The organism is Klebsiella sp. SYXHC3, assembly GCF_057196925.1.
On the sequence record NZ_JBXUNG010000007.1, the window covers coordinates 57,145 to 114,119 of the forward strand.

The window sequence follows — 56,975 nt, forward strand, 5'->3', positions numbered from 1 at the left end:
ATGGCTTTTGATGATTTACGCAGCTTTTTGCAGGCGCTGGATGAGCAGGGGCAACTGCTAAAAATTAGCGAAGAGGTGAATGCCGAGCCGGATCTCGCCGCTGCCGCTAACGCCACTGGGCGCATCGGCGACGGCGCGCCGGCGCTGTGGTTTGATAACATTCGCGGTTTTACCGACGCCCGTGTCGCCATGAACACCATCGGTTCCTGGCAAAACCACGCGATTTCGCTGGGGCTGCCGCCAAACACGCCGGTGAAAAAGCAGATTGATGAATTTATTCGCCGCTGGGATAAATTCCCGGTAACTCCGGAGCGTCGCGCCAACCCGGCGTGGGCGGAAAACACCGTTGATGGCGACGATATCAACCTGTTCGATATTCTGCCGCTGTTCCGCCTGAACGATGGCGACGGTGGTTTCTATCTCGACAAAGCCTGTGTGGTTTCGCGCGATCCGCTTGACCCGGACCACTTCGGCAAACAGAACGTCGGTATTTACCGGATGGAAGTGAAAGGCAAGCGCAAGCTGGGCCTGCAGCCGGTACCGATGCACGATATCGCGCTGCATCTGCATAAAGCGGAAGAGCGCGGTGAGGATCTGCCCATTGCCATCACCCTGGGTAACGACCCGATTATTACCCTGATGGGCGCCACGCCGCTGAAATATGACCAGTCAGAATATGAGATGGCGGGCGCGCTGCGCGAAAGCCCGTATCCCATCGCCACCGCGCCGCTGACCGGCTTTGACGTTCCCTGGGGCTCAGAGGTTATCCTTGAAGGGGTGATTGAAGGGCGCAAGCGTGAAATCGAAGGGCCGTTCGGCGAGTTCACCGGCCACTACTCAGGCGGCCGCAATATGACGGTGGTGCGTATCGATAAAGTCTCTTATCGCACAAAACCGATTTTTGAATCGTTGTATCTCGGAATGCCGTGGACCGAAATCGACTATCTGATGGGCCCGGCGACCTGCGTGCCGCTGTACCAGCAGCTGAAGGCGGAGTTCCCGGAGGTGCAGGCGGTCAATGCCATGTACACCCATGGTCTGCTGGCGATTATCTCCACCAAAAAACGCTACGGCGGTTTTGCCCGCGCGGTGGGATTACGGGCAATGACTACCCCGCACGGCCTCGGTTACGTGAAAATGGTGATCATGGTCGATGAAGATGTCGATCCGTTCAACCTGCCGCAGGTGATGTGGGCGCTCTCCTCGAAGGTCAACCCGGCGGGCGACCTGGTACAGTTGCCGAACATGTCGGTGCTGGAGCTTGACCCTGGTTCCAGTCCGGCGGGGATCACCGACAAACTGATTATCGACGCCACCACCCCGGTTGCGCCTGACCTTCGCGGTCACTACAGCCAGCCGGTTCAGGATTTACCGGAAACCAAAGCCTGGGCTGAAAAACTGACCGCCATGTTGGCCAACCGTAAATAAGGAGAAGAAGATGATTTGTCCACGTTGCGCTGATGAGCAGATTGAAGTGATGGCGACGTCGCCGGTAAAAGGGGGGTGGATCGTTTACCAGTGCCAGCACTGCCTCTATACCTGGCGTAATACCGAACCGCTGCGTCGTACCAGCCGCGAACATTATCCGGAAGCGTTCCGCATGACGCAGAAAGATATTGATGAGGCGCCGCAGGTGCCGCATATTCCACCGCTGTTGGCGGCAGATAAGCGTTAAATGACTGGCCCGGATATTCCGGGCCTTTTTATTTAGAATTAAAGGGCGTGACAACTATTTTCAATTAGATTATAACTAGTGACTTAATCATTAATGATTATAATTCACATCTTGTCAGCTATCATTACTCATTTCTGCTTCTCTCTGTTTATTTTTTAAACAGTCAACCCTCCATAAGTTTTTAATTAAATGCATCCAATTTGAATCAATCTGTAAATATCTTGTAGTCTAAATATGGACTCGATGGGGTATTTTAAAATGCATATTGACGTCCATTTTTTCTAAACGAGTTAATAAACATTATCACTGAACGTGCATTATTTAATGGGCGTTTGTTGATAATGCTTTTCGGTTGTCATTTTGACAACAATTAATAATTGCGATGTTTATTATTTTTATTGGGATATTAAAGAATGAAACTTACTAAAATCGGCGCAGCTCTGGTTCTGACTTTTGGCATGAGCGCGGCAGCGATGGCATCTAACACCATTACCTTTAACGGTGAAGTGCTGGAGACGGGTTGCAACATCACTGTTGATGGCGGTACTCCGGATGCAACCGTTGAACTGGGCAGCGTGGCAGCAACTGATTTGGTAGCAAAAGGTGACCTCGGCGCGCCGAAACAGTTCGTTTTTAATCTGGACCAGTGCCCGACTGCGTCCAATGTCAATATTGTCTTCTCTGCGCCGGTTGACCCGGTGGCTGGTGATGACTCGTACTTCGCGAATACTGCCTCTGGGGTTGGCGTCACTGCTGCACAAAACGTTGCCGTTCAACTGAAGCAAGGCGGTTCTAATGGCACCATCGTGAAGAACAATGCAGACAACGATCCTATTACCCTGGACTCTGGCTCTGCTACCGAGACCTACACCGCATCGATGATTGCTGTTGATCAGGCTGTTGCTGGTACGGTTCAGTCCGTCGTGACCTATAACGTCCGCTATAACTAATCCTGAAGGAGGGGAAACCCTCCTTATATTTCTGTGAGTGCATTGCATAATGAAACCCATCGCAGCTTTTGTTTTTTGTGTGGCCGCCGTTGCCAGTCTGAATGCGTCTGCCAGTATCGTTACCGGCGGAACGCGGGTGATTTTTGACGGCTCCCATCAGGCCGCCTCGTTATCCGTGGAAAACTCGGACAAAGTTACCAATCTGGTGCAATCCTGGGTCAGTCCCGCCGAAGGTAGCGCGCTGAAAAAAGAAACTATGATTATTACGCCGCCGCTGTTTCGCCTCGAAGCCGGGAAAAAAGCGTCGATCCGGATTGTTCGTTCAGGGATGCCGGTTCCGGAAGATCGCGAATCATTATTGTGGCTAAACGTAAAAGGTATTCCCGCTACGGATGATAGTTCTGCTGGCAAAAATACCATGCAGATTGCCATCAATTCGAAAATTAAGCTGATCTATCGCCCGGTTGCGCTCAAAGGCCAGTCGCCGGAAAGCAGTGCAAATAAAGTGGTATGGAAGCCGGCTGCCGGCGGTGTGCAGGTCAATAACCCGACGCCGTTTTATATGAACTTCTCCCGTATAGAAATTAATAATCATGCGCTCAGCGGCCAATATTTTGTCGCACCGTTCTCCACGCTGAATATTTCCGAAGAGAAGATCCCCTCCCACGGCAAAGTGACCTGGTCGCTGATTAATGATTACGGCGTGAAAGGTCAGGACAAAGTCTCTTCATATTAATCGGCACGGTACGTATCCCGTACGGATACAGGGTAATAATGGAAAAAGTTAAGCATACCTATGTCCTTTCTTTAGGGCTGGGGCTCAGTATTGCCTTCAGTTCTTTCAGCGCCATTGCTCAGGAACATTTTAACCCTCGTCTTTTGGAAACGGATAGTACAGAGACGCCAATGATGGATCTCAGTCTGTTTGCCAAAGATGAGGTACCGCCTGGTGACTATAACGTCGATATTTATATCAACGGTAGCCTGGTGGATACTAAAACCATTTCCTTTCGCAAGCTGTCGGACGACAAAAACACCACCGCCGGGCAGGTTGTTGGAGCGTGCCTGAGCGTGTCTGAGCTGAAAGCCTGGAATGTGCGGGTCGATAACTACTTTAGCGAACAGGACAAAACCAGCGAGTGCGCCAGCCTGCAGGCTATTCCGGGTCTGGAACAGAAAATGGATCTGGCGAATCAGCGCTTTGATCTCACTATCCCGCAGGTTGCCCTGCTCAACACCGCCCGTGGCTACGTTTCGCCAGAGCGATGGGATGAAGGTATTGCCGCCGGTTTGCTTAACTACAGCGTCTCTGGTCAGCAGGATTTGCACCACCGTAATGGCGTGGACAGTAGCAACCAGTTCGTCAGCCTACAGCCGGGGCTGAACCTGGGGGCGTGGCGTTTGCGTAACTATTCCACCTACAGCCACTCTGAATCCGAAAGTGAGTGGGATTCGGTGTACACCTACGCTTCCCGCGATATTAAATCTCTGAAAAGCCAACTGGTTCTCGGGCAGGGCACCACCCGCGGCGGCGTGTTCGATAGCGTGGGTTTTACCGGGGTACAGATGTATTCCGATAATGATATGAAGCCGGACAGCATGCAGGGCTTCGCGCCGGTGATCCGCGGTATCGCCCGCAGCAACGCCGAGGTCACGGTGTACCAGAACGGACACAGCATCTATAAGGCTATGGTGCCGCCGGGGCCATTCGAATTCAGCGATATGTACCCGACCGGTAGCTCCGGCGACCTGAAAGTGGTGATCAAGGAGTCTGACGGTTCGCAAAGCAGCTTTATCGTCCCTTACGCCACGCTGCCGGTGCTGCAGCGTGAAGGGCAGGTGCAGTATGGCCTGGTGGCGGGTAAAACCCGTCAGGACGGCTCGGATTCGCGGGCGGAAGACTTTAACTTTGTCCAGGGATCGGCGGCCTGGGGCGTCGGCAAAGGCGTGACGCTGTACGGCGGCTATATTCAGGCGGAAGACAAATACTCCAACCTGATTGCCGGTACCGGTTTTAACCTCGGCAGCGCCGGTGCGCTCTCTTTTGATATTTCACAGTCGTGGGCGGATGTCCCGCAGCCGGACAATATACGGCAGATGGAACACCATAGCGGCCAGTCGTACCGCGTGCGCTACAGCAAGACGCTGCAGCAGACCAACACCGATATTGCGGTGGCTGGCTACAAATTCTCAACCCGCGGTTATCTGTCGTTCCAGGATTTCCTCAATGACTGGGACCCGGGCAACAGCGCCATCGATAACGGTCGCGAACGTAACCGTTTCGACGTGACTATCTCGCAGACGCTGCCTTTCGGGACGTTGTCCCTGACCATGTATGACGCCTCCTACTGGAACAGCCAGCACGCCGACTCGCTAAACCTCGGCTTCAGCAGCACGCTGGGGCCGGTATCGTACTCGCTGAACTATGCGCACACGAAAAACGTTGATGGCGGTTATGGCAACGATTCCGATGAATACGATGACGATAACGTCTTCTCGCTTAACTTTAGCGTACCGTTCAGCGCCTTCAGCAATAGTGAAGCGGCGCAGTCGATTTCGGCTAACTACTCGATGAACAGCAGCAAACACGGCGATACCACGCATAACATCGGTATTTCCGGCACCGCAATGCAGCAAAACCAGCTCAACTGGCAGGTATCGGAAGGCTATAACGCCGATTCAGAAGCGACCAACGGCAACGTTACCGTCGGCTACCAGAGCTCGTATGCCGATGTGTCCGCCGGTTACAGCTACGACGACTACAGCCGTCGTCTGAACTATAGCCTGCGCGGCGGAATGGTGGTTCACAGCGGCGGTATTACCCTGGCCCGTCAGTTGAATGACAGCGTAGCGCTGGTGGAAACGCCGGGCGTCTCCGGGGTGCCGATCAATGGCCAGACTAACGTCCATACCGACTACTTTGGTAATGCGATTGTGCCGTACGTGCGTCCGTACCACAGTAACCAGATTTCCCTCAATACCGTGGAGGCCAGCGATGCCACTGCGGCCATTGATAACGTCGCCAAAACCGTGGTGCCGACCAAAGGCGCGGTGGTCCGCGTGAAGTACAACACCTGGATTGGCCGGAAGGCGATGATGACATTGATCTTCAACGGTAAGCCGGTGCCGTTCGGCGCGGTAGTCACGCAAACCAGCGATGATTCGGACGACACCCGCAGCAGCATCGTCGGCGACAGTGGCGAAGTGTACCTGGTTGGTCTCGCCGATAAAGGGCAACTGATGGTCAAGTGGGGCGACGGGGCGAACAAACAGTGTGCCGTTGACTACACACTGGCGGGCGCGAAGTCGCAGGCCGATATTCTGTTTATCAACGGGATATGCCATCCCGTCCAGGGGGCTCACTGATGTCACGCTTTCATTTTGCTACCGTCCGACGCATGGCGGCGACGAGCCTGCTTTTCGTTGCCGGGCTGCCGTCTGCGCTGGCGTACAACACACAGGATGTCATTAACTTCAGCGTCACGGGGAATATTGTGGCAGGCAGCTGTAATGTTAGTTATCCCGCGACCGTTGAACTGGGAACCTATCTGCCAACGGATTTTATTAATGAAGGCGATAGCACGGACAATGTCCCTTTCACTGTCTCTTTCACTAACTGTTCTCCCTCGCTGACTAAAGCGACGGTAGCGTTTACCGGTGCCGTAGATGGAACCCAGCCATTCTATTTTGCCAACGGGATTACGGCAGAGGGGGGCGGCGCAACCGATGTTGCACTGGAATTATTAACCGATGCGGATCACTGGCAAATGTCTAACGGGCAGAGTCATGACGTCACTCTGCAGTCAGACAGCCATGCCGGTGAAATCATTTTTATCGCAAGAATGGCAACTCCAGGCCACAACCCCGGTACCGGGGAGTTCCAGAGCGTCGTCACCCTGAACGTTGTTTATAACTAGTTACCTGATAAAAGGCAGGAGACATGTCAAAATTTTTATATGCTGTTCTGTTTTTAACGGGGATGCTGGTTAGCGCAATGCCAGCTCTGGCTGGGGATAATAATCTCCGGGAGACACGTGATATTACCTTTCACGGCAGGATTGCCGCAGGGACCTGTAATGTCACCAATCCTGAAACCGTAGATCTGGGGAAATACTATAAAGGAGACTTTTCTGTTGCCGGCGGTAACACCGGCAACGTTCCAGTCACCATCAGTTTTGACAGCTGTACTGCTGAAATCAGCCAGGCCACCGTCACCTTCACCGGCACGCCCTATTCCGAAGACCCTACCTATGGCTCGGTCATTTATGCCAATCAGGTGACGCCTGATGCAGATGGCGCTACCGATGTTGGATTGCAGTTGTTCGATTATCCCGCTATCCACGTGGCGCTGGCCAATGGGGTGAGTTATCCGGTACCCATTGAAAATGGCGCGGGCGCATTGAAATTTATTGCCCGTATGTACACCCCTCATGGCGCCCCAACGGCGGGTAAATTCAGCTCCGCGGTCACGTTGAACGTGACCTATAACTAACCCCGATTTAAGGCAAACAACGTGTTAAAATTTTTATATTCCACCCTGTTATTGCTGGGGCTGTTTCCGCTGGCGGTCCAGGCGGTTTGTCATCGTACCGACGACACCCCGTCGCAATCTTATGTTGCGATGCCGCAGCAGCTACTGGTCTCCAGTAAAAATTATGCGCCGGGCGAGATCCTTTATGACTCCGGATATATGTCCGGCGGCACGACAACTATCAAGAACTGTGCGGGGACTTATTACGTTGGTTTTCACTACGCCGGCGCGTTAACCACCGCCAGCCCGCTGCAGGATAATGTCTATCCGTTGACCAATGGTTCAACCGCCACAGGGCTCGGTATTCGCGTCTATACCATTAATCAGGCAGGCCCGTTTGATGACGAACGGGCGATCGATAACAGCTGGCAGGAACACGATGCCGGGGCGGGCTCCGACCACACCCTCAACAATTCCGCTTATCGGGTGCAAATTATCGCCACCGGCGGGCCGATAACCAGCGGCACGTTTAACGTACCGAGCCCGCTGGCGCGGGTCGATTATCGCGAAACGCAGAGTATTGATAGCAGCGATGGCGACATCGCCTCCACGCTGACGCTGTCGACCACCACGGTTGAAGTACATGCGATGGGCTGTACGGCTTCAGTCTCTTCTTTGCTTTTTGATATGGGGAGTGTCGATGTCTCTTCGTTTGATAACCAGCAAACGGTAGAAGGACCTGAACAGAGCGTGGGGCTTTCATGCGAACCGGGAACTAACGTAACGCTGAAATTTAGTGGCGCGGTGGCGTCGGGAGACAATGACAACGGTTCGGTCTTCGCACTGACCGACGCCGGCTCTGACGGCGTAGCGACCGGCGTTGGCGTGAAAATCCTAACCTATAATCCGAATCGACAATCTTTTATTTCTCTACCTATTGGCCAGACGTTTGGCGTCTTTAGCTCCGATCGTGACGCGGCGGCGGCGGCAAATAGCGGACAGGATGCCGATGGCAATGCCATTTCCGATATTGGCTCCGCAACGACCTATAGCGATGATGCGAATAGGGGAGGGGCAGGGGCAAGTGAAGCGATCCGCTTCCGGGCGGATTACTACAAAACCGGTTCGGCGGTGACCCCCGGTACCGCCAATGCCACCGGGACGATCACTCTGCAATATAACTGATGCTAAAAACAAAAAGCCTGACGATGACGCCAGGCTTTTTGTTATTTAACGGTTAATTACGCCAGGCTTTTCAGGCGGTAGATCCACTCCAGTGCCTGACGCGGGCTCAGCGAATCCGGGTCAAGATTCTCCAGCGCTTCCAGCGCCGGCGAGGTCTCTTCCGGCGCGGAGAGCAGCGACATCTGCGTACCATCAACCTGCGTGGCGGCGGCATTTGGCGAAATGCTCTCCAGCTCGCGCAGTTTCTGCCGCGCGCGCTTGATCACCTCTTTCGGCACTCCCGCCAGCGCGGCGACCGCCAGGCCATAGCTCTTGCTGGCCGCGCCGTCCTGCACGCTGTGCATAAAGGCGATGGTATCGCCATGCTCCAGTGCATCGAGGTGCACGTTGGCCACGCCTTCCATTTTTTCCGGCAACTGGGTGAGCTCGAAGTAGTGGGTGGCGAACAGGGTCAACGCCTTGATCTTATTCGCCAGATTCTCGGCGCAGGCCCATGCCAGCGACAGACCGTCGTAGGTAGACGTGCCGCGACCAATCTCGTCCATCAGCACCAGGCTGTGTTCAGTGGCGTTGTGCAGAATATTGGCGGTTTCGGTCATCTCCACCATGAAGGTGGAACGGCCGCTCGCCAGGTCATCCGCCGCGCCGACGCGGGTAAAGATGCGATCGATCGGGCCAATTTCTACTTTCTGCGCCGGCACGTAGCTGCCGATATAGGCCAGCAGCGCAATCAGCGCGGTCTGGCGCATATAGGTACTTTTACCGCCCATGTTCGGGCCGGTGATGATCAGCATGCGGCGCTGCGGCGCCAGCTGCAGCGGGTTGGCGATAAACGGCTCTTTCAGTACCTGTTCCACTACCGGGTGACGGCCTTCGCTAATGCGAATACCGGGTTTATCGATAAAGGTCGGGCAACAGTAGTTCAGGCTCTCCGCGCGTTCCGCGAGGTTCACCAGTACGTCCAGCTCGGCCAGCGCGCTGGCGCTGGTTTGTAAGTCGGCCAGATGCGGCAGCAGCTTTTCGAACAGGTCGTCATAGAGCTGTTTTTCCAGCGCAAGCGCCTTGCCTTTAGACGTCAGGACCTTATCTTCGTATTCCTTCAGTTCCGGAATAATGTAGCGCTCGGCGTTTTTCAGCGTCTGGCGGCGCACGTAGTGGATCGGCGCGTGCTGGCTCTGGCCGCGGCTGATCTGGATGTAGTAACCGTGAACGGCATTGTAGCCGACCTTCAGGGTATCCAGGCCCAGCCGCTCGCGTTCGCGGATTTCCAGTTTGTCGAGATAATCGGTCGCGCCATCGGCCAGCGCCCGCCACTCATCCAGCTCTTCATTATAACCCGGAGCGATAACGCCGCCGTCACGCACCAGCACCGGCGGCGCGTCGATGATCGCGCGTTCCAGCAGTTCACGCAGTTCGGCGAACTCGCCCATTTTCTCGCGCAGCTGTTGCACCGGCTGACAGTCAACGTCGGCCAGCAGCTCGCGCAGCAGCGGCAGCTGCTGGAAGGCATGGCGCATACGGGCTAAATCGCGCGGGCGGGCGGTACGCAGCGCCAGACGCGCCAGAATACGTTCGAGATCGCCGACCTGACGCAGCACCGGCTGCAGCTCGGTATAGCGTTCCTGTAAGGCGCCAATAGTTTGTTGGCGTTCAACCAGCACCGCGGTATCGCGTACCGGCATATGCAGCCAGCGTTTGAGCATGCGGCTGCCCATCGGCGTGACCGTGCAGTCGAGTACCGAGGCAAGGGTGTTATCAACGCCGCCGGCGAGATTCTGGGTGATCTCCAGATTGCGACGGGTGGCGGCATCCATAATGATGCTGTCCTGCTGGCGTTCCATAGTGATGGAGCGGATATGCGGCAGCGAGGTGCGCTGGGTATCTTTGACGTATTGCAACAGGCAACCGGCGGCGCACAGCCCGCGCGGGGCGTTTTCGACGCCGAAGCCCACCAGATCGCGGGTGCCGAACTGCAGGTTGAGCTGCTGGCGCGCGGTATCGATTTCGAACTCCCATAGCGGGCGACGGCGCAGGCCGCGGCGGCCTTCAATCAGTGACGATTCGGCAAAATCTTCCGCATATAGCAGTTCCGCCGGATTGGTACGTTGTAGTTCCGCCGCCATGGTCTCGCGGTCGGCCGGTTCGCTCAGGCGAAAGCGCCCGGAGCTGATATCCAGCGTCGCGTAGCCGAAGCCCTTGCTGTCCTGCCAGATGGCGGCCAGCAGGTTGTCCTGGCGCTCCTGCAGCAGCGCTTCATCGCTGATGGTGCCCGGCGTGACGATGCGTACCACTTTGCGTTCAACCGGCCCTTTGGTGGTGGCCGGATCGCCAATCTGTTCGCAAATTGCGACCGACTCGCCCTGGTTTACCAACTTTGCGAGATAGTTTTCCACCGCGTGGTGGGGAATGCCGGCCATGGGAATCGGTTCGCCCGCGGAAGCGCCGCGTTTGGTCAGCGAGATATCGAGCAGCTGCGAGGCGCGTTTGGCGTCGTCATAAAACAGCTCGTAAAAGTCGCCCATCCGGTAAAACAGCAGGATCTCCGGATGCTGAGCCTTCAGCTTCAGATACTGCTGCATCATTGGGGTATGGGCGTCTAAATTGTCGATTGTGCTCATAGGGTGTTATCCAGGTCCCTGATTTTTAATAGAGTGCGATTTTATTATTGTCGTCGTTATCGCATGAGGAAGACATGATAACGGAGATAGGCATTTGAGGGAAAGTGACGAAGTAGATGCAGCGATCCTGATTCCAATTCGCGAACGCGCGGCCATCGCTAAGCTGGCCGCGCGTGACGTTCAGGGCGCCAGATAAACCTGTGGAATCGCTTTTTCCGGATGCTGGCCGAGGCGCACGTCCGCGCCGTACCAGCGGCTAATGATTTCCTGCTGGATAACCTGATGCGGCGTGCCCTGCGCGACCACCTGTCCCTGGTGCAGCAGCAGAATCTGGTCGGCCCACAGGGCGGCGAGGTTGAGATCGTGCAGCACCACGCAGACATGTAGCTGGCCGGAAGCGGTCAGCCGCTTGAGCAGGCGTAACAGATGCTGCTGGTAATAGAGATCCAGCGCCGAGGTGGGTTCATCCAGAAACAGCCATCCCTGCGGCGCGCCGTTTTGCCACAGCTGCGCGAGACAGCGGGCCAGCTGTACCCGCTGCTGCTCGCCGCCGGAAAGCGACGGATAGCGCCTGCCGCGCAAATGATCGCAGCCGGTTTTCGCCATAATATCGTGCAGAGTCTGCGGACTGGCGGTCGCTTCCCATGGCGAGCGCCCCATGGCGATAACCGTTTCCACCGTCCAGTCGGCCTGGAGTGGAGTGCGCTGCAACATCACCGCCCGGCGGCGCGATAGCGCCTGCGGCGACCAACGCTCCAGCGCTTTGCCGTCCATCATGCGTTCGCCGCTATCCGGGGTAAGGAAGCCGGTTAGCAGCCGCAGCAGGGTGGATTTGCCCGCGCCGTTCGGGCCGATCAGCGCGGTCATCTCGCCGCCGCGAAGCGTCAGCGAAACCTGGTCAATCACCTGACGTTGGCCGAGCCGCAGCGACAGCCCTTGCGCCCGATAGTTGTTATCCATGGATTGGTTTCTCCCGACGAAATATCAGCCACAGGAACCACGGCGCGCCGAGCAGGCTGGTTAGCAGCCCCACCGGCATCTCCGCCGGCGCGGCGACGGTGCGCGCCAGGGTATCGGCAATCAACAGCAGAATCGCGCCCGACAGCAGTGAGCCAGGGATAAGCCCGCGGTGGTCCGCCCCCAGCCACATTCGCATCAGATGCGGCACCACCAGGCCGATAAAGCCGATGACGCCGCTTATCGCCACCGCCGCGGCAACCAGCACCGCGCTACATAACAACAGCAGCCGCTGTATCGCCCGCACGTTAACGCCGAGATAGTGCGCCTCTTCATCGCCGAGTTGCAGCAGGTTAAGACGTGTTGCCATCCGCCACACCGCTATTGACGCCGGAATAATCAGGCTGGCCGCCACCAGCAGCGTCGGCCATTCGGCCTGACCCAGGCTACCCATTCCCCACAGCGACAGCTGGCGTAGCTGAGCATCGTTGCTTAGCCAGGCCAGCACGCCAACCAGCGCGCCGCATAAGGCGTTGATGGCGATCCCCACCAGCAGCAGCCGCGACAGCGAACCGTCGCCTGCGCGGCTGAGGATAAAAATCGCCACCATCACCGCCAGGCTGCCGATAAACGCCGCCAGCATCGGCATATACAGAGCTAACAGCGCCGGCACGCTGAGCGGCAACACCAGCCAGCAGGCCACCGCCAGCGCCGCGCCGCTGCTGATGCCCAGCAGCCCCGGGTCGGCGAGCGGGTTGCGAAACAGCCCCTGCATCACGCAGCCGGACAGGGCCAGCGCGGCGCCGACCAGCAGCGCCAGCAGCACCCGCGGCAGACGGATCGTCAGCCAGATATGGCGCAGGATTTCATCGCCGGAGGGCAGCAGGTTGACCAATGGCAATCGCATTGCGCCGAGGGTGGTGGCGTAAAGGGTCAAGGCGACCAGCAGCAGCGTCATCAACAGCAAATGGCGAACGAGGGCAGGGCGCATCAGGGCAACTGCTCCGCTTTTTTCCGCAGTTCGAGGATCGCCTGCGGCGTACGCGGGCCGAAGCCAAGCAGGGCCATATCGTCGATCGCCAGTAGTTGTTTATGGCGGCCAGCGGGTGTTTGCGCCAGACCGGGCAATTTCCATAACCCGCTTTCGCCGCCCATCCCCTTGAGACCATCGGCGGAAATCACCACCAGATCCGCCTGGCTTGCGGCCACGCCTTCCTGCGACATCGCGCGATAATGGTCAAAGCCCTGCATTGCGTTTTGCAGCCCGGCGGCGCGGATCGCGCCATCGGCGGCGGTGTGCTGTCCGGCCACCATGGTATTCATCCCGCCGTGGCTGAGGATAAACAGCACCCGTTTGGCGATAGGCCGTGAGGGAATGGCGGCTATCCGCTGCTTGACCTGCTGGCGCAGCACGTCGCCTGCCGGAGTTTTACCTAATGCTTTGGCAATAACGGCGATTTTGTTATCGATGGCGGCAAGGTTATCGCCGCCCGGCACGTTGACGACCGTCACCTTGCTGTCCTGCACTTTCTGCAGCACCAGCGACGGCTGCGCCTGCGCGCTGGCCAGCACCAGCTGCGGGCGTAAGGAGAGGATCCCCTCGGCGTTTAACTGCCGTAGATAGCCGACATCCGGCAGCTTATGCGCGGCGGCAGGCCAGGTGCTGGTGCTGTCTTTCGCCACCAGCTGCTGCCCGGCGTTCAGCGCGTAGACAATTTCGGTAACGTCGCCGCCGAGGGAAATTACTCGTTCGGCGGCCGCGCTGGCGAACAGCGGCAGTGCGGCAAGCAGTATTAACCAACGTTTCATGCCGGCTGCCCTTCCGCGCACAGACGCGCCACCTGCGCGCGCCACTGTTGTTGCTCCGGGTGGCCTTCGCTGCGCTGGCCGTACAGCTGGGCGATTTGCGTACCGTCTTTGGCAAACAGTTCGACGCTGGTGACGTGGCCATCGGAGGTCGGTTTACGGGTGACCCAGATTTCATCCACGCTGTCTTCACGCAGATGCAGGGTAAAGGCGCTGTTGAAGATGTTGATCCAGCCGCGCATCGGCGCCAGCTTTTCCAGCGCGCCGGTGAAGATCTGCACGCAGCCGCGGTTGCCGACGAAGATCATGATTTCATTGCCGTCCTGGCGCACCGTTTCCAGCAGTCCCGGCAGCGCATTATTGTCGATGCGGCAGGCTAGATCGTCGCTCACCAGGCGGAAGGCCTGCTGACGGGAAAGATTGTGTTTACGCAGCAGGCCGAAGAACTGGTGCACATCGGTCATCGCGCGCCACTCCTTTTCCAGCGCCGCGGCGTCGGCGGAGTCGGCGTACTTTACGCGGTCGGCCGGGCGAATCGTCAGCGCGCCGGGCGCTGTCTCGCTGAATTTGGCTACCAGCGTTTGCCATGCCGCCATATCGGTTTTCCCGGTGGCGTAAACCTTTAGCAGCGCGTCGCCGTGCGGGTCGAAGAACTGAATGCTCTGGCGGCCGTTATCGTTGAGGTGGAACACGCTCGACCACTGGCTGAGGAACAGGCGCAGGTCGAGCGCCCGCGGGTTGAGCACCAGCCCGGCGTGGCCGCTCAGGTGCTGATGGGTAAATTCGCCGACCTGCTCGTGCACCGCGTATTCGTTGCGGCAGATGCATTTGGTTTCGCCGACGCTCTCCAGGGCGGCGATAATCGCCCGTACGTCGTCGTGCAGACGCACGGCATCGTGACCGACGCGCGCGGCGGTTAATTCGGCTTCGCTAATTCCCATCTCTGCGGCGATGTCGCGGGCATATTTGGCGGTGGAACGGGCTTTGGTGGCCTGGTAGCGCTGCCACAGATCGTCGTGTGCGTTTTGCATAATTCACATCCTTCTCTACGATGAATTTCCCCGGCCCGCGGGCCGGGGGGCAGGTTTGTTATTATTCGGGCGATCAGAAATCGATATTCACGCCCAGTTGCCAGGTCCTTCCGGGCATCACAGCCAGCGCTTTATCGTTGGCATCCTGATTGGTACTGGTCTCGATGTTACGGCTGCTCAGGTAGTCCCAGTATTTACGGTCGGTAATGTTGTAAACCCCGCCGTTGAGACGAACGTTCTTCGCCACCTGCCAGTAAGCGGTCCAGTCCAGCATGCCGTAGCCCGGCACGCGCATATATTCGGTGCTGGAATCGGCGATGGCGGAGCCGGTGTTGTTGTAGCTCTCGCGGCTGGTGGCAGTGGCCTGTTTGCCCTTAACAAAGGTGGCGGTCAGCGCCGTACCGTAGCGCTTAGCCGGATCGTCCCACGCCACGCCGACGATCGCTTTCATCGGCGCGACGCTGTCGAGGTCGACGTATTTATCGCCGTAGTAGCTGGATTTCGATTTCCCTTCGCTATAGCCCCAGGCGAGGGTGGCGCTCAGGCCATCCACCTGCTCAAACCAGGTGCCGAAGTTAAATTTAGTGCTGATCTCGCCGCCGTAGATATAGGCCTTATCGCGGTTTTCCGCTTGATAAATGGTGTAAATATTCGACGGGACGTTAGTGAATTTACCCGGATTGTTGGCGCGCGAATAACGCGTATAGGCGATAAAGTTCTTATAGCTGTTGTAGAACAGCGCGGTACGCACGGTGATGCCTTCGGTGACTTCGCCCTTGATACCCCATTCAATATTGTCGCTGGTCTCGGTTTTCAGATCGTTGTTACCGATTAGCGCGTACTGCTGGCTGCCGGCATAGCTGGAGCCCAGGTTCCACGAACCATACAGCTGGCTGGCATTCGGGAACTGCGCGCCGCGCTGGTACTGCAGATAGGTCATCAGCCGCGGCGTAATGTCGTACTGGAACGTCAGTGACGGCAGCACCTGGGTGTCGCTGTTTTTACCATACAGATTCGCCACCGACGATTCGGTGAGCACGCTGCTGTTAGCGCTAAGATCGGACAGATCTTCCGGTTTAGTGGACTGATGCGTCACGCGTACGCCGGGAATAATCGCGAAGTTGTGGCTATCGAGATCGAAGTTGATCTGATCCTGCACGTAACCGCCGATGGTGTAGCTACGGCTGTCCGCTTCCGGCTGCATAATTTCGCTGTAGACGCTAGGGATCGGCGATTGGCTAAATGGCCGCTGGGTTTTGGTCGTGCTGGCGTTAAAACCGGCGCTCAGGTCGTGGCGGCCGATGCTTTTCGCGAGCGCGGTCTGCAGGCCCCAGGTATCGGTATCGTAGTCGGAATTGACCGTCTGCATTTTGCGGGTGACGCTATCCGGCATCCAGGTCCAGTCGTGAGCCTCGGTATGCTGGTAATACACCTTGGTCGAGACGCTGTCGATGTAATCGTTCATCGGCGTCCAGTCGTCTTTCAGGCTCAGCCCCCAGCGCCGCGTCTGGTTGGTTTGGTTGGCGGTGCCGATCACGCTGTTACCGCTGGAGTCCCACGAATCGAAGTGGCTGTGGTTGGTCTTGTGATAGTAGTCGAAGGTGCTGGTGAACTTATGTTCATCGTTCGGCTGCCAGATGCCGGAGGCCATAAACGCGTCAGAGTGCCAGTTTGCCGGGTAAGCGTCGACGCTGCCGCTGTTGTTCTCGGTTTCCTGGCCATCGCGGCGGCTGTAGACGAAAATGCCGCGCAGCGTTTCATCGCCGCCGGCGACGGTGACGCCGTTATGCCAGCTGCGGTCGGAAGAGTCGTAGCCGCTCTGATAGCCAAAGGCGCTGGTTTTGCCCGGGCGCAGATAGTCATCCGCCGATTTCGGGCGGAAGGAGACGTTGCCGCCGATTGAGCTGTTAGCGGTCTCGGTTGAGGTGGCGCCCGACTGAATATCCACGCTGCCGTACATATAGGGGTCGATATAATCGCGGCCAATGCCAAAGGTGTTGAGGCCGGAACGGCCAACGTAGCCGCGGCCGGTGGCGTTTGGCTGGGCAATGCCGTCAACATCGATGCCGACGCGGTTGCTTTCGAGGCCGCGGATGTTGTAGCCGGTATAGCCGCCGCGATCGAAACCGCTTTTACCGTTGCCGGAACCGCCGCTGGCGCCGGTGGCGCTGATGAGGGGTTCATAACGCATGATTGAGCCGAAGTCGTTGGCGCCTTTGTCCTGCAGTTCCTGCGCGCTCACCGAGTGCTCGCTGCCGGCTTTCAGCTGTGGGGCCGGGGCGGTCACCACCATCTGTTCCGCGCTATCCGTCGTGTTATCCTGGGTCACGGCCGCGATAGCGGCATTCTGCGCGATTGCTGCGAGCAGAGAAGTCGCCAGCAGGCTTTTCTTACACCATGCTGCTGATTGAGTCGATTTGTACATTTGTAGCCACGCCTTGATAATTATTAGTATCGGCTCACGCGTTACTTCCAGAGTGCAGGTTGGTCCGTGTTTTCCCTGGCGGACAGTGGTATTCCTGATTTAGTAATTGCGAATGGTAATGATAGGTATTATCGTTTGCAACAAAATAATCATCTATTCTGAATTTTGTTTACATTCGTGCGGACGGGAGCAAGCCAACATGAGCCATAAAGCGATGATTACCATTCACTACTGTTCCCAATGCAACTGGATGCTGCGCGCCAGCTGGATGGCCCAGGAGCTGCTGCATACCTTTAGTACCGATATCGCTTCGGTCACGCTGGTGCCCGGTACCGGCGGCATTTTTACGGTGAGCGTCGATGAGGCGCTCATCTGGGAGCGTAAACGGGACGGCGGTTTCCCGGACGCTGCCGAGCTGAAACGGCGGGTGAGGGACGTCTGCTTCCCGGAAAAAGCGCTGGGGCACGTGGATAATGCCGGGAAGCAGATCTAAAACGGCTGGTTGCGATTAACGTCCTAGCTCAACGTTGACCAGTACGCTTTGTCGGCGAGTGCGAATAATAGCGACCGCCTCTTCCAGTACCCCGGGGAGATCTTCCGCCAGCGAAACCGTCAGCGCAGCCGCGCGGCTGGAGGCGGCGAGCGCGGCGAAATCTGGCGACGACGAGAACGCGGTGGCCGGGATCGCGTCCATTTTAGCGGCATAGCCGTCGGGATAGAGCGCCCGGGTGCCGCCCGCCACCGCTCCCCAGCCGCCATTGTTGCCGACCACCACCAACACGGGGAGCTTCATCACTTCCGCGATGTGATGACACACCGCCGGATTGGCAAAGAGATAGGAGCCGTCGCCCACGGCGGCGATGATAAGCTCACCTCGCCGGGCGAGCTGCAGCCCTAAGGCGATGGGCAACGCTTCACCCAGACCGCCCGCCAGCGCTTCCTGATAATAACTGTCCGCCTGAGTCAGGCCGGCAAACTGCGGCATTGTTGTCAGTTCAGAGACGATCTTCCCCTGATGTTGATTGGCAAGCTGGCCCAAACAGTAACTCAGCCAGGGTTTGCCAATCGCTCCTTTTTGGCCGGCGTGGAGGAGGGCTTCACGTTGGTTCTTCGCGTGTTGTATCAGGTTAAGCACATGCTTTTCACGTTCAGCCACCTGCCGTTGCTTCGCCGCCACAAGCGGCTGGAGCGCCTCTTGTAAAAGTTCGAATACCTCGTCGGTTTCTCCGGCCAGGTTAATATCGGCGCGATAACCGCGGACGGGGTAGCGGGAAAAAAGCGGATCGGGGCCGATCTGGATCACCTTACAGCTGTCGTTGCAGCGGCTTTCTTCGATGATCCACGGGGCCTGCGAGTCGATAACGATGATGACGTCGGCGGCAGAAAGCCAGCCTTCGGGATCGCTGCCTGCCAGCATAGGATTGTCGCTGCCGAGGGTGACTTCAGTGCCCCAGTATTCCACCACCGGAATGGCCCACTCCTTAACCAGGGTATTGAGCCGCGCAAAGCCACCAGACGTTCTTGCGCCGCGCTGGGCGAAGATGACCGGCTGTCTGGCATTGGCTATCGCATCGGCGGCGCTGGCAATATCCGCTCGCGTTGGCGCGTAGCGTACCGGCTGTTGGGTTGGTTCGGCATGAAGCGCTTGTTCATCGATCGTGAACGTTTCGCATAGCGGCTCGCGCGGCAGGCTCAAATACACCGGCCCCTTTGGCAATGAACGGGCTATCGCCCATGCTCTGTCAACATGCTCGCCGATCTGATCGGCAATGCGTAATTCAAAGTCCCATTTCACCGACTCGCGAATGAGCGCCGCCTGATCGCGCATCTCCTGGCCGTAGCCAATCGGCGTGTTGCGACAACCAAAGTGTGAATGCTCGCTAATCGGCGTGCGTCCGCCAAAAATCAGTACCGGAATATTGCTGTTGGCCAGATTGATGACGCCGCAGGCGGCATTGGCCAGGCCTACGTTAGTGTGAACCATGACGGCCTGCACTTTCCCGCTCCCGAGATAATAGCCATGGGCCATGCCAATAGCGGCGTTCTCGTGGGGACATATCACCAGCTCCGGTACCTGTTGTCCCGTGGCGCGCATTTTGGCCCACGCTTCAATAACCGGGGGATAATCGGTACCCGAATTAATAAAAATATAGGCCACGTCGAGGGCCTGAAGCCGGTGCAGTAATAATTCAGCGGCCGATACAGTGATAGAAGTCATATTCTCTCCGGATTTACGCGATGTTATCGCCGTGATTAAAAGGTCAGGAAAATAAATGCGCCCATCGTAATGATGGAAGTAATAATACTTAGCGCCATGGTCGAGGCCATTTCTTGCTCGCCGGACTTATATTGCATAGCAATAATAATGGCGATCGAGCCCACAGGAATCGCCATCGTTAATACCACTTGTTTTATTTGCTCCATGCTGAAACCCATTTTTAACAAAATGAGGTAGCAGGCGCCGGGCACCAGAATATTACGGGCGATGACGGTAATAATGGTGGCGGAGGTGATGACAATGCTGCGAGTATAGAGCACGATGCCTGCGGCAAACAGCGCCAGTCCGCCGGAGGCCTTACCCAGCAGACCTAGCGACATTGATACGGTTTCTGGAATATGAATATCCATTAATACTAATATCAGCGCGACAACCGGCGACCATACCACCGGCTGCTTGATGGCGTTGATGACCCGCGTGGCAAAAGAGATATTCTGGCTTTTATCCCCCGTTGCAACGGACATCAGAATCATCACTAGCGGGAGCTGGAAGACATTTTGCGTAATACTGGAAACAGTAATGAGTGAGGCGCTGACGGTGCCAAATAAAAAAGCCAGTACCGAGGTGCCAATGAAGGGAACGGCCGGCGAGCCGATGGCCAGAGCCTGTAGGGTACTGAGCGCCAGGGAGCGTTTACAGATATAACGGGCGATAGCTAAGGGAATAAGGAAACTCAGAATTAGCGCCAGGATAATGGCGATAGCGACCGGCCCCATGCTCATCACGATATGCCGCGGCGTCATGACCATATTACTGAAAATACTCAGCGGTAAAGCATACAGCATCACAATTTTATTAATATCACCAGCCTGCTGCCAGTTGAAGTCTTTGCGTTTACCGCTGATATAGCCAATGAGAACGGTAATGATAACGGGTAAAATAGCGCCGAGGATTAATAGAATGTTGTTCTGTGTCATAGTGATTTATTCTCATTATAAATTATCGTTAGGGTCAGGGTGTTGATCTATAAATATTGAGAGTGTTTCCCACGGAAATGCGCCGCTGTTGCACTATTCTTTTTTTTCGTTGCTTACTGCATTCTTGACGCAAAAAGAAGCGTCAGGGAAATGTAAAAATAATTCGTTCAATGAGTAATTGTCATGGCTATGAAAATTAAACAGATACAAGCCTTTCTTACCGTCGCCAGCGAAGGAAATTTAACCCTGGCTGCGGAGAAAATGGGGATTACGCAATCCGGGCTCAGCCGATTATTGCTGACCCTGGAGGAGGATCTGAATGCCACCTTATTTGAACGACATAAGCATGGAATGGCGTTAAGCGAGTATGGCAGCGCGTTTTTACCCTATGCCATGACAATGTTGAACACGGAGAACAAGGCCAGAGAGGAAATGGCGCTGATCCGCGGGGCGGGCAAGGGGATTTTGAGAATCGGCTGCGTATCCAGTCTGTTAACCAGCCATTTTATTGATAAATTAGCCGCCTTTCATAAACGCCATCCCCAGATACACATCAAAATATTCGACCGCATTGACTCAGAGTTGTTTAAGTTGCTGCTGATGCATGAAATTGATATCGCCCTCTGCGGGCCTTTACCGCACGACGATAAAATCGTAGTTCGTGGAAAAATTAACTGGCAGGATCGTATTTGTATCATTTCAAGGCCAGGCCATCCGCTGCAAAAAGAAAAACGTCTGTCGCTTGCGGCGATGCTCGACTATCCGTGGATCATGCCGCCGCCGTTAAGCACGCCGATGCTTATCCTCGAAGATATTTTTCGCTCGCATCAGCTGCCCTGTCCGGTTCCGATTATCGAGTGCGCTTCATCCGCAGCGATAAAATCCTTTATCGCTGAGAGCGATCTTTTAACGTCAATGCCCGCCCCCGTCTATCGACTGGAAGAGAAGCTTGGATTGTTGCGCCCGCTGGAAGCGGAAGGCAGCGTGTTTGTCCGAGATTTCTATGCCTGGAGCCATTTTGGCGTGTTATCCGGAGCCGCGCTGCAGTTAATCCAGCATCTGAAGCAGTGAGATGCCCTGACAGACACAAAGGTGTATAATCAATGCATCTTATTGGCTTGAGGCTGTGACATGGGCAAACGCATCGATCGCGAAAAGAAGACTATCGGCAATATGATCAGGCTTTATCAGCGCCGCTGCCCGGATGCGCGCAACGACGGCGAACATTACCTGGCGCTTAACGCTTACGCCGACAAGCGGCTGGATAAGTGCGTATTTGGCGAAGAGAAGCCGGCCTGTAAACAGTGTCCGGTACACTGCTATCAGCCGGCGAAGCGGGAAGAGATGAAGCGGATCATGCGCTGGGCCGGGCCGCGGATGCTCTGGCGCCACCCGATTCTGACCATTCGTCACCTGATTGACGACAGGCGACCGGCGCCGGAGCTGCCGGAAAAATACCGGCCGAAAAAATAGCGGCCTTTCCACGGTTTGCGCTGCGCTTCGCCGCCACCGGGATCGCGGTTGAAGGATCGTAGATACTGCTATCGGTTTGCAACTTTTTCGCTTGAGAAAAACGTTTATCGAGTGTCGCTTCAGAGGATATTGCGCTCCCGTTTGATTTTTATGCAATATGTTTTCCGTGGCGCAGGGAGCGCACAGAGGGCGGCCAGTCGCCGCCGCCCTCTGTACTCCCGGGCTTTGGCCGCCAAAATCGCCACTTCGTGGTTCCTTCGACTTATCCCTACAGGCTTCGGGTCGGGCCGAGGCTGCGTCCCTGCAAGTCACGGCCCTCAGCCCGCATCCATGCGGGCTGCCCCGGCCTTCCGGGAACGTCTCAGCGATTTTGAGGCCACCAACACCGGCAGTTTCAGCCAGCATGGTGAATAAATTAAAGGCAGGCCGCACAGACCGTAGATACTGTCATCGGTTTGCAACTTTTTTTAAGGGTTTTCCCGGACGCGGCGCGTTGCGCTTTCTCCGGGCTACCAAATCGCAAAGCGCTGTAGCCCCGGTAAGCGGCAGCGCCACCGGGGGATTTTGAGATCGCCAGCACCGGCAGTTTCAGCCAGCATGGTGAATAAATTAAAGGCAGGCCGCACGTACTGTAGGTCGGATAAGCGTAGCGCCATCCGACAATTCTCCCTGCTCGCGCTGGCGTTAGCCGCCATCGGAGATCGTTGCTGACGCCCTTTGTTTCTGACCGTCACGGATAGTACTGGCGACAAAGGCCAGCACGAACAGCGCGGTAAATAGCACCACGATGGTTGGCGCCGGCGCGCTATCGAGATAAAACGACAGCCAGACGCCCGCCAGCGAACAGCCCACGGCGATTACCGTTGCCAGCAATAATGCGCTGACAAAGCGCCGCGTCAGCAGCAGAGCGATAGCGCCGGGCGCTATCAGCAGCGAAATCGACAGAATAATCCCCACCGACTTTAACGTCGCGACGATAGTCAGCGCGATCATGCACAGCAGACCATAATGCAGCAGCCCGCAGCGCAGGCCGCTGGCTTTGGCCTGATTGGGATCAAAGGCGTGCAGTAAAAAATCGCGCCACTTTAGCCCGATAATCAGCGCAATCGCCAGCGCAATCACCGCCGTTTGCCCGATATCGCTGGCGGATATTCCCAGCATATCGCCAAACAGAATATGGTCGAGATGGACCTCGGATTGAATCGCCACGTACAGCACCAGCCCGGCGCCGAACATCCCCGAGAAGACGATCCCCATGATGGTATCGCGCTTGATGCGGCTGTTATCGTCGAGAAAACCGGTGGCGACGGCGCAGAATAAGCCGGCAATAAACGCGCCGATGGCGAAGGGGATGCCGATAATGTAGGCCACCACCACGCCGGGAAACACCGCGTGGCTCATGGCATCGCCCATCAGCGCCCAGCCTTTTAATACCAGAAATACCGACAGCAGCGCGCAGGGGACGGCGACGATCGTCGCCACCAGCATCGCGTTGACCATAAACGGGAACTGTAATGGTTCAAGGAGCATCGTTAGCATGAGGCCTCCCTGGCGCGGCGGCGGTTGGCCAGCAGGCCGTGCTTCGGCGCGAAGACAAAGGTAGCTAAGAACAGCAGCGTCTGCGCCACCACGATGATGCCGCCGGTGGCGCCATCAAGGTAGTAGCTCAGCCATGCGCCGAAGAAGCTGGTCAGGCTGCCGATAGCGACGGCAATGGCCAGCAGACGCGGGAAGCGGTCGGTTAACAGCCAGGCGGTGGCGCCGGGCGTCACGACCAGACAGATGACCAGAAACGCGCCGACGGTTTGCAGCGCCGCCACGGTGCAGGCGGCCAGCAGGGTGAAAAATAGCAGCTTCAGACCGCTGGTGTTAAGGCCAATCGAGCGGGCATGGTTCTCATCGAAGAAGGTGACCATCAGGTCTTTCCACTTCAGCAACAGGATCGCCATCGAAATACAGCCAATTGCCGCCAGCTGGATAATATCCTCCGGAGCGATGGCGAGAATATTGCCGAGAATAATAGTTTGAATGTTCACCGAGGTCGGATTCAGCGACACCATAAACAGACCGATGCCGAAAAACGAGGAGAAAATCAGCCCGATGATGGCGTCCTCTTTAAGCCGCGAACGCTGGTTAAGAAACAGCATGCTGCCTGCCGCCAGGCCGCCGGAGAGAAACGCGCCCAGCGCAAAGGGCAGGCCAAGCATATAAGCGCCGGCGACGCCGGGAACGATCGAGTGGGAGAGGGCGTCGCCAATCAGCGACCAGCCTTTGAGCATCAGGTAGCAGGAGAGAAAGGCGCAGACGCCGCCGACTAATGCCGAGACCCACATCGCGTTGAGCATGTATTGATAGCCAAACGGCTCCAGCAGCCAGCTCATCGTTGGCCCCCCGCCGCGCGATGGCTGATAAACGGCCGCTCATCGTCGGTAATAATGCGCTCTTCCGCGCCGGTGAGCGTGACGTGACGCAATACGCCGCTGAAGGCCAGCTCCAGGTTCTCGGCGGTGAAGGTGGTCTCCGTCGGGCCGCTGGCCAGCACGGTGCCTTTCACCATCACCGTGTAATCGCAAAATTCGCTGACTGAACCGAGGTTATGGGTAGAAACCAGCATGGTACAGCCTTCGTCGCGCAGTTCTCGCAGCAGGGCAATGATCCGCGCCTCGGTCTGCACATCGACGCCGGTAAACGGCTCATCGAGCAGGATCACTTTGCCTTCCTGAGCAATGGCGCGGGCGAGGAACACGCGCTTTTTCTGCCCGCCGGAGAGCTCGCCAATTTGTCTTTTGCGGTATTCGCTCATTCCTACCCGGGCCAGCGCGGCATCGACAATCTGCCGGTCGCGGGGCTTCGCCCGCCGCAGCCAGCCCATATGGCCATAGCGGCCCATCATTACTACTTCTTCCACCAGCACCGGAAAAGACCAGTCCACCTCTTCCGATTGCGGTACGTAGGCAACAAGATTTTGCCGAAGCGCGCGGTTGACCGGCTGGCCGAGAATGGCGATATCGCCGTGGCCGACGCGCACGAAGCCCATCAGCGCTTTGAATAACGTCGATTTACCGGATCCGTTGACCCCCACCAGCGCGGCAATCGATCCGCGCGGTACGCTGAACGAGGCATCGCGCAGGGCGGTGTGGCCGTTGCGATAGGTCACCGTGACCTGGTCGACGATAAGTCCCGCTTGTGGCGCAATCATGACTGTTTCCTCAGGCCATCGTTGATCCCTTTGACGATGGTTTCGGTGGTGACGCGCAGCAGGTCAAGATAGGTCGGCACCGGACCGTCGGCGGCACTTAGCGAGTCAACATACAGTACGCCGCCATAGTGGGCGCCGGCTTCACGGGCGACCTGTCGCGCCGGTTTGTCGGAGATGGTGCTTTCACTGAAGATGGTCGGGATATGCTCCTTCTTCATGGTGTCGATGGTTTTACGCACCTGCTGCGGCGTGCCCTGCTGGTCGGCGTTAATCGGCCACAGATAACGCTCCTGCAGGCCGTTATCGCGCGCCAGATAGGAGAATGCGCCTTCGCTGGTGACCAGCCAGCGTTTGTCCGCCGGCAGTTTCGCCAGTTCGGCCTTCAGCGGCGCCATAGTCTGGCGGATCTTCTCTTTGTAGGCCTCGGCGTTACGGCGATAGGTGTCGGCATTGACGGGATCGTATTTCACCAGTGCATCGCGAATGTTATCGACGTAAATCAGCGCATTATCCGCCGACATCCAGGCGTGCGGATTAGGTTTGCCGTTGTAGGGGCCATCGCTGATGCCCATCGGCTGGATACCGTTGCTGACCACCACTTCCGGTACGCCGTTCAGGTGCTGATAAAAACGGGCGAACCACAGTTCGAGGTTGAGACCGTTGGCGAGAATAAGCTTCGCCCCCTGCGCGCGTTTGATATCGCCCGGCGTCGGCTGATATTCGTGAATTTCCGCGCCCGGCTTGGTGATTGAGCTGACGTCTGCGGCGTCGCCGGCGACGTTCTGCGCCATATCGGCGATCACGGTGAAGGTGGTAATGACTTTAAATTTTTCTTGCGCCTGAGCCGGGGCGATGGCAAGCAGCGCTAATGCGGCGGAGAACAACAGGTACTTGAACGGCGGCAGATGCGGCATAGGATCCCTCACGGTATTGCGATTAATTAATCATCGTTTATAGCCTTTGCTATGTTATATAGCACAAGCTATTTATAAATGAAAATAATTCTTATTTAGATGTTGGGGTAATGATTAGGCTGAGAAGGGATTGGGGAGGGAGGGGTAATCCGGATTCGGTCCGGTATTCGATGGGGCGCCGCGTTATTTTGTCGGATGGCGCTACGCTTATCCGACCTATGGTTCATGCGCGATTTGGTAGCCCCGGTAAGCGTAAGCGCCACCGGGGAGAGCGCAAGCTGTTGTGCCGTTATTTTGTCGGATGGCGCTACGCTTATCCGACCTACGGTTCATGCGCGATTTGGTAGCCCGGAGAAGGCGCAATGCGCCGCCTCCGGGAGAATCCTTAAGCCATTAGAGACATATCGCCGGGCTAGACTAACCGATCCTTATTAATGCCTAAACGCTTCATGCGCGACAGCAGCGTCGTGCGCTTGAGCCCCAGGCGCTGGGCGGCGCCTTTTGGCCCGGCCACCACGCCGTTGCTCTCTTTCAGTACCCGGACGATCAGCTGATATTCATCTTCGCCTTCCTCCGGCAGCACTTCCGGCGCCAGCGTCTCCTGTTCAATATGCATTTCCGGCAGCGACAGTTGCAGTACGTTGCCGCGGGTCAACAACACCGCGCGCTCGACGACGTTTTCCAGCTCGCGCACGTTGCCCGGCCACTCCATGCGCGAAAGCGTGCGCAGGGTCTCCGCGGGAATACTGTCGATGTTGCGCCCCAGACGGCGGGCGATTTTGAAAGTGAATGCTTTCACCAGCAGTGGAATATCGTCCGGGCGTTCGCGCAGCGGCGGCAGGTGGATCGGGAACACATTGAGACGATAGTAAAGATCGCTGCGGAATTCACGATCGATAACCATCTGTTTGAGATCGCGGTTGGTGGCGGCGATCAGCCGTACATCGGTCTGAATCAGTTTATTGCTGCCCAGACGTTCGAATTCCTGCTCCTGGAGAACGCGCAGCAGCTTCGGCTGCAGTTCCAGCGGCATATCGCCGACCTCATCGAGGAACAGCGAGCTTTTGTCCGCCAGTTCGAAACGGCCGATGCGCTGGGCGCTGGCGCCGGTAAAAGCGCCGCGCTCGTGGCCGAACAGATCGCTTTCCAGCAGGCCCGCAGGCATTGCCGCGCAGTTCATTTTCACCATCCGTCGGCCGTTGCGCCCGCTCAGGTTATGAATAGCGCGGGCAATCAGTTCTTTACCGGTGCCGGTTTCACCGAGGATCAGCACCGTACTGTCGCTCTGCGCCACCATCTCCACCTGTTTAAGCACGCTGTGCATCGCTTCGCTGCGACCGATGATTTCGCCGAACTCGCTTTCGACGTTGTTGAGCTGTTCGGTGAGCGCCAGGTTTTCATCCACCAGCCGTTCTTTCAGCCGCTGGATCTCGCGATAGGCGAGGGCGTTATCGATAGCTATCGACACGCGCTCGGCGATTTGCCGCAGCAGTTTAAGGTTGGTAGTGGTAAACACTTGTTCATCGCACTGCGCCAGCTTCAACACTCCGAGCAGCGTATTGCCGGACATGAGCGGTAACAGGCACAGGGTCTGGATCTGGTTATCCCACATCTCGAAGAGCATTTTCTCATACGGCGCCAGCGAGTCGTGCTCATGCAGATTGAGTAACAGCATCTCTTTGCTCTTAAACACCCGCTCGGTTAGCGTGCCGGCTTCATCGACTTCGCTTTGGTCGTGGACCGGATGGCTGGCGTCGAGATAGTGGGTAGAGTAGATGTTAAGCTTGCCTTTGCGGTTGCTGCGCAGCACCACGCTGATGGCGTCGATGCGGAAATAGCGGTGGATCTCTTTCGCCACCTCGCTGACCAGCTCGTCAATATCGAGGCGCGACAGGACGGCGTTGGTGATGGCCACCAGGATACGGAAGTTATCGCGCTCGTGGCATAGCAGGTCGTAATCGACGTTGTTGCTGACCCGGTTTTGGATCTGCTCGGTCACGACGGCGACAATCTGCGCGAAAGTATGCAGGCGCTGGTACTCTTTTTCGCTCCATGGCCGGTTGTCGTCGCGGATGAATTCACAACCGCCGAAAATGCGGCCTTCCGCCGCCAGCGGCAGCAGACAGTAGTAGCCGAATTCCGGGTAAATGCCGCTGGCGGCCAGCTGCGGCCAGGTTTCGGCGAAGGTCACGTTGTCGCAATGTAGCGCGTCGGGGCGCGACAGCAGGCGGCGTACCGGGCCGTGCGCCAGTACGGTTTCATCTTCGTAGCTTGCCGGCTGCCCGGCGTCGTCGCAGGCGTACCTGACGGCGCGATGGTTGCCGTGGTTCCACAAGATAATCGCCGCCCGGTCGGCAAGCGCGGATTGCTGCACCAGACGGGTTAGCGTTTCACTCAGCGCGGCCAGATCGGGCTGCTGTAATAAAATACGGGTGATATCAAACAGACCCTGCTGCCCGAGATCGCCCATTGGTGTATACGACATTGCTTAAGTCCAAAAAGCGCCGCAGCGCGGCGCAGAATAAAGAGATGAATCAAATAATAGTCTGTTAATAAAACAATTGTTGCCGTTGTTGAGGTCGCCCGGATAAGGCGAAAGCCACAATCCGGGGTGGGTTCAATGGTTAACAAATTCTCGGCAGCGGTTCGGCGTGGGGAAGATCGAGCGTACGTTTAACGCCATATAACCCGACAGAGCGCACGCCGGCGCGCTCGACAACGTCGCCAATTATCGCGGCATTCTGTCCGAGCGGGTGAGACCGTAAATGCTCAAGTACGCGCGGCGCGGCTTCTCTGGCGACGGCAATCACCAGTTTACCTTCGTTGGCGAAATTCAGGGCGTCCAGCCCCAGCAGTTCGCAGACGCCGCGCACCGTATCGTTGACCGGCAGCTTCGCTTCATGCAGTTCGATACCGCAGCCGCTGGCGGCGGCGAACTCGTGCGCCACCGCGTTGACGCCGCCGCGGGTGGCGTCGCGTAGCGCTTTAATGCCCGGAATCTCGCGCAGGGTCTGGATAAGCGGCGTCAGCACCGCGCAGTCGCTGGATAACGCGCCGTCCAGCCCCAGCTGTTCGCGCAGGTTAAGAATGGTGGCGCCGTGATCGCCGAGCGTGCCGCTGACCAGCAGCACATCGCCGGCGCTAATCTGCTGCGCTCCCCAGTGAATATCGCCGGGGATGGCGCCAATACCGGCGGTATTGATGAATATTTTATCTGCCGCGCCGCGCGGCACCACTTTGGTATCGCCGGTCACAATGGCAATCCCGGCCTGCTGAGCGGTAGTTGCCATGCTGCGCACCACCGCTTCCAGCGTCGCCATCTCCAGCCCCTCTTCGAGGATAAACCCGCAGGAGAGATAGCGTGGCACGGCGCCGCTGACCGCCACGTCGTTGGCGGTGCCGCAGACCGCCAGCTTGCCGATATCGCCGCCGGGGAAAAACAGTGGGTCAATAACGTAGCTGTCCGTTGAGAAGGCCAGCCGATCGCCCTGGGCGGCAAGCCCGGCGAGATCTAAACGCGCCTGATCTTCCTGTTCGGCCAGCCAGGGGTTGGCGAAGGCCTGCATAAACAGCTCGCCAATGAGTTGCTGCATCGCCTGACCGCCGCTACCGTGAGCTAACTGAATGCTTTTCATGCTTTATTTTCCTGACTGCGATATTGATACCAGGCGGCGCAGGCGCCCTCTGAGGAGACCATCAGCGCGCCAAAGGCGCTCTGTGGATTGCAGACGCGGCCAAACAGCGGGCACTGGTGTGGTTTACAACGCCCGGTCAGCACTTCACCGCAGCGGGCGCGCGGGTCGTCGCAAACGCGCTGCGGCGCCGGGCGGAAATGGGCCTCGGCGTCAAAGCGTTGATAATCTGGCGTCAGGCAAACGCCGGAATCGTTGATCGTCCCCAGGCCGCGCCATTCGCTATCGCCGCTCAGGCAAAAGACTTCGGCGATTGCCGCCTGCGCCAGCGCGTTACCGGCATCCGGCACCACGCGACGGTACTGATTCTCTACCTGACTGCGCTGCGCTATTTTCTGCTCAACCAGCATGATCACGCCTTGCAGTAGATCAACTGGTTCAAATCCAGCAACGACTAATGGCCGATGATAGTCGCTGGCGATGAAACCGTAGGCATCAGTACCAATCACCATACTGACGTGGCCGGGGGCGAGAAACGCATCGATACCGTTGTCCGGCTGGTCCAGCAGGCTGCGCAGCGTTGGCAGTAGGGTGATGTGCTGACAGAAAAAGTAGAAGTTGCCGACGTTGCGCTCGCGGGCCTGACGCAGCGTCAGCGCGGTGGCGGGCATGGTGGTTTCAAAACCGAGACCGAAAAACACCACCTCGCGCTGCGGATTCTGCTGCGCCAGCCGCAGGGCGTCCATCGGCGAGTAAACGATTCGCACATCGGCGCCGCGACTCTTCGCCTGCAGCAGCGACCCGTTTTTTCCCGGCACGCGCATTGCATCGCCAAAGGTGCAGAAAATCACTCCCGGACGGCTGGCTATCTCGATACACGCATCAATGCGGCCCATCGGCAGAACGCACACCGGGCAGCCGGGGCCGTGAATAAATTCAATATTGTTCGGTAATAGCTGGTCGAGGCCGAATTTGAAGATGGCGTGGGTATGGCCGCCGCAGACCTCCATCATCCGCAGCGGGCGGGCTTCACTGTAGTCCAGCAGCCGGGCGCGCTGCTGCAGATGTTCGACCAGCTGCAGCACCTGCTCCGGCGCGCGGTATTCATCAACAAAACGCATTATCGCTCCTCGCCGTATAGCAACGCGCCGACGTCCGGTTCAACCTCGAACATGTTTTGCAGCGCGTCGAGGGTATCGCGCGCTTCGGCTTCGTTAATCACGCTCATGGCGAACCCGACGTGGACCAGCACCCACTGGCCGATGCGTGGCTGGCCCTGTTCATCGACGGCGCCGACCAGGGTCAGATCGACTTCGCGCTGAATGCCGCACACTTCCACCTTCGCCATCGCGCCGTCAATCGTGCTAATTTGCCCCGGAATGCCTATGCACATCGCTGCGTCTCCAGCCAGTTAAGCCACTGGTCCATGCCTTCGCCGCTGGTGGCGGAGAGCAAAATAATCTCGATATGCGGATTCACTTCCCGCGCGCAGGCGAGGCACTTCTCGACGTCAAAGTTGAGGTACGGCAGCAGGTCGACTTTGTTGAGCAGCATCAGGCTGGCGGCGGCAAACATATGCGGATACTTCAGCGGTTTATCTTCTCCTTCGGTGACCGACAGCACCGCCACTTTATGGCGTTCGCCAAGATCGAAGCTGGCCGGGCAGACCAGGTTACCGACGTTTTCGATAAACAGAATGCCGTTATCGCCAGCCGGCAGGCGCGCAGAGGCGTCGGCAATCATTTGCGCATCGAGATGGCAGCCCTTGCCGGTATTGACCTGAATCGCCGGCGTGCCGGTGGCGCGGATGCGCGCGGCATCGTTGACCGTCTGCTGATCGCCTTCAATGACCGCGCAGTCGACGATGCCTTTCAGGTGGATCAGAGTTTCGGTGAGCAGGGTGGTTTTACCGGAGCCGGGACTGGAGACCAGATTTAGCACCAGTTGGTTATTCGCCGCGAAGCGCGCGCGGTTGCGCGCCGCCAGGCGGTTGTTTTTATCCAGCACGTCGATTTCGACTTCCAGCATCCGCCGCTGGCTCTGGCCCGGCGCGTGGGTACCGGCTTCGCCGTGGCCGTAATGCAGATCGCCTTGCGCGCTGCGGGTCGGGGAGAAGTTATCGGTTTTCACGCCGGTGATGGTCATGGTCTGGCGCGGGGCGGGGGCGAAGGGGGCGCTGCGAAACGCCGAGTGCGGGTTATGTTCATCGCCTTCGATATAAAGGTTGCCTTCTCCGCAGCCGCATGTCGTACACATAATCTTTTACTCCAATTCTAAACGCTGAATCTGTAAGCCATCATCCGCCACGATCTGCAACTGGTCGTTATCGCAGTGCGGGCAGCGGCGGACGTGCTGAGAGACAAGATGCACATACTGCTGACAGCGTTCACACCAGCATTCGGCCTGTTGCTCGGCAATGTGCAGCGCGCAGCCTTCCGCCAGCGTGCCGCGGCACACCAGTTCAAAACAGAAGGTGAGGGCGCTGGCCTCCACGCAGGAAAACGCGCCAACCTTCAGCCACACGCCGGTGACCCGGCGTGCGCCGTTTTGCCGCGCCTGTTGCTCAATAATTTCCAGCGCCCGCTGGCTTAGCGTGATTTCGTGCATATTGGCCTCCGTTAATACTATGGCGGCTATATGCAATAACGATGCCAGGAGACCATAAACGGTGGGGGAACTGTCGATGACGACGACGTGCGGCTGTCATCGACATGTCGTGATGGTGCGTGGTTTTATAATAATTCCTTTAAATTCAAATAAATAAATTTTGGCATGGAAAATGCTTAACCGGTGCATCTCATGTAACGGGAGGATCCGGGATGACAATTTGGGAATTAAGTGAAAAGGCGGACTACATCGCCGATCGTCACCGCCAGCATCAGGAGCAGTGGCACACCTACTGCAACTCGCTGGTTCAGGGCATCACCCTGTCGAAAGCGCGTCTGCATCACGCGATGAGCTGCGCGCCGGACAAAGAGCTGTGCTTCGTGCTGTTCGGCCACTTTCAGGTATATGTCGCGCTGGCGGAAGGCTTTAACAGCCACACCATCGAATACTACGTAGAAAGCAAAAATGGCGATGACAAACGGCTGATCGCCCAGGCGACGCTGGATGCGGAAGGCGTAATTGACGGTCGCATCAGTAACCGTTCCCGCGAAGCGGTGCTGGAACACTACCTGGCGATCATCGCCACCGTCTATGACCGCCTGTATGAGGCCATGGAGCGTGACCAGCCGGTGGATTTAAACCATCTGGCGCAGGTCCATTAATTATGAAGTGTCGACAAGTGTCGAAACCGACACCTGCGCGGCCTGATTTCGTCAAAAGTGACTTTCACCCGAGGATGACCCGGTGAACCGTTTTGTAATTGCTGATTCCAGCGTCTGTATCGGCTGCCGCACCTGCGAAGCCGCCTGTTCCGAGACGCACCGCCAGTATGGCCTGCAAAGTATGCCGCGCCTGCAGGTCATGCGTAATGAAAAAGAGTCTGCGCCGCAGATGTGCCACCACTGTGAAGACGCGCCTTGCGCCGCGGTGTGTCCGGTCAACGCCATTACTCGCGTTGACGGCGCGGTACAGCTGAATGAAAGCCTGTGCGTGAGCTGCAAACTGTGCGGCATCGCCTGCCCGTTCGGCGCGATTGAATTCTCCGGCAGCCGCCCGTTGGATATTCCCGCCAACGCTAACACGCCGATGGCGCCCGCCGCGCCGCCGGCTCCGGCCCGCGTCAGCTCGCTGCTCGATTGGGTGCCTGGCGTTCGCGCTATCGCCGTGAAATGCGACCTCTGCCACTTTGATGAGCAGGGCCCGGCGTGCGTGCGGACCTGTCCGACCAAAGCCTTAGTGCTGGTGGATATTCGCGACATAGCTAAGTCCAGCAAGCGTAAGCGTGAACTGACCTTTAATACCGACCTCGGCGATTTGTCGCTGTTTCAGGCGCAACAAGGGGGCGTGAAATGAGCGTGGTTGCATTAGTGAATCAGGCGGTTGCCTGGTATACCGCCAGCGCGGTGCTGGCGTTTTTATTTAGTCTGCGTAAACCGCTGAGCGGCGCGATTGCCGGGATCGGCGGCGCGGTTGCCAGCGCGATGTTAATCGTCGCTGGCTTTTCGGCGCTGATCGCGCCGGAGCGGATCAACGGCGGCATGCTGCAGTATCTGCATCTGGCGATGCGGGTGGGCGGGATTAACGCTCTGTGGCTGTTGGCTATCGGCCTGTCGGCGCTGCCGATTTCGCTGTTTAACATTTCCTGGCATCGTCATCCGCAGGTCAAATCCAACGGCCTGCTGGTTAATCTGCTGCTGGCTGCCGCCACCTGCGCGGTGGTGGTGACTAACTTTGGCAGTCTGGTGGTGATGGCGGAAATCATGGCGCTGTGCGCCGCGTTCCTTACCGGCTGCGCGCAGTCCGGCAAACTGTGGTTTGCGCTGGGGCGTCTCGGTACCCTGCTGCTGGCGTGGACCTGCTGGCTGGTGTGGTCGTTCTACGGCACTCTCGATCTGGCGGCGATTAGCCAGTTGGCCGCTGGCGCGCCGCAGAACATGGCGCTGTGGCTGCCGGGTCTGCTCGGTTTTGCCCTGCTCGCAGGGGTGATCCCGCTGCACGGCTGGGCGCCGCAGGCGCATGCGGGCGCCAGCGCCCCGGCCGCCGCGCTGTTTTCTACAGTGGTGATGAAGGTCGGTCTGTACGGCATCTTGACCGTGTCGCTGGCCGGTAGCGTGCCACCGCTGTGGTGGGGCGTGCTGCTGCTGGTGTTGGGAATGATTACCGCCTTTATCGGCGGGCTGTACGCGCTGATGGAACATAATATCCAGCGCCTGCTGGCTTACCACACCCTGGAAAACATCGGCATTATTCTGCTTGGCCTCGGCGCGTTCGTCACCGGTATTGCTACCGGCAATAATGCGCTGATGGTGCTGGGCTTTATCGGCGGCATGTACCACCTGATCAACCACAGCCTGTTCAAAACCACGCTGTTCCTTGGTGCGGGGGCGGTGTGGTTCCGTACCGGGCATCGCGATATCGAGAAGCTGGGCGGCATCGGTAAAAAAATGCCGCTGATTTCACTCGCCATGCTGGTGGGGCTGATGGCGATGGCCGCGCTGCCGCCGCTGAACGGCTTTGCCGGCGAATGGGTTATCTATCAATCCTTCTTCAAGCTGAGCACCGGCGAGGTGTTTATCGGCCGTCTGCTGGGGCCGCTGCTGGCGGTTGGCCTGGCGATTACCGGGGCGCTGGCGGTGATGTGTATGGCCAAAGTCTACGGCGTCACCTTCCTCGGCGCGCCGCGCAGTAAAGAGGCGGAAAACGCCACCTGCGCGCCCTGGCTGATGACCTTAAGCGTGGTGCTGGCCGCCGCGTGCTGCGTCATCGGCGGCGTGGCGGCGCCATGGTTGTTGCCGCTGGTCGGCCACGTTATTCCGGTTCCTGCGCAGGCCACAAGCGTCGTGTCGCAGCCGCTGATCGCCATTCTGCTGATTGCCTGTCCGCTGCTGCCGTTCCTGCTGATGATCTTCTTCAAAGGCGACCGCCTGCCGGCGCGCTCGCGCGGCGCGGCGTGGGTCTGCGGCTACGACCATGAACAAGCGATGGTGGTCACCGCCCACGGCTTCGCCATGCCGGTGAAAGAAGCCTTTGCGCCGCTGCTGAAGCTGCGTCACTGGTTGAATCCGGTACGGCTGGTGCCCGGCTGGCAGAATGCCGCCGCGCCCGCCTTGCTGCGCGGCGTGGCGCTGATCGAACTGGCGGTACTGGTGGTGATTGTGATTTCGCGAGGAGCCTGAGAGTGAACCTATTCGTTGCATTAATACAGGCGCTGGTACTGTTTGCCGTCGCGCCGCTGCTGTCCGGCCTGACCCGCGTTACCCGCGCGCGCCTGCATAACCGCCGCGGGCCGGGGGTACTGCAGGAGTATCGGGATATCCTGAAACTGCTGGGTCGCCAGAGCGTGGGCCCGGACGCTTCCGGCTGGGTATTCCGCCTGACGCCGTTTGTGATGGTTGGCGTGATGCTGACCATCGCCGCCGCGCTGCCGGTGGTGACCGTAGATTCACCGCTGCCGGGGCTGGGCGACCTGATTACGCTTATCTATCTGTTCGCCATCGCCCGCTTCTTCTTCGCCATTTCCGGCCTGGATACCGGCAGTCCGTTCACCGCCATCGGCAGCAGTCGTGAAGCGATGCTCGGCGTGCTGGTCGAACCGATCCTGCTGCTTGGGCTGTGGGTCGCGGCGCAGGTTGCCGGCTCCACCCATATTAGCGCGATTACCGATACCGTTTACCACTGGCCCGCCGAGCGCAGCATCCCGCTGATCCTGGCGCTGTGCGCCTGCGCTTTCGCCACCTTTATCGAAATGGGCAAGCTGCCGTTCGATTTAGCCGAGGCCGAACAGGAACTGCAGGAAGGGCCGCTTTCCGAGTACAGCGGCAGCGGTTTCGCGGTGCTGAAGTGGGGCATCAGCCTGAAACAGCTGGTGGTGCTGCAGATGTTCGTCGGCGTATTTATCCCGTGGGGACAGATGACCAGTTTTAGCGCGCCAGGCCTGCTGCTGGCGCTGGTGGTCGCCATCGTCAAGCTGGTGGCGGGAGTGCTGATTATCGCGCTGTTCGAAAACAGCATGGCGCGTCTGCGCTTTTGTGCCACCTCCCGCGTTACCTGGGCCGGGTTTGGTTTCGCCTTTTTAGCTTTCGTCTCCTTGCTGGTGGCGTGATTAAGAGAATTTGAGCATGTCTGAAGAAAAAATCGGTCAACACTATCTTGCGGCGCTGCACCAGGCCTTTCCTGGCGTGGTGCTGGATGAAGCCTGGCAGACCAAAGATCAGCTTACCGTCACCGTGAAGGTTAACTACCTGCCGGAAGTGGTCGAGTTCCTGTACTACAAGCAGGGGGGCTGGCTGTCGGTACTGTTCGGCAACGACGAACGTAAGTTGAACGGCCACTACGCGGTTTACTACGTGCTGTCGATGGAGCAGGGCACTAAATGCTGGATCACCGTGCGCGTGGAAGTCGACGCTAACAAACCGGAATATCCGTCGGTGACCCCGCGCGTGCCGGCGGCGGTATGGGGTGAACGCGAAGTACGCGATATGTACGGTCTGGTGCCGGTGGGCTTGCCGGACGAGCGCCGCCTGGTGCTGCCGGATGACTGGCCGGATGAACTCTATCCGCTGCGTAAAGACAGCATGGACTACCGCCAGCGCCCGGCGCCGACCACCGACGCGGAGACCTACGAGTTCATTAACGAGCTCGGCAGTAAGAAAAACAACGTGGTGCCGATTGGCCCGCTGCACGTCACCTCCGATGAGCCTGGACACTTCCGTCTGTTTGTCGACGGCGAGAACATTATCGACGCCGATTACCGCCTGTTCTATGTCCACCGCGGCATGGAAAAGCTGGCGGAAACCCGCATGGGCTACAACGAAGTGACGTTCCTGTCGGACCGGGTATGCGGCATCTGCGGCTTCGCCCACAGTACCGCCTATACCACCTCGGTGGAAAACGCGATGGGCATCGTGGTGCCGGAGCGCGCGCAGATGATCCGCGCCATTCTGCTGGAAGTAGAACGCCTGCACTCGCACCTGCTGAACCTTGGCCTGGCCTGCCACTTCACCGGTTTTGACTCCGGTTTTATGCAGTTCTTCCGCGTGCGCGAAACCTCAATGAAGATGGCGGAGATCCTCACGGGCGCGCGTAAAACCTACGGTATGAACCTGATCGGCGGGATTCGCCGCGATCTGCTGAAAGAGGACATGATCCAGACCCGCCAGCTGGCGCAGCAGATGCGCCGCGATGTGCAGGAGCTGGTGGATATGTTGCTCAGCACGCCGAACATGGAACAGCGCACCGTCGGTATTGGCCGTCTGGATCCAGAAATCGCCCGCGACTTCAGTAACGTCGGCCCGATGGTCCGCGCCAGCGGCCACGCCCGCGATACTCGCGCCGATCACCCGTTCGTTGGTTACGGTCTGCTGCCGATGGAAGTTCACAGCGAGCAGGGCTGCGACGTGATTTCCCGCCTCAAGGTGCGTATCAACGAAGTTTATACCGCGCTGAATATGATTGATTTCGGTCTCGACAATCTGCCCGGCGGCCCGCTGATGGTGGATGGCTTCACCTATATTCCGCACCGCTTCGCGCTGGGCTTCTCGGAAGCGCCGCGCGGCGACGATATCCACTGGAGCATGACCGGCGACAACCAAAAGCTGTACCGCTGGCGCTGCCGTGCGGCGACCTACGCCAACTGGCCGACCCTGCGCTATATGCTGCGAGGCAACACCGTCTCCGACGCGCCACTGATTATTGGCAGCCTCGACCCTTGCTACTCCTGTACCGACCGCATGACGGTGGTCGATGTACGTAAGAAGAAAAGCAAAGTGGTGCCGTACAAAGAGCTGGAGCGCTACAGCATCGAGCGTAAAAACTCGCCGCTGAAATAAGGAATCGCCATGTTTACCTTTATCAAAAAAGTCATCAAGACCGGCACCGCAACCCACTCCTATCCGCTGGAGCCGATGCCGGTGGATAAAAACTTCCGCGGCAAACCGGAACACAATCCTCAGCAGTGCATCGGCTGTGCGGCCTGCGTGAATGCCTGTCCGTCTAACGCCCTGACGGTAGAGACCGATCTGGCGACTAACCAGCTGGCGTGGCAGTTCAACCTCGGACGCTGCATTTTCTGCGGCCGCTGTGAAGAAGTTTGCCCGACGGCGGCGATTAAGCTGTCGCAGGAGTATGAACTGGCGGTGTGGAAAAAAGAGGATTTCCTCCAGCAGTCGCGCTTTGCCATCTGTCACTGTCGGGTCTGCGAACGGCCTTTCGCGGTACAAAAAGAGATCGACTACGCTATCGCGCTGCTTAAGCACAACGGCGATACCCGCGCCGAACTGCATCGCGAAAGTTTTGAGACCTGCCCGGAATGCAAGCGTCAGAAATGCCTGGTGCCATCCGATCGTATTGAACTGACTCGCCACATGAGGGAGGCCAGCTGATGAGCAATTTATTAGGCCCGCGCGATGAAAACGGCATTCCGCTGCCGATGTCGGTGGATGAATCCATCGCCAGCATGAAGGCCTCGCTGCTGAAAAAAATCAAACGTTCCGCCTACGTTTACCGCGTCGACTGCGGCGGCTGTAACGGCTGCGAAATCGAGATTTTCGCCACCCTTTCGCCGCTTTTCGATGCCGAACGCTTCGGGATTAAAGTAGTGCCGTCGCCGCGCCATGCCGATATTCTGCTGTTTACCGGCGCGGTGACCCGCGCGATGCGTTCGCCGGCGCTGCGCGCCTGGCAATCGGCGCCGGATCCGAAAATCTGCATCTCTTACGGCGCCTGCGGCAACAGCGGCGGTATCTTCCACGATCTGTATTGCGTATGGGGCGGCACCGACAAAATCGTGCCGGTCGATGTCTATATTCCGGGCTGTCCGCCGACGCCTGCCGCCACGCTGTACGGTTTTGCGATGGCGCTTGGTCTGCTGGAGCAAAAAATCCATGCCCGCCAGCCGGGCGAGCTTGACGACCAGCCAACCGAATTGCTGCATCCCAACATGGTGCAGCCGCTGCGGGTGCGTATCGATCGCGAAGCGCGCCGTCTGGCCGGCTATCGCTATGGCCGCCAGATCGCCGACGACTATATGCGTCTACTGGGGCAGGGCGATAACCAGGTACTGCGCTGGCTGGAGGCGGAGAAAGATCCGCGTCTGACCGAGATCGTCACGCACCTGAATCAGGTGGTCGAGGGGGCGCGTATCCGATGAGCGAGACGGTGGTGTTCAGTCAGCTGAGCCGTAAATTTATTGATGAGAACGACGCGACGCCGGATCAGGCGCAGCAGGTGGTCTATTACAGCCTGGCGATTGGCCACCACCTCGGCGTCATTGACTGCCTGGAGGCGGCGTTAAGCTGCCCGTGGGAGGACTATCTGGCGTGGATCGGTACGCTGGAAGCGGGCAGCGCCGCGCGGCGCAAAATGGAAGGCGTACCGAAGTATGGCGAGATCGTTATCGACAGCAATCACGTGGCGATGCTGGCTAACGCCTTTGATAAAGCGCAGCCCGCGCAGACCCCGCAGCAGCAGGCGTGGAGTAAAACCCTGCTCAGCATGCTGCACGATATTCACCAGGAAAGCGCCATCTATCTGATGGTGAGGAGACTACGTGACTGACGTTTTACTGTGTGTCGGCAACAGCATGATGGGCGATGACGGCGCAGGCCCGTTGCTGGCGGAGATGTGCGCGGACAATCCGGTCGGCGGCTGGGTGGTGATTGACGGCGGCAGCGCGCCGGAAAACGATATCGTCGCCATTCGCGAGCTGCGCCCGACCCGGCTACTGATTGTCGATGCGACCGATATGGGGCTCAACCCCGGCGAAATCCGCATTGTTGACCCGGAAGATATCGCCGAGATGTTTATGATGACCACCCACAATATGCCGCTTAACTATCTTATCGATCAGTTAAAAGAGGATGTTGGCGAGGTGATTTTTGTGGGCATTCAGCCCGATATAGTCGGTTTCTATTACCCGATGACTCAGCCTGTTAAGGATGCCGTCGCGACGTTATATGCGCGGCTTGATGGCTGGCAGGGGCAGGGCGGTTTTGCCGCGCTGGAAGCGGCCGAGGAGCAGGCGTTCCCCGGCTTGCGCTAATGCTTCGCCGGGCTATAAATGGTACGGACCGTTGATATTGTTATCGTTTTGCAACCGTTTGGGTCCGGGAAAAACACGTGTTTTGTGTTAATTCAGAGCACATTGCGCTCCCGATATTTTTTCTGCGTTATGGCTCTCATGGCGCAGGGAGCGCACAGAGGGCGGCCAGTCGCCGCCGCCCTCTGTACTCCCGGGCTCTGGCCGCCAAAATCGCCACTTCGTGGTTCCTTCGACTTATCCCGGCAGGCCGGGAACGTCTCAGCGATTTTGAGGCCACCAACACCGGCAGTTTCAGCCAGCGTGGTGAATAAAATAACGGCAGGCCGTATGGACCGTAGGCCGGGTAAGGCGTAAGCCGCCACCCGGCAATACCGGCTATTCCAGATCCGCCCCGTTGCTGGCGATGACCTTCTTATACCACCAGAACGATTTCTTGCGCTTGCGCGCAAGCGTGCCGTTACCGGCATCGTCGCGATCGACGTACACGAAACCGTAGCGCTTGCTCATCTCGCCGGTGGAGGCGGAGACCAAATCGATACAGCCCCAGCTGGTATAGCCGATGACCGGAATGCCGTCATCGATGGCGTCGTGCATCGCCTTGATATGCTCGCGCAGATAGCTAATGCGGTAGTCGTCGTTGATTTCGCCGTTGGCGTCAATTTCATCGCGCGCGCCGAGCCCGTTTTCCACGAGGAATAGCGGTTTCTGATAGCGGTCATACATCATGTTCATGGTGATGCGCAGGCCGAGCGGATCGATGCCCCAGCCCCATTCGCTGGCCGCAATGTACGGATTCTTCAGCGACTTGACGATATTGGCGGCGTTGGTATTGCTGGCGTTCATCTCCGCTGACGCGCAGCGCGAGGCGTAATAGCTAAAGGAGACAAAATCAACGGTGTTTTTGAGGATTTCGTCGTCGCCCGGCTGTTTGGCAATAGTGACGCCTTTCTCGCGGAATACCCGCGCGGCCCACACCGGATACGCGCCGCGTGCCTGCACATCGATAAAGAACAGGTTTTCACGATCTTTTTCCAACGCCATCCAGACATCTTCCGGCTTACAGGAATAGGGGTAGAAATTACCGCCCGCCAGCATGCAGCCGACCTGGTTTTGCGGGTTAACCTGATGGGCTATTTTTGTCGCCAGCGCGCTGGCCACCAGCTCGTGATGTGCGGCCTGGTATTTCACCTGTTCCTGATTTTCTCCCTCCTCAAATACCAGACCGGCGCCGGAGTAGGGACTATGCAGCATAATGTTGATTTCATTGAAGGTGAGCCAGTATTTCACCAGTCCGTCAAACGCTTCAAAACAGGTGCGCGCATAGTGGCTGAAAAAATCGACCATCTTCCGGTTACGCCAGGAGCCATATTCCGTCACCAGATGCATCGGTACATCAAAGTGGCACAGGGTGACCAGCGGTTCGATCCCGTACTTTCTGCACTCTTCAAACATCGCACGATAGAAGGCGATACCTTCCGGGTTTGGCTGTTGTTCATCGCCGCGCGGGAACAGTCGGCTCCAGGCGATAGAGGTGCGGAAGACGCTAAACCCCATCTCCGCCATCAGGGCGATATCCTCTTTATAGCGATGGTAAAAATCGATCGCCACGTGACTTGGATAAAATTCGTCTTCGCGAAGCGTAAATCGCTTCTCCTGACCCAGCTTCACCGCCAGGCGATGGGTGCCGTGCGGAATAGTATCAACGGTCGTCAGCCCTTTGCCGCCTTCAAGATAAGCGCCTTCAGACTGGTTGGCGGCCAGAGCGCCGCCCCATAAAAATCCGTGTGGAAAACTCGACATGCGTTACCTCGCGTTCAAAAAAGTGTTCAGGCGTGAGTGGCCGCGCCCTGGCGCTGTCTGGCGTCGGCAGCGGCATTTTCTACCGGGATATCTTCAAAACCGAGCAGCAGCGTCAGCACAAAGGAGAGCACCACCGACAGCGCCATCACGCCAAAGACCCAAACGATAGTCATCGGATTGGCCGGATCGAAAAACTGGACGCTGGTGAACAGCCCCGGTGCCGCCATCGAATGGCTGGCCAGCCCGGCGATTCCTGCCACCGCGCCGCAAATAAAGCCGCTGATTAAGCTGGCGACCAGCGGGCGTTTCAGACGTACCGCCACGCCGTACAGCGCCGGTTCGGAAATCCCGGCCAGAATCGCCGATGCCGCCGCCGCTAATGCGGTCTGGCGTAGCTCCGGGTTTTTGGTTTTCCACGCCACCGCCAGCGACGATCCGCCCAGCGACAGGTTGGCGCCGATTTCCGATGGCATCACCATGCCCTCTTTGCCGGTTTCAGCGATGGTTTGAATGATGGTTGGCGTAAAGACGCGGTGCATCCCGGTCATCACCAGCAGCGGCCAGAGTCCGCCCATGATCGCCACCGACAGCCAGCCGAGATAGCTATGGATCGTGTACACCAGCGCGGAGATCGCGCTGCCGATCCAGATACCGAGCGGGCCAATCAGCAGGATCGCCAGCGGCGCGGCAATCAGCACGATCAGCATCGGTTTAAGGAAGTTTTTCGTCACCGCCGGGGTGATGCGATCGACCCAACGTTCGATATAAGAGAGACACCAGGTCATCACCAGCGCCGGGATCACCGTGTAGGTGTATTTCACCGCGGTAACCGGAATGAAGGCGAACTCAACGTGTTCTCCCTGCGCGGCTTTAGCCATTAATTCGATGAATCCCGGATGCACCAGCACCCCGGCGATAGCGATAGCCAGCGACATATTGGTTTTGAATTTTACCGCCGCGGAAGCGGCAACCATCAGCGGCAGGAAGAAGAACGCGCCGTCGCCGATAAGCGTCAGAATGGTCAGCGTCGGAGAGCCTTTTGGCAACGCGCCGCTCATCTCCAGGATCATCGCCAGCAGTTTGACCATCGATCCGCCGATAATCGCCGGGATCAGCGGCGACATGGTGCCGATCAGCGCATCAAGGATCCCGGCGCCGACGCGTTTTAAGGTCAGCGGCGGTTTCCCCTGCGGCTCCGCCGGGCGCAACTCGCCGGGCAGCAGATTCAGCACCTCGCGATACGCCTGCGAGACGGTATTGCCGATGATCACCTGACATTGGTTATCGCTACGCACGACGCCAAGTACCCCTTGCAGCGCTTTCAGCGCCGGGGCGTCCACGCGTTGGTTATCTTTCACCACGAAGCGCAGGCGGGTCATGCAGTGGGTCACGGCAACGACATTATCTGCGCCGCCGAGCGCCGTCAGGATCTGGTTCGCCAGGGCTGCATAATTTTTAGACATCGGATTTTATCCTGTTTTATCAATAGGGTACTGATTACACGCCAGCGCCTGACGGCGGCTATGCGCGGTATATGCATAGGAAACCGGTTCCACAAAATCATGATGAGTTTCATTGAGTCATACAAGAACTAAAAAAATCACTTTGCAAATTTGTGATTTTGATCGCTTTGTGGGCAGGGGCAGAGCAACATCAGGGCGATGCCGACTGCTGAAAAACGGCGAGACGTGCAGTACACTGCAGGCAACTTAAGTTACAGGAAGAACCCCATGGCAACGATGCTGGAGGTTGCGAAGCGCGCGGGAGTATCAAAGGCGACCGTGTCGCGGGTGCTGTCGGGCAACGGCTATGTCAGCCAGGAAACCAAAGACCGGGTGTTTCAGGCAATTGCCGAAAGCGGTTATCGGCCGAATCTGCTGGCGCGTAATCTGGCGACTAAAAAAAGCCAGACTATCGGACTGGTGGTAACCAACACCCTTTATCACGGCGTTTATTTCAGCGAGCTGCTGTTTCACGTGGCGCGGCTGACGGAAGATCAGGGGCGGCAGCTGATCCTGGCCGACGGCAAACACAGCGCGCAAGAGGAGCGTGAGGCGATTCAGTATCTGCTCGATATGCGCTGTGATGCGATCATCATCTATCCGCGCTTTCTTAGCGTCGATGAGATGGATGAGATAATCGACAATCATGAGCAGCCGATCGTGGTGCTGAACCGTCGCCTGCGCCGCCACGCCAGCCACTGCGTATGGTCCGATCACAAAGCCTCGGCGCGGATGGCGGTTGAAAAGTTAATTGCCAGCGGGCATCGCGACATTGCGTTTATCACCGGTTCGCTGGATTCGCCTACCGGGGTTGAGCGTCTCTCTGGTTATAAAGACGCGCTGGCAGGACTGGGGCTTCCCGTGCGGCAAGAACTGATCGTTGAAGGGCGCTGGACGCCACAAACCGGAGCCGCCGCTGTCGAAGCGCTCTGCCAACGCGGCGTCAGTTTCAGCGCGCTGGTCGCCAGTAATGACGACATGGCGATCGGCGCGATTAAGCAACTGCACCAGCAGGGGATCGCGGTGCCGCAGCAGGTATCGGTGATCGGTTTCGATGACATCGCGCTGGCGCCGTATGTGATCCCTTCGCTCTCCAGCGTTAAAATTCCGGTCACCGAAATGATGAAAGAGAGCATCAACAGGCTGATCTTTATGCTCGACGGCGGCGAATTTAAATATCAGCAAACTTTCCCCGGCGAGCTGATTGAACGCGAGTCGTTGGCGCGCGGCCCGCATGCCTGATGTCGTCATCTGTCATCGTCAGTTGTGACGATGACAGCGGAGTTTAATTTAATTCTCTTATATTTCAATAAAATAAAAGTTGGAACGTATTATGCATAATCCGGCGCGTTAACTTCTTTCCGCTGGAGAAATGGATGAACCGTTTCATTATCGCCGATGCGAGCAAATGCATCGGCTGCCGCACCTGTGAAGTGGCCTGCGTGGTCTCTCATCAGGAAAATCAGGATTGCGCCGCGCTGACGCCGCAGTCGTTCTTGCCGCGTATTCACGTGATCAAAGGCGTCAATGTGTCGACGGCGACGGCCTGTCGTCAATGTGAAGACGCGCCATGCGCCAACGTCTGCCCGAACGGCGCCATCAGCCGTGATAAAGGTTTTGTCCACGTGATGCAGGAGCGCTGCATCGGCTGTAAAACCTGCGTCGTGGCCTGCCCGTATGGGGCGATGGAAGTGGTTGTGCGCCCGGTCGTTCGCCACAGCGGCGCCGGGTTGAACGTCATGGCGGAAAAAGCCGAAGCCAACAAGTGCGACCTGTGCCACCAGCGCGATAGCGGTCCGGCCTGCATTGAAGCCTGCCCGACCCACGCGCTGGTTTGCGTCGACCGCAACAAGCTTGAGCAGATGAACCTCGAAAAACGTCGCCGTACGGCGCTGGCCTGGTAATACGCCGCATGAACGGGGTGCAAATCCGCATTCGCGGCAAAGTGCAGGGGGTGGGTTTCCGCCCCTTCGTCTGGCAACTGGCGCGGCAAATGGCGCGCGGCGGCGATGTCTGTAACGACGGCAACGGCGTGCTGGTCAGGCTGATCGGCGACGACGGTGGCTTTTCTGCCGCGTTGGCTCGTCACTGCCCGCCGCTGGCGCGCATTGACAGCACCGACTGCACCCCGTTTCACTGGCACAGGCTTCCTCAGGATTTCACCATTCGCCACAGCGGCGGTGGCAGTATGCGTACGCAGATTGTTCCCGATGCCGCAACCTGCCCGGCGTGCCTGGCGGAGATGAACGATCCGCAAGAACGCCGCTACCGCTACCCCTTTATCAACTGTACCCACTGTGGGCCGCGCTTCACCATTATTCGCGCCATGCCATACGATCGCCCCTTTACCGCGATGGCGCCGTTCCCGCTGTGTCCGCGCTGCGCTGCCGAGTACCGGGAGCCTGCCGATCGCCGTTTTCACGCCCAGCCGGTGGCCTGTGCCGATTGCGGCCCACAGCTGGAGTGGCGGGCGGGAACGCTAACGCTATTCGCTGAAGCGGCGCTGCAGGCGGCCATCGTGCGGCTGGCGGCAGGCGATATTGTGGCGATAAAAGGGATTGGCGGTTTTCATCTGGCCTGCGATGCCGGCAATAGCGTGGCGGTGGCAGCGCTGCGCGCGCGTAAACGGCGCCCGGCAAAACCGCTGGCGGTAATGCTGCCGACGGCAATGGGGTTACCCGCCGCGGCGGCAACGCTGCTGCGCTCGCCTGCCGCGCCGATTGTATTGCTGGCTAAAGCGCAGGTTCCCGGCCTGTGTGACGAGATTGCGCCAGGGCTTGCGGAAGTCGGGGTGATGCTGCCGTCTAATCCGCTGCAGCATTTACTTCTGCAGGCGCTGGCGCGCCCGATAGTGATGACCTCCGGCAACCTCAGCGGCCGCCCTCCGGCATTGAGTAATCACGAAGCGCTCACCGACTTAGCCGCTATCGCCGACGGTTTTCTGCTACATAATCGCGATATCGTGCAGCGTATGGACGATTCGCTGGTGCGCTCAAGCGGTGAGATGCTGCGCCGCGCCCGAGGCTACGTGCCGGATGCGCTGCCGCTGCCGCCGGGCCTGGATAATATTCCGCCGCTGCTGGCGCTGGGGGCGGATATGAAAAATACCTTCTGTCTGGCGCGCGGCGACGAGGCGGTGCTGAGCCAGCATTTTGGCGATCTCGGCGAGGAGGGCGTCGAGCAACAGTGGCGCAGTGCGCTGCGGTTAATGCAGAGCATTTATGCATTTGCGCCGCAGCGGGTGGCGGTTGACGCCCATCCCGGCTATCGCTCGACACAGTGGGCGGCGTCAATGTCGTTACCGGTCGAGCCGGTACTGCATCACCATGCCCACGCGGCGGCTTGCCTGGCGGAACACCGCTGGCCGCTCGACGGCGGCGATGTGATTGCCCTGACCCTTGATGGCATCGGGATGGGGGAAAACGGCGCGCTGTGGGGCGGCGAATGCCTGCGGGTGAACTACCGCGAATGCGAACATCTTGGCGGCCTCCCGGCCGTCGCGCTGCCGGGCGGCGATCTGGCGGCGCGCCAGCCGTGGCGAAATTTGTTGGCCCAGTGCCTGGCATTTATTCCCGACTGGCAGTCATACCCGCAAACCGCCGCGCTGGGGCAGCGAAACTGGCCGCTGTTGGCGCAGGCCATCGAACGCGGCATTAATTCGCCGCGAGCCTCTTCCTGCGGACGGCTGTTTGATGCCGTCGCCTGCGCGCTGGATTGCGCGCCGGAGAGCCTGAGCTACGAAGGCGAGGCGGCCTGTCGGCTGGAGGCGCTGGCCGCCAGCTGTCCGGGCGTCAGCCATCCGATCACGCTGCCCTGGCGCGGCGGCGAGCTGGATTTAGCCACCTTCTGGCGACAGTGGTTGCGCTGGCAGGCGACGCCCGCGCAGAAAGCCTGGGCCTTTCATGATGCGCTGGCCTGCGGGCTGGCGGCGCTGGCGCGTGACCGCGCCGCTTCCCGCGGGATCGAGACGATCGTTTGTAGCGGCGGCGTACTGCATAATCAGCTGCTCGCCGCCCGCCTCAGTGATTACCTTTCTGATTTTACTTTGCTTTTGCCGCAGCAGCTTCCTGCTGGCGATGGCGCGATCGCCTACGGTCAGGCGGTGGTGGCCGCCGCCCGCTGGCAGTCTCAAAGGATTTAAGATGATAACGATGATTTTACGCCAACAGCCGCGTGCGGCGGCGCTGGTTCTGGGACTTATCGCCGCGAACGCCCTGGCCTGGCTATGGGCGTTTCAGGCGTTTGGCGACAGCGGGGCATTGATGGCCGCCAGTCTGCTGGCCTGGGGTTACGGCCTGCGCCATGCGGTCGACGCCGATCATATTGCGGCGATTGATAACGTCACCCGCAAAATGATGCAGCAGGGGCGGCGGCCGTTTGGCGTCGGGGCATGGTTCTCGCTAGGGCATTCGTCGATCGTGGTGCTGGCGTCGGCGGCGATCGCCGCGACGGCCACCGCCTTCAGCCAGCAGATGAGCTGGCTACACGATACCGGCAGCGTGATTGGCACTGCGGTATCGGCGCTGTTTCTGCTGGCAATGGCGCTGGTCAATCTGGTGATTTTGCGCAGCGTGTGGCGCAGCTTCCAGGCGTGGAAGCGCGGTGAAAAGGTCAGCGACGAAATCGTCAGCGGCGGCGGCATGATGAGCTGGCTGTTTGGCAAAACCTTCCGGCTGATAAGCCGCAGCTGGCAGATGTATCTGGTGGGCTTTTTGTTCGGTCTCGGCTTTGATACCGCCACCGAAATCGGCGTGCTGGGTATTTCCGCCGCCGGCGCGTCGAGCGGCATTTCGATTTGGTCGATAATGGTCTTCCCGGCGCTGTTCGCCAGCGGCATGGCGCTGGTGGATACGCTTGATAATGTGTTGATGGTCGGCGCCTACGGTTGGGCGTTCAGCAAGCCGCAGCGCAAGCTCTATTACAATATGACCATCACCGGCACCTCGGTGGTGGTGGCGCTGTTTATCGGCGGCCTGGAGGCGCTGGGGCTGTTAATGGATAAGTTCGCCCTAAGCGGCGGGGTGTGGCGCTGGGTAGGGGCGTTAAACGATAACCTCGGCGATGCCGGGTTTGTGGTGGTGGGGTTGTTCGTCGTTTGTTGGGCGCTGTCGGTGCTTAATTATCGCTGGCGCGGCTACGATAATCTGGCGCGCTAGCCGGGATATTTTCCCGGCTTGCGCTGCGCTTAGCCGAGCTACCAAGAGTGCCCCGGCCTTCCGGGAACGTCTCAGCGATTTTGAGGCCACCAACAGCGGCAGTTTCAGCCCGCATGGTGAATAAATTAAAGGCAGGCCGCACGGACCGTAGGCCGGGTAAGCGTAGCGCCACCCGGCAAAACAGGGTCGCCTGGACGGTAATCACCTCACCAGTTGCTTGAGCAGCGCAAAGGCTTCCTTCATTTTGTCTTCACTCACCACAAAGGCCCGCAGCTGGTTTTCGGCATCCACGCCTTTCGCCACCAGCCCCTCTTTGGCGGCCACGATATTCCACGTCAGATCGTCGCGGCGGGTGTCGCCGGCCAGATGCAGCGGCAGATCCGGCGTTTTCACTTTCACCAGCATTGGCGGCAAGGTGAGCTCGCCCGTTTGCGCCAGCAGGTTTTTACTCAGGCACATGGCGCTGAGTAAAATCGGCTGCAGGAACGGCAGTACCGTACCGTTGATTTCCGCACAGTCGCCGAGCGCATAAATCGCCGGGTCGCTGGTTTGCAGTTGATTATTGACCACCACGCCGCGGTTAATCTGCAATCCGGCATGGCGCGCCAGCGACGTTTCCGGGCGCAGGCCGGCGGCGGCCACCACCGCATCGACGGTTATCGCGCGCTGGCGATCGAGACTGACGCGAATGCCGTCGGCGGTTTGCTCTAACCCCTCAAGCTGCGCCTTGAGCATCAGATGTACGCCCATCTCGGTAAGCCGATGCTGCAGGCGGCTGCTGGCCTCCGGCGGCATCAGCGCCGCCAGCACGCTGGCTGAATTGTCGACTACCGTTACCGCTTTACCGGCGCGGCAGAAATCCATCGCCAGTTCACAGCCAATCAGGCCGCCGCCGACGATCAGCACGCGCTTCGCGTCGTGCAGCTGGCTCTGCGCCGCGCCATATTCGCGCTGGCTGTTCAGCGTCAGCATCAGCTCGCGTCCCGGCACCGGCGGGATAAACGGCGTCGCGCCGGTGGCCAGCACCAGTTTGTCGTAGCGCCACTGGTTATCCTGGCTCTTCACTAACCGGTTTTCGGCGTCGATATCGCTTACCCAGGTATGGGGAAACAGACGCAGATTGTACTGCTCGGCGAACTCGCCGGCGCTTTGCAGGGTCAGATCGTCGGCCTTCTGCCCGCGGCTGATGACATGGCTGAGGTCCGGTTTGTTGTACTCATCCATGCTATCGGCGGCGATTAACGTCAGCGGGATTTGCGTATCCTGCTTACGGATATTTTTCACCAGCTGGCGGGCCGCGAAGCCCGAGCCGATGATGACGATGCCATCACTCATTTTGCCTCCGTCGCCAGTACGTCAAAGACATCTTTGCCAAGAGAACACTCAGGGCAGAGGAAATTGTCCGGCACTTCATTCCACGGCGTACCCGGCTGTACATCCTGGTTAGGTTCGCCTTTCGCCGGGTCATAGACCCACTGGCACACGCTGCACTGCATCATGGGACCGAGGTCAGCGGCCGCGGCGGCGGCGCAGACGCAATCCTGTGGTTCCGGCGTTGTCGCTGCTTCAGCAACCGGCAGCGGAGAGAGGGCCCACTGGCGGGCGATGTCGCGTCCGTGTTGGCGGCACAGTTCCAGCGCGTCGATATCCGGGCGCCATTTGGCTTTCAGGCTCAGCGACATCTCAAAACCGGCATCCTGCAGGCGGGTGGACAGGCGGTCTACCGCGCCGCCGCTCCAGCCGTGTGAGCCAAAGGCGCTGGCGCGTTTATTGCGAAAACGCAACCCGGTCATCTCTTCCACCAGCCCGGCGATTTTCGGCATCATCACGTTGTTCATGGTGGAGGTGCCCACCAGCACGCCTTTCGAGCGGAAAACATTGGTGAGAATGTCGTTTTTGTCGCTGCGGGCGACGTTGAAGATTTTTACCGCTACCCGCGGGTCGACTTCAGTGATCCCCTGAGCGATGGCGTCCGCCATCATGCGGGTGTTATTGGACATGGTGTCGTAGAAGAGGGTGATACGATCTTCCTGGTAATCCGCCGCCCACTCGAGGTATTTCTCGACGATTTGCGTCGGGTTATCGCGCCAGACCACGCCGTGGGAGGTGGCAATCATATCCACCGGCAGGTTGAAGCCGAGGATTTCGGTAATTTTCGGCGTCACCAGGCGGCTGAAGGGCGTCAGGATGTTGGCGTAGTAGCGCTGGCACTGTTCGTACAGTTCAATCTGGTCCACTTCATCGTTGAACAGGTGTTCGTCGCAGTAGTGCTGGCCGAAGGCGTCGTTGCTGAACAGCACCGCGTCGCCGGTCAGGTAGGTCATCATGCTGTCAGGCCAGTGCAGCATCGGCGTTTCCACGAAGATCAGCTGTTTATCATTACCGATATCGAGAGTATCGCCGGTTTTCACCACGTGGAAGTTCCACTCCGGATGATGATGGTGGCCGTTGATCGAGTCGATGGCGTTGGCGGTGCAGTAAATCGGCGTATCCGGGATCTGCATCATCAGTTCGGTCAGCGCGCCGGCATGGTCCTCTTCGGCGTGGTTAATGACGATATAGTCGAGGTCAGCCAGATCGATTTCGCTGCGCAGGTTCTGCACGAACTCGCGGCTGAATTTATGATCGACGGTATCAATCAGCACGTTTTTCTCTTCGCGGATGAGATAGCTGTTGTAGCTGCTGCCGCGCAGCGTTTTATATTCGGTACCGTGGAAATCACGCACTTCCCAATCGCGTTGGCCAACCCAAAGAATGTTATTTTTAACCGCAATAGACATAGCAACCTCAATCAATACAGTGTGTTTAAACTCAGTTGATTGGCTTATATCAAGTTGCGTGCCAACTTTTTAATTCATTGATAATTAGCTATTTTTAATTTTTTCTGATTTTGGTTGCTGTCAAAATGACAATGATTAAAATAGTCGTTATGACAATGTGTATTGTCACAATGACAATGGAGCGGCAATGAGTTTTTCCGTCGACGAGTTGGCGAGAATCGCCATTGATTTACAAAGCGATATCGGTCATGCCGACCGTTTTTCGCGCCTGATTACTACCCTGCGGCAGATCCTCGGCTGCGATGCCTCAGCGCTGCTGCGCTATGAGGCGCATCAGTTTGTGCCGCTGGCGATCGATGGCCTGGCGCAGGATGTGCTTGGTCGGCGCTTTGCCCTGGAAGGACACCCGCGGCTTGAGGCGATTGCGCGCGCCGGGGATGTGGTGCGCTTCCCGGCGGATAGCGATTTGCCCGACCCCTATGACGGGCTGATCCCCGGTCATGAGAGCCTGAAGGTTCACGCCTGCGTTGGCCTGCCGCTGTTTGCCGGACAGACGCTGATTGGCGCGCTGACCCTTGATGGTATGGATGCCGATCGTTTCGATAGTTTCAGCGATGAAGAGCTGCGATTGATTGCCGCGCTGGTGGCTGGCGCCTTGAATAACGCGCTGCTCATCGCCCGCCTTGAGGCGCAAAATGTGTTGCCGGTGCAACCGGTGAATGACGCGCAGCCTGAGCGTCAGGAGATTATCGGCCTGTCGGCACCCATGCTGCAGCTGAAAAAAGAGATCGATATCGTCGCCGCCTCGGATTTAAACGTGCTGATAAGCGGCGAAACCGGCACCGGTAAAGAGCTGGTGGCGAAGGCGGTGCACCAGGGATCGCCGCGAGCCGCCAATCCGCTGGTCTATCTCAACTGCGCGGCGCTGCCGGAAAGCGTGGCGGAGAGCGAGCTGTTCGGCCATGTGAAAGGGGCATTTACCGGGGCTATCAGCAACCGCAGCGGTAAATTTGAGATGGCTGATAACGGCACCCTGTTCCTTGATGAAATCGGCGAACTGTCGCTGGCGTTGCAGGCGAAGCTGCTGCGCGTGTTGCAGTATGGCGATATTCAGCGCGTCGGCGATGACCGCAGCCTGCGGGTCGATGTGCGGGTGCTGGCGGCGACGAACCGCGATCTGCGCCAGGAGGTGGTGGAAGGGCGCTTTCGCGCCGATCTGTACCATCGGCTGAGCGTCTTCCCGCTGTCGGTTCCGGCGCTACGCGAACGGGAGAACGATGTGGTGCTGCTGGCGGGCTATTTCTGTGAGCAGTGCCGCCTGCGGATGGGGCTGGCGCGGGTCATTTTGGCTGAGGCGGCGCGAAACAGGCTGCAGCAGTGGTCCTGGCCGGGCAACGTGCGCGAACTGGAGCATGCTATTCACCGGGCGGTGGTGCTGGCGCGGGCCACCCAGGCCGGTGATGAAGTGGTACTGGAGCCGCAGCATTTCCAGTTTGCGGTGACGGCGCCGATGTTGCCGACTGAGACGGCGGCAGCGGCGCCGGCGACGGAAAACGTCAATTTGCGCGAGGCGACTGACTCTTTTCAGCGAGAAGCGATTAGCCGCGCCCTGGAGGCGAACCAGCGCAACTGGGCGGCGACCGCCCGTGCGCTGGAGCTGGACGTCGCCAACCTGCATCGGCTGGCGAAACGACTGGGGCTTAAAGGATCCCTGCCTGGTAAAAGTTCTGCAGGTTGATGGCGCCGACCAGTTGGCCGTTTTCATCCACGACCGGCGCGGCGCTGATTTTGTGTTTCATCAGCCGCTCTTTGGCTTCCACCGCGCGGCTTTCCGCCTGCAGCGTTACGCCGTTGCGGGTCATCGCCCGAGTGACGCTATCGTTGAGCGTACCGCCAGCAACCAGCCAGCGGCGCAGGTCGCCGTCGGTGAAAACGCCCTGCACGCGGTTGGCTTCATCGCAGACCGCCACCAGGCCGAGCCCGGTTCGGCTTAGTTCAAGCATGGCGTCCATGACGTTGGCGTCGGCATTGACCCGCGGTACTTCTTCGTCGCGGCGCATCAGGTGATGTACTTTGTTCAACAGACGCGCGCCGAGGGCGCCCGCCGGGTGGGAACGGGCGAAATCTTCTTCATTGAAACCGCGCGCCTGCATCACCGCCATCGCCAGCGCGTCGCCCAGCATCAGCGTGTTGACGGTGCTGGAGGTCGGCGCCAGATGCATCGGGCAGGCTTCGCGCTCCACGGCGATATCCAGCACCGCTTTCGCCGCCAGCGCCAGCGGCGAGGTGGATTTGCCGGTCATCGCCAGCAGCGGAATGGATTTCTCTTCCAGCCGCGGCACGATGAGATCCAGCTCTTTCGCGCTACCGGAGTAGGAGATAAACAGCATCACGTCGCGGCTATCGAGCATGCCGAGATCGCCGTGCAGGGCTTCCGCCGGATGGACGAAAAAGGCCGGGGTGCCGGTGCTGGCGAAGGTTGCCGCCAGCTTTTTACCGATGTGGCCGGATTTACCGATACCGGAGACAATCAGTTTGCCCTCGCAGTGGATGATGGTTTCCGCCGCGCGGATGAAGTCGTCGCCCAGGCGTTCCGGCAGGCGGCTCGCCTCCTGCAGCTCAAGCATCAGGGTCTGGCGTCCGGCCTCTAACAAAAAGTTACTCATGATGTTCTCCAGTAATAATGACTTCAATACCTTTGGCTTCCAGCGCCCGCTGGAATTCAGGGTCAATATCGGCATCGGTAATCAATTTATCCACGCGTTCAAGGCCGCAGACAATGTTGGGACTTTTACGGCCAAACTTGGATGAGTCGGCCATCAGGATCACTTCGCGGGCGGCGTTACACATCGCCTTACTTACGGTATAGACCTCGTTAAAGGTGGTGACGCCCGCGACCAGATCAATGCCGTCGGTGCCCATAAACAGCTTGTCGAAGCTGAATTGTTCGAAGGCGTTTTCCGCCAGTTGGCCGTGAAAGGAGGCCGATTTTTTACGGAAGGTGCCGCCCGGCATCAGGATGGTCTGCTCGTTATCCAGCTCGGAAAGCGCGTTGACGATATGCAGGCTGTTGGTCATCACCGTGATGTTATTGAAGCGGCTCAGCAATGGCACCATCTGCAGCACGGTGCTGCCGGCGTCGAGGATAATTGAATCGCCATCGTGGATGTATCGCACGGCGGCCTCGGCAATCTGCGCTTTCTTATGGGTGTTGATCAGCGTCTTGTGGTCGATAGGCGGGTCGGCCTCGTCTTTATTTAACACTACGCCGCCGTAGGTGCGGATGACGGTCCCGGCATTCTCCAGAATCACCAGATCCTTGCGGATAGTGGTGCCGGTGGTGTCGAAGTGTTGCGCCAGCTCTTCGACCGAGCATTTGCCCTGCGATTGCAGGTACTCGAGAATGGCTGCCTGGCGCTGACGTGGTTTCATAGGCGTTGTATCCTGCGTTTAAGTTTCGAAGTGATAATTTCGCAAGATATTAACTTTCACAACGAAATTATGCATGTTTCGGATTAAGCGCTAATGATAGTGCATTCTGACAGAGCGGATCATTGGGAAAGATCACATCAGGCTGCAATTCCTCGAGATGTTTACCGCTAAGCGTGGGGATTTTTTGCGGACTGGCGAAGACGGTGAGTCCCTTCATCAACAGCGTATCGCAAATACGATCGTTTTCATCGACGGCGATAGCGACAATCGCGCGCGGTTTAAAGCGCCCGGAGGAGCGGCCGACGCCGACGCGGCCCTGCTGGCAAAGGCTATCAAAGGCGCGATTGAAGCGGCGGATCTGCCAGCCGCCGAACGCCAGTTGGCAAAGCCAGGCAATAGCGGCGACGGTAATGAGTGCGGTAACCATAATGTCTCCTGAAGGTGTGATGCCGGGTACAACCCGGGTACCGTTTTTTGTCGGGTGGCGGCTAACGCCTTACCCGACCTACAGTTTTGTTGCCCGGATAAGCGCAGCGCCATCCGGGAACCTTTTAAAACATCACCTGGCCGCCGGTGACGTTAATCGACTGCCCGGTGCAGTACGATGCCTGCGGGCTGGCGTAGAACATCAACACGTTCAGCACATCCTGGTAATCGCAGCCGCGTTTCAACGGCACCTTATCGATGTAGTACTGCTCGACTTCGCTCTCATCAATGCCGAGCTTGGTGGCGTACTGCGGCAGCAGCGACTGGAACATCGGTGATTTCAACAGATTGCCGAGCATCAGCGAATGCACGGTAATGCCGTATTCCGCCAGATCCAGCGCCAGCGACTGGGTCAGCCCGACGCCGCCGAACTTCGCCGCGCTATAGCCTGAGTTATGCTTACTGCCGACTTTGCCGGATTTCGAGTTGATCTGAATGATGCGACCTTTAATGCCATCGCGGATCATCAGCCGTGAGAACTCGCGGGCGCAGAGGAAATAGCCCACCAGGTTGACCTGCAGTGAGCGGTCAAAATCGCCCAGCGCGAAGTCGCTAATAAAGGCGGCCTTAGCGATACCGGCGCTGTAGACCAGGAGATCGACGCGCGTGAAAATCTCATCCACGCCGTGAGCCAGCGCCGTGACGCTGGCTTCGCTGGTGGCGTCGGCGCCGAAGCCGTATGCCGTACCTTCGCCATATTCAGCGTTGATCTCCTGGGCGACGCGGCTGGCTTTTTCACTTTGGATATCGACCACCGCCACGCGGTAGCCCTCGGCGGCCAGACCGCGGCACAGAAACTCTCCTAAGGTTTGTCCGCCACCAATGACAACAGCAACCTGATTCATCTTTCTCTCCTTCTAAGCAACAAATTTCAGTACACAGCCGGTCGCGATGGCGTCCGGTACCGGGCCCGCGACGTGAACGGTTCCGGGAAACTCCGCCTGACGATGGCCGTCAAAGCGCAGGGTGATGTGGCCCAGCTCGCGCAGGTTTTGCTCGGCGACCTCGCCGACGGCGGTCACCGGATAATGCCGATCGCCGAGCTGTAGCTCTGCGCCCGGGTGCAGCTCGCCGCACAGCTCGCCGTGGCTGTGAATAAAGCAATACTCTTCGATATCCGCTGGGGCGCCCTCGCGGAAGGTAATGAGCATCTGTTCTTCCAGCGCCGTCGCCGCGCTGGCACCGATACGGGTAATAGTGGTGTGGTAAATGACGGTCATCTTCAGGAACCTCTTATTGGTAAATAAATCCGGAAACGAACCACGCGATCAGCACGGTTGGCGCGCCGGTGAGGAAGCGGCTGACCAGCACCGACGGCACGCCGACGCGTACGGTATCCTGACGGGCTTCGGCCAGCGACAGGCCTACCGGGATAAAATCGCAGGCGGCCTGGGCATTAATGGCAAACAGCGCGGGCAGGGCGAGATGCGGTGGAATGTTGCCAAGGCCGATCTGGACGCCAATCAGCACGCCGATCACCTGGGCTATCACCGCACCGGGGCCGAGAAACGGCGATAACAACGGGAAGGAGCAGATCAGCGCCAGCGTCACCAGCCCCAGCGGATGGCTGGCGAGCGGCGCCAGGCCGTGGGCAATCCAGTCGCCGATGCCGGAGGCCATGATGATGCCGATCAGCGCCGAGA

General features: G+C 58.4%; 53 protein-coding genes (1 of these 53 running past the window's edge). 25 read left to right on the forward strand and 28 right to left on the reverse strand.

Translation table 11 applies throughout. From position 1 onward, the window contains the following. The 8 genes from AC2CGP_RS17320 (at window position 1) to AC2CGP_RS17355 (ending at window position 8,281) form a co-directional block, all read left to right on the forward strand. Window positions 1–1,428, forward strand: a complete 1,428-nt coding sequence (locus AC2CGP_RS17320; protein WP_015369995.1) for a non-oxidative hydroxyarylic acid decarboxylases subunit C — start codon at window positions 1–3, stop codon at window positions 1,426–1,428. Between the two features lie 10 nt (window positions 1,429–1,438). Beyond that, window positions 1,439–1,675, forward strand: a complete 237-nt coding sequence (locus tag AC2CGP_RS17325) for a non-oxidative hydroxyarylic acid decarboxylases subunit D (RefSeq protein WP_087876656.1) — start codon at window positions 1,439–1,441, stop codon at window positions 1,673–1,675. 413 nt (window positions 1,676–2,088) lie between these two features. Then, entirely contained in the window at window positions 2,089–2,625 is a 537-nt protein-coding gene (locus AC2CGP_RS17330; RefSeq protein WP_015703287.1) for a fimbrial protein, read from the forward strand. Between the two features lie 49 nt (window positions 2,626–2,674). Then, entirely contained in the window at window positions 2,675–3,361 is a 687-nt protein-coding gene (locus tag AC2CGP_RS17335) for a fimbria/pilus periplasmic chaperone (RefSeq protein ID WP_026612228.1), read from the forward strand. A 38-nt stretch (window positions 3,362–3,399) separates the two neighbouring features. Continuing rightward, the gene (locus AC2CGP_RS17340) at window positions 3,400–5,991 is read left to right on the forward strand and encodes a fimbria/pilus outer membrane usher protein (protein ID WP_020078080.1); all 2,592 of its coding nucleotides are present in this window, start codon (window positions 3,400–3,402) and stop codon (window positions 5,989–5,991) included. Then, window positions 5,991–6,542, forward strand: a complete 552-nt coding sequence (locus tag AC2CGP_RS17345; RefSeq protein WP_015370000.1) for a fimbrial protein — start codon at window positions 5,991–5,993, stop codon at window positions 6,540–6,542. Before AC2CGP_RS17340 ends, AC2CGP_RS17345 begins: the two co-directional genes overlap by 1 nt. 23 nt (window positions 6,543–6,565) lie before the next feature. Further along, complete coding sequence (locus AC2CGP_RS17350) at window positions 6,566–7,117, forward strand: fimbrial protein (RefSeq protein WP_020078081.1); 552 nt, start codon at window positions 6,566–6,568, stop codon at window positions 7,115–7,117. A gap of 21 nt (window positions 7,118–7,138) precedes the next feature. Beyond that, the gene (locus AC2CGP_RS17355; RefSeq protein ID WP_032712417.1) at window positions 7,139–8,281 is read left to right on the forward strand and encodes a type 1 fimbrial protein; all 1,143 of its coding nucleotides are present in this window, start codon (window positions 7,139–7,141) and stop codon (window positions 8,279–8,281) included. A 56-nt stretch (window positions 8,282–8,337) separates the two neighbouring features. Here the strand turns inward: AC2CGP_RS17355 and mutS are convergent, their stop codons facing one another. The 6 genes from mutS to AC2CGP_RS17385 form a co-directional block, all read right to left on the reverse strand. Next, a complete protein-coding gene (gene mutS, locus AC2CGP_RS17360) occupies window positions 8,338–10,899 on the reverse strand; it encodes a DNA mismatch repair protein MutS (RefSeq protein ID WP_047058918.1) in 2,562 nt (853 codons plus the stop codon). A gap of 180 nt (window positions 10,900–11,079) precedes the next feature. Further along, window positions 11,080–11,859 (reverse strand): heme ABC transporter ATP-binding protein, encoded by a 780-nt coding sequence (locus AC2CGP_RS17365; RefSeq protein ID WP_213200406.1) that lies wholly within the window; start codon window positions 11,857–11,859, stop codon window positions 11,080–11,082. After that, window positions 11,852–12,847: a FecCD family ABC transporter permease gene (locus AC2CGP_RS17370; protein WP_020078083.1), complete on the reverse strand. Its 996-nt coding sequence runs from the start codon at window positions 12,845–12,847 to the stop codon at window positions 11,852–11,854. The genes AC2CGP_RS17365 and AC2CGP_RS17370 overlap by 8 nt, the downstream gene beginning before the upstream one ends. Then, the gene (locus AC2CGP_RS17375) at window positions 12,847–13,665 is read right to left on the reverse strand and encodes a heme/hemin ABC transporter substrate-binding protein (protein ID WP_042895296.1); all 819 of its coding nucleotides are present in this window, start codon (window positions 13,663–13,665) and stop codon (window positions 12,847–12,849) included. Before AC2CGP_RS17375 ends, AC2CGP_RS17370 begins: the two co-directional genes overlap by 1 nt. Next, complete coding sequence (locus AC2CGP_RS17380; protein ID WP_015370007.1) at window positions 13,662–14,693, reverse strand: hemin-degrading factor; 1,032 nt, start codon at window positions 14,691–14,693, stop codon at window positions 13,662–13,664. Before AC2CGP_RS17380 ends, AC2CGP_RS17375 begins: the two co-directional genes overlap by 4 nt. 73 nt (window positions 14,694–14,766) lie before the next feature. Then, window positions 14,767–17,118 carry a TonB-dependent receptor domain-containing protein gene (locus tag AC2CGP_RS17385; protein WP_047058921.1) on the reverse strand — a complete coding sequence of 784 codons (2,352 nt, stop codon included), beginning with the start codon at window positions 17,116–17,118 and terminating at the stop codon, window positions 14,767–14,769. Window positions 17,119–17,317: 199 nt separating this feature from the next. On the opposite strand from AC2CGP_RS17385, the gene AC2CGP_RS17390 reads away from it, so the two are divergent. Continuing rightward, window positions 17,318–17,611 (forward strand): Rdx family protein, encoded by a 294-nt coding sequence (locus AC2CGP_RS17390; RefSeq protein WP_042895288.1) that lies wholly within the window; start codon window positions 17,318–17,320, stop codon window positions 17,609–17,611. A 15-nt stretch (window positions 17,612–17,626) separates the two neighbouring features. Here the strand turns inward: AC2CGP_RS17390 and AC2CGP_RS17395 are convergent, their stop codons facing one another. Continuing rightward, entirely contained in the window at window positions 17,627–19,336 is a 1,710-nt protein-coding gene (locus AC2CGP_RS17395) for a thiamine pyrophosphate-requiring protein (RefSeq protein WP_047040568.1), read from the reverse strand. Between the two features lie 35 nt (window positions 19,337–19,371). After that, window positions 19,372–20,313 (reverse strand): AEC family transporter, encoded by a 942-nt coding sequence (locus tag AC2CGP_RS17400; RefSeq protein WP_015370011.1) that lies wholly within the window; start codon window positions 20,311–20,313, stop codon window positions 19,372–19,374. Between the two features lie 183 nt (window positions 20,314–20,496). On the opposite strand from AC2CGP_RS17400, the gene AC2CGP_RS17405 reads away from it, so the two are divergent. Together AC2CGP_RS17405 and AC2CGP_RS17410 are read left to right on the forward strand one after the other, a co-directional pair. Next, window positions 20,497–21,384 carry a LysR family transcriptional regulator gene (locus AC2CGP_RS17405; protein WP_015370012.1) on the forward strand — a complete coding sequence of 296 codons (888 nt, stop codon included), beginning with the start codon at window positions 20,497–20,499 and terminating at the stop codon, window positions 21,382–21,384. A gap of 60 nt (window positions 21,385–21,444) precedes the next feature. Further along, complete coding sequence (locus AC2CGP_RS17410; RefSeq protein WP_015703271.1) at window positions 21,445–21,786, forward strand: nitrous oxide-stimulated promoter family protein; 342 nt, start codon at window positions 21,445–21,447, stop codon at window positions 21,784–21,786. A gap of 684 nt (window positions 21,787–22,470) precedes the next feature. On the opposite strand, the gene AC2CGP_RS17415 is transcribed toward AC2CGP_RS17410, so the two are convergent. The 10 genes from AC2CGP_RS17415 to hypA all read right to left on the reverse strand — a co-directional run bounded on the left by AC2CGP_RS17415 (window position 22,471) and on the right by hypA (window position 32,138). Beyond that, window positions 22,471–23,325 (reverse strand): metal ABC transporter permease, encoded by an 855-nt coding sequence (locus tag AC2CGP_RS17415; RefSeq protein WP_015370014.1) that lies wholly within the window; start codon window positions 23,323–23,325, stop codon window positions 22,471–22,473. Next, on the reverse strand, window positions 23,319–24,167 hold the full coding sequence (gene sitC, locus AC2CGP_RS17420) for an iron/manganese ABC transporter permease subunit SitC (protein WP_047076617.1): 849 nt from the start codon (window positions 24,165–24,167) through the stop codon (window positions 23,319–23,321). Before sitC ends, AC2CGP_RS17415 begins: the two co-directional genes overlap by 7 nt. Then, window positions 24,164–24,985, reverse strand: a complete 822-nt coding sequence (locus AC2CGP_RS17425) for a manganese/iron ABC transporter ATP-binding protein (RefSeq protein ID WP_047057191.1) — start codon at window positions 24,983–24,985, stop codon at window positions 24,164–24,166. The genes sitC and AC2CGP_RS17425 overlap by 4 nt, the downstream gene beginning before the upstream one ends. Continuing rightward, window positions 24,982–25,899 carry a metal ABC transporter substrate-binding protein gene (locus AC2CGP_RS17430; protein ID WP_020078094.1) on the reverse strand — a complete coding sequence of 306 codons (918 nt, stop codon included), beginning with the start codon at window positions 25,897–25,899 and terminating at the stop codon, window positions 24,982–24,984. The genes AC2CGP_RS17425 and AC2CGP_RS17430 overlap by 4 nt, the downstream gene beginning before the upstream one ends. A 412-nt stretch (window positions 25,900–26,311) precedes the next feature. Beyond that, entirely contained in the window at window positions 26,312–28,384 is a 2,073-nt protein-coding gene (gene flhA, locus AC2CGP_RS17435) for a formate hydrogenlyase transcriptional activator FlhA (protein WP_047064107.1), read from the reverse strand. 139 nt (window positions 28,385–28,523) lie between these two features. After that, window positions 28,524–29,534, reverse strand: a complete 1,011-nt coding sequence (hypE, locus tag AC2CGP_RS17440) for a hydrogenase expression/formation protein HypE (RefSeq protein WP_015703266.1) — start codon at window positions 29,532–29,534, stop codon at window positions 28,524–28,526. After that, window positions 29,531–30,652, reverse strand: a complete 1,122-nt coding sequence (hypD, locus tag AC2CGP_RS17445; protein ID WP_015703265.1) for a hydrogenase formation protein HypD — start codon at window positions 30,650–30,652, stop codon at window positions 29,531–29,533. The genes hypE and hypD overlap by 4 nt, the downstream gene beginning before the upstream one ends. After that, complete coding sequence (locus tag AC2CGP_RS17450) at window positions 30,652–30,924, reverse strand: HypC/HybG/HupF family hydrogenase formation chaperone (RefSeq protein WP_047040582.1); 273 nt, start codon at window positions 30,922–30,924, stop codon at window positions 30,652–30,654. The genes hypD and AC2CGP_RS17450 overlap by 1 nt, the downstream gene beginning before the upstream one ends. Then, window positions 30,915–31,787, reverse strand: a complete 873-nt coding sequence (gene hypB / locus AC2CGP_RS17455; RefSeq protein ID WP_047040585.1) for a hydrogenase nickel incorporation protein HypB — start codon at window positions 31,785–31,787, stop codon at window positions 30,915–30,917. The genes AC2CGP_RS17450 and hypB overlap by 10 nt, the downstream gene beginning before the upstream one ends. Before the next feature lie 6 nt (window positions 31,788–31,793). After that, the gene (gene hypA / locus AC2CGP_RS17460; protein WP_015370023.1) at window positions 31,794–32,138 is read right to left on the reverse strand and encodes a hydrogenase maturation nickel metallochaperone HypA; all 345 of its coding nucleotides are present in this window, start codon (window positions 32,136–32,138) and stop codon (window positions 31,794–31,796) included. A gap of 212 nt (window positions 32,139–32,350) precedes the next feature. Between hypA and hycA the strand changes: the two genes are divergently transcribed. The 9 genes from hycA to hycI all read left to right on the forward strand — a co-directional run bounded on the left by hycA (window position 32,351) and on the right by hycI (window position 40,176). Next, complete coding sequence (hycA, locus tag AC2CGP_RS17465) at window positions 32,351–32,800, forward strand: formate hydrogenlyase regulator HycA (RefSeq protein ID WP_015703262.1); 450 nt, start codon at window positions 32,351–32,353, stop codon at window positions 32,798–32,800. Between the two features lie 82 nt (window positions 32,801–32,882). Further along, window positions 32,883–33,491, forward strand: coding sequence for a 4Fe-4S dicluster domain-containing protein (locus AC2CGP_RS17470; RefSeq protein ID WP_015370025.1), 609 nt, complete (start codon window positions 32,883–32,885; stop codon window positions 33,489–33,491). Further along, window positions 33,488–35,314: a formate hydrogenlyase subunit 3 gene (hycC, locus tag AC2CGP_RS17475; protein ID WP_015703261.1), complete on the forward strand. Its 1,827-nt coding sequence runs from the start codon at window positions 33,488–33,490 to the stop codon at window positions 35,312–35,314. Before AC2CGP_RS17470 ends, hycC begins: the two co-directional genes overlap by 4 nt. 2 nt (window positions 35,315–35,316) lie before the next feature. Further along, the gene (locus AC2CGP_RS17480; protein WP_047040588.1) at window positions 35,317–36,240 is read left to right on the forward strand and encodes a respiratory chain complex I subunit 1 family protein; all 924 of its coding nucleotides are present in this window, start codon (window positions 35,317–35,319) and stop codon (window positions 36,238–36,240) included. Between the two features lie 16 nt (window positions 36,241–36,256). Beyond that, window positions 36,257–37,966 carry a formate hydrogenlyase subunit HycE gene (gene hycE, locus AC2CGP_RS17485; RefSeq protein WP_015370028.1) on the forward strand — a complete coding sequence of 570 codons (1,710 nt, stop codon included), beginning with the start codon at window positions 36,257–36,259 and terminating at the stop codon, window positions 37,964–37,966. Between the two features lie 9 nt (window positions 37,967–37,975). Further along, window positions 37,976–38,518 (forward strand): formate hydrogenlyase complex iron-sulfur subunit, encoded by a 543-nt coding sequence (locus tag AC2CGP_RS17490; protein WP_015370029.1) that lies wholly within the window; start codon window positions 37,976–37,978, stop codon window positions 38,516–38,518. Beyond that, a complete protein-coding gene (locus AC2CGP_RS17495) occupies window positions 38,518–39,285 on the forward strand; it encodes an NADH-quinone oxidoreductase subunit B family protein (protein ID WP_015703259.1) in 768 nt (255 codons plus the stop codon). The genes AC2CGP_RS17490 and AC2CGP_RS17495 overlap by 1 nt, the downstream gene beginning before the upstream one ends. Beyond that, window positions 39,282–39,692 (forward strand): formate hydrogenlyase maturation HycH family protein, encoded by a 411-nt coding sequence (locus AC2CGP_RS17500; RefSeq protein WP_047053758.1) that lies wholly within the window; start codon window positions 39,282–39,284, stop codon window positions 39,690–39,692. The genes AC2CGP_RS17495 and AC2CGP_RS17500 overlap by 4 nt, the downstream gene beginning before the upstream one ends. Further along, a complete protein-coding gene (gene hycI / locus AC2CGP_RS17505) occupies window positions 39,685–40,176 on the forward strand; it encodes a hydrogenase maturation peptidase HycI (protein ID WP_047053759.1) in 492 nt (163 codons plus the stop codon). Before AC2CGP_RS17500 ends, hycI begins: the two co-directional genes overlap by 8 nt. Window positions 40,177–40,551: 375 nt before the next feature. On the opposite strand, the gene AC2CGP_RS17510 is transcribed toward hycI, so the two are convergent. Both AC2CGP_RS17510 and ascF read right to left on the reverse strand, forming a co-directional pair. Then, window positions 40,552–41,976, reverse strand: a complete 1,425-nt coding sequence (locus AC2CGP_RS17510) for a 6-phospho-beta-glucosidase (RefSeq protein ID WP_163312561.1) — start codon at window positions 41,974–41,976, stop codon at window positions 40,552–40,554. A 26-nt stretch (window positions 41,977–42,002) separates the two neighbouring features. After that, the gene (gene ascF / locus AC2CGP_RS17515) at window positions 42,003–43,439 is read right to left on the reverse strand and encodes a PTS cellobiose/arbutin/salicin transporter subunit IIBC (RefSeq protein WP_015703257.1); all 1,437 of its coding nucleotides are present in this window, start codon (window positions 43,437–43,439) and stop codon (window positions 42,003–42,005) included. Between the two features lie 267 nt (window positions 43,440–43,706). On the opposite strand from ascF, the gene AC2CGP_RS17520 reads away from it, so the two are divergent. The 4 genes from AC2CGP_RS17520 (at window position 43,707) to AC2CGP_RS17535 (ending at window position 48,634) form a co-directional block, all read left to right on the forward strand. Further along, window positions 43,707–44,720, forward strand: a complete 1,014-nt coding sequence (locus AC2CGP_RS17520) for a LacI family DNA-binding transcriptional regulator (RefSeq protein WP_015370035.1) — start codon at window positions 43,707–43,709, stop codon at window positions 44,718–44,720. Window positions 44,721–44,854: 134 nt separating this feature from the next. Further along, a complete protein-coding gene (gene hydN, locus AC2CGP_RS17525) occupies window positions 44,855–45,382 on the forward strand; it encodes an electron transport protein HydN (protein ID WP_015370036.1) in 528 nt (175 codons plus the stop codon). Window positions 45,383–45,390: 8 nt separating this feature from the next. Next, window positions 45,391–47,619, forward strand: coding sequence for a carbamoyltransferase HypF (gene hypF, locus AC2CGP_RS17530; protein WP_475702459.1), 2,229 nt, complete (start codon window positions 45,391–45,393; stop codon window positions 47,617–47,619). A gap of 1 nt (window position 47,620) precedes the next feature. Then, entirely contained in the window at window positions 47,621–48,634 is a 1,014-nt protein-coding gene (locus AC2CGP_RS17535) for a HoxN/HupN/NixA family nickel/cobalt transporter (RefSeq protein ID WP_032723253.1), read from the forward strand. A gap of 201 nt (window positions 48,635–48,835) precedes the next feature. Here the strand turns inward: AC2CGP_RS17535 and norW are convergent, their stop codons facing one another. Together norW and norV are read right to left on the reverse strand one after the other, a co-directional pair. After that, the gene (gene norW, locus AC2CGP_RS17540) at window positions 48,836–49,969 is read right to left on the reverse strand and encodes an NADH:flavorubredoxin reductase NorW (protein ID WP_032712394.1); all 1,134 of its coding nucleotides are present in this window, start codon (window positions 49,967–49,969) and stop codon (window positions 48,836–48,838) included. Next, entirely contained in the window at window positions 49,966–51,414 is a 1,449-nt protein-coding gene (gene norV, locus AC2CGP_RS17545) for an anaerobic nitric oxide reductase flavorubredoxin (protein ID WP_063421828.1), read from the reverse strand. The genes norW and norV overlap by 4 nt, the downstream gene beginning before the upstream one ends. A 187-nt stretch (window positions 51,415–51,601) precedes the next feature. Between norV and norR the strand changes: the two genes are divergently transcribed. Continuing rightward, a complete protein-coding gene (gene norR, locus AC2CGP_RS17550) occupies window positions 51,602–53,152 on the forward strand; it encodes a nitric oxide reductase transcriptional regulator NorR (protein WP_015370042.1) in 1,551 nt (516 codons plus the stop codon). Here norR and gutQ read toward each other — a convergent pair. The 6 genes from gutQ to srlE form a co-directional block, all read right to left on the reverse strand. Further along, on the reverse strand, window positions 53,115–54,080 hold the full coding sequence (gutQ, locus tag AC2CGP_RS17555) for an arabinose-5-phosphate isomerase GutQ (RefSeq protein ID WP_047058932.1): 966 nt from the start codon (window positions 54,078–54,080) through the stop codon (window positions 53,115–53,117). The genes norR and gutQ overlap by 38 nt on opposite strands. Then, window positions 54,073–54,846: a glucitol operon DNA-binding transcriptional repressor SrlR gene (gene srlR / locus AC2CGP_RS17560; protein WP_032708956.1), complete on the reverse strand. Its 774-nt coding sequence runs from the start codon at window positions 54,844–54,846 to the stop codon at window positions 54,073–54,075. The genes gutQ and srlR overlap by 8 nt, the downstream gene beginning before the upstream one ends. Window positions 54,847–54,913: 67 nt before the next feature. Beyond that, a complete protein-coding gene (gutM, locus tag AC2CGP_RS17565) occupies window positions 54,914–55,273 on the reverse strand; it encodes a transcriptional regulator GutM (protein WP_015703248.1) in 360 nt (119 codons plus the stop codon). Window positions 55,274–55,397: 124 nt separating this feature from the next. Then, complete coding sequence (gene srlD, locus AC2CGP_RS17570; protein ID WP_008806161.1) at window positions 55,398–56,177, reverse strand: sorbitol-6-phosphate dehydrogenase; 780 nt, start codon at window positions 56,175–56,177, stop codon at window positions 55,398–55,400. Between the two features lie 12 nt (window positions 56,178–56,189). Continuing rightward, the gene (srlB, locus tag AC2CGP_RS17575; protein ID WP_047064123.1) at window positions 56,190–56,552 is read right to left on the reverse strand and encodes a PTS glucitol/sorbitol transporter subunit IIA; all 363 of its coding nucleotides are present in this window, start codon (window positions 56,550–56,552) and stop codon (window positions 56,190–56,192) included. Window positions 56,553–56,565: 13 nt separating this feature from the next. Further along, window positions 56,566–56,975 carry the 3' portion of a PTS glucitol/sorbitol transporter subunit IIB gene (gene srlE / locus AC2CGP_RS17580; protein ID WP_032712390.1) on the reverse strand. It continues 562 nt past the right edge of the window, so only the last 410 of its 972 coding nucleotides appear in the window; the start codon falls outside the window, past its right edge; its stop codon occupies window positions 56,566–56,568.

Bases quoted from the DNA above. Each gene is read 5' to 3' on its own strand.
- AC2CGP_RS17320 (WP_015369995.1), top strand. From the start codon at position 1: ATGGCTTTTGATGATTTACGCAGCTTTTTGCAGGCGCTGGATGAGCAG.
- AC2CGP_RS17325 (WP_087876656.1), top strand. From the start codon at position 1,439: ATGATTTGTCCACGTTGCGCTGATGAGCAGATTGAAGTGATGGCGACG.
- AC2CGP_RS17330 (WP_015703287.1), top strand. From the start codon at position 2,089: ATGAAACTTACTAAAATCGGCGCAGCTCTGGTTCTGACTTTTGGCATG.
- AC2CGP_RS17335 (WP_026612228.1), top strand. From the start codon at position 2,675: ATGAAACCCATCGCAGCTTTTGTTTTTTGTGTGGCCGCCGTTGCCAGT.
- AC2CGP_RS17340 (WP_020078080.1), top strand. From the start codon at position 3,400: ATGGAAAAAGTTAAGCATACCTATGTCCTTTCTTTAGGGCTGGGGCTC.
- AC2CGP_RS17345 (WP_015370000.1), top strand. From the start codon at position 5,991: ATGTCACGCTTTCATTTTGCTACCGTCCGACGCATGGCGGCGACGAGC.
- AC2CGP_RS17350 (WP_020078081.1), top strand. From the start codon at position 6,566: ATGTCAAAATTTTTATATGCTGTTCTGTTTTTAACGGGGATGCTGGTT.
- mutS (WP_047058918.1), bottom strand. From the start codon at position 10,899: ATGAGCACAATCGACAATTTAGACGCCCATACCCCAATGATGCAGCAG.
- AC2CGP_RS17365 (WP_213200406.1), bottom strand. From the start codon at position 11,859: ATGGATAACAACTATCGGGCGCAAGGGCTGTCGCTGCGGCTCGGCCAA.
- AC2CGP_RS17370 (WP_020078083.1), bottom strand. From the start codon at position 12,847: ATGCGCCCTGCCCTCGTTCGCCATTTGCTGTTGATGACGCTGCTGCTG.
- AC2CGP_RS17375 (WP_042895296.1), bottom strand. From the start codon at position 13,665: ATGAAACGTTGGTTAATACTGCTTGCCGCACTGCCGCTGTTCGCCAGC.
- AC2CGP_RS17380 (WP_015370007.1), bottom strand. From the start codon at position 14,693: ATGCAAAACGCACACGACGATCTGTGGCAGCGCTACCAGGCCACCAAA.
- AC2CGP_RS17385 (WP_047058921.1), bottom strand. From the start codon at position 17,118: ATGTACAAATCGACTCAATCAGCAGCATGGTGTAAGAAAAGCCTGCTG.
- AC2CGP_RS17390 (WP_042895288.1), top strand. From the start codon at position 17,318: ATGAGCCATAAAGCGATGATTACCATTCACTACTGTTCCCAATGCAAC.
- AC2CGP_RS17395 (WP_047040568.1), bottom strand. From the start codon at position 19,336: ATGACTTCTATCACTGTATCGGCCGCTGAATTATTACTGCACCGGCTT.
- AC2CGP_RS17400 (WP_015370011.1), bottom strand. From the start codon at position 20,313: ATGACACAGAACAACATTCTATTAATCCTCGGCGCTATTTTACCCGTT.
- AC2CGP_RS17405 (WP_015370012.1), top strand. From the start codon at position 20,497: ATGGCTATGAAAATTAAACAGATACAAGCCTTTCTTACCGTCGCCAGC.
- AC2CGP_RS17410 (WP_015703271.1), top strand. From the start codon at position 21,445: ATGGGCAAACGCATCGATCGCGAAAAGAAGACTATCGGCAATATGATC.
- AC2CGP_RS17415 (WP_015370014.1), bottom strand. From the start codon at position 23,325: ATGCTAACGATGCTCCTTGAACCATTACAGTTCCCGTTTATGGTCAAC.
- sitC (WP_047076617.1), bottom strand. From the start codon at position 24,167: ATGAGCTGGCTGCTGGAGCCGTTTGGCTATCAATACATGCTCAACGCG.
- AC2CGP_RS17425 (WP_047057191.1), bottom strand. From the start codon at position 24,985: ATGATTGCGCCACAAGCGGGACTTATCGTCGACCAGGTCACGGTGACC.
- AC2CGP_RS17430 (WP_020078094.1), bottom strand. From the start codon at position 25,899: ATGCCGCATCTGCCGCCGTTCAAGTACCTGTTGTTCTCCGCCGCATTA.
- flhA (WP_047064107.1), bottom strand. From the start codon at position 28,384: ATGTCGTATACACCAATGGGCGATCTCGGGCAGCAGGGTCTGTTTGAT.
- hypE (WP_015703266.1), bottom strand. From the start codon at position 29,534: ATGAAAAGCATTCAGTTAGCTCACGGTAGCGGCGGTCAGGCGATGCAG.
- hypD (WP_015703265.1), bottom strand. From the start codon at position 30,652: ATGCGTTTTGTTGATGAATACCGCGCGCCGGAGCAGGTGCTGCAGCTG.
- AC2CGP_RS17450 (WP_047040582.1), bottom strand. From the start codon at position 30,924: ATGTGCATAGGCATTCCGGGGCAAATTAGCACGATTGACGGCGCGATG.
- hypB (WP_047040585.1), bottom strand. From the start codon at position 31,787: ATGTGTACGACATGCGGCTGCGGAGAAGGCAACCTTTATATCGAAGGC.
- hypA (WP_015370023.1), bottom strand. From the start codon at position 32,138: ATGCACGAAATCACGCTAAGCCAGCGGGCGCTGGAAATTATTGAGCAA.
- hycA (WP_015703262.1), top strand. From the start codon at position 32,351: ATGACAATTTGGGAATTAAGTGAAAAGGCGGACTACATCGCCGATCGT.
- hycC (WP_015703261.1), top strand. From the start codon at position 33,488: ATGAGCGTGGTTGCATTAGTGAATCAGGCGGTTGCCTGGTATACCGCC.
- hycE (WP_015370028.1), top strand. From the start codon at position 36,257: ATGTCTGAAGAAAAAATCGGTCAACACTATCTTGCGGCGCTGCACCAG.
- AC2CGP_RS17490 (WP_015370029.1), top strand. From the start codon at position 37,976: ATGTTTACCTTTATCAAAAAAGTCATCAAGACCGGCACCGCAACCCAC.
- AC2CGP_RS17495 (WP_015703259.1), top strand. From the start codon at position 38,518: ATGAGCAATTTATTAGGCCCGCGCGATGAAAACGGCATTCCGCTGCCG.
- AC2CGP_RS17500 (WP_047053758.1), top strand. From the start codon at position 39,282: ATGAGCGAGACGGTGGTGTTCAGTCAGCTGAGCCGTAAATTTATTGAT.
- AC2CGP_RS17510 (WP_163312561.1), bottom strand. From the start codon at position 41,976: ATGTCGAGTTTTCCACACGGATTTTTATGGGGCGGCGCTCTGGCCGCC.
- ascF (WP_015703257.1), bottom strand. From the start codon at position 43,439: ATGTCTAAAAATTATGCAGCCCTGGCGAACCAGATCCTGACGGCGCTC.
- AC2CGP_RS17520 (WP_015370035.1), top strand. From the start codon at position 43,707: ATGGCAACGATGCTGGAGGTTGCGAAGCGCGCGGGAGTATCAAAGGCG.
- hydN (WP_015370036.1), top strand. From the start codon at position 44,855: ATGAACCGTTTCATTATCGCCGATGCGAGCAAATGCATCGGCTGCCGC.
- hypF (WP_475702459.1), top strand. From the start codon at position 45,391: ATGAACGGGGTGCAAATCCGCATTCGCGGCAAAGTGCAGGGGGTGGGT.
- AC2CGP_RS17535 (WP_032723253.1), top strand. From the start codon at position 47,621: ATGATAACGATGATTTTACGCCAACAGCCGCGTGCGGCGGCGCTGGTT.
- norW (WP_032712394.1), bottom strand. From the start codon at position 49,969: ATGAGTGATGGCATCGTCATCATCGGCTCGGGCTTCGCGGCCCGCCAG.
- norV (WP_063421828.1), bottom strand. From the start codon at position 51,414: ATGTCTATTGCGGTTAAAAATAACATTCTTTGGGTTGGCCAACGCGAT.
- norR (WP_015370042.1), top strand. From the start codon at position 51,602: ATGAGTTTTTCCGTCGACGAGTTGGCGAGAATCGCCATTGATTTACAA.
- gutQ (WP_047058932.1), bottom strand. From the start codon at position 54,080: ATGAGTAACTTTTTGTTAGAGGCCGGACGCCAGACCCTGATGCTTGAG.
- srlR (WP_032708956.1), bottom strand. From the start codon at position 54,846: ATGAAACCACGTCAGCGCCAGGCAGCCATTCTCGAGTACCTGCAATCG.
- gutM (WP_015703248.1), bottom strand. From the start codon at position 55,273: ATGGTTACCGCACTCATTACCGTCGCCGCTATTGCCTGGCTTTGCCAA.
- srlD (WP_008806161.1), bottom strand. From the start codon at position 56,177: ATGAATCAGGTTGCTGTTGTCATTGGTGGCGGACAAACCTTAGGAGAG.
- srlB (WP_047064123.1), bottom strand. From the start codon at position 56,552: ATGACCGTCATTTACCACACCACTATTACCCGTATCGGTGCCAGCGCG.